General features: G+C 67.1%; 55 protein-coding genes and 1 tRNA gene (2 of these 56 cut by a window edge). 33 read left to right on the top strand and 23 right to left on the bottom strand.

The features are described 5' to 3' along the window. Nucleotides 1–489: the 5' portion of a hypothetical protein gene (locus FB459_RS13520; RefSeq protein WP_141928863.1), read on the bottom strand. It extends 72 nt beyond the left edge of the window; only the first 489 of its 561 coding nucleotides appear in the window; the start codon lies at nt 487–489; its stop codon lies beyond the left edge, outside the window. A gap of 168 nt (nt 490–657) precedes the next feature. Here FB459_RS13520 and rbfA point away from each other — a divergent pair, with 168 nt between their 5' ends. Both rbfA and truB read left to right on the top strand, forming a co-directional pair. Next, nucleotides 658–1,095, top strand: a complete 438-nt coding sequence (gene rbfA / locus FB459_RS13515; protein WP_141928862.1) for a 30S ribosome-binding factor RbfA — start codon at nt 658–660, stop codon at nt 1,093–1,095. 7 nt (nt 1,096–1,102) lie between these two features. Then, the gene (gene truB / locus FB459_RS13510) at nt 1,103–2,008 is read left to right on the top strand and encodes a tRNA pseudouridine(55) synthase TruB (protein WP_246092451.1); all 906 of its coding nucleotides are present in this window, start codon (nt 1,103–1,105) and stop codon (nt 2,006–2,008) included. A 10-nt stretch (nt 2,009–2,018) separates the two neighbouring features. On the opposite strand, the gene FB459_RS13505 is transcribed toward truB, so the two are convergent. Next, nucleotides 2,019–3,050 carry a putative sugar O-methyltransferase gene (locus FB459_RS13505; protein WP_170221925.1) on the bottom strand — a complete coding sequence of 344 codons (1,032 nt, stop codon included), beginning with the start codon at nt 3,048–3,050 and terminating at the stop codon, nt 2,019–2,021. A gap of 100 nt (nt 3,051–3,150) precedes the next feature. Here FB459_RS13505 and FB459_RS13500 point away from each other — a divergent pair, with 100 nt between their 5' ends. The 4 genes from FB459_RS13500 to FB459_RS13485 all read left to right on the top strand — a co-directional run bounded on the left by FB459_RS13500 (nt 3,151) and on the right by FB459_RS13485 (nt 9,320). Then, the gene (locus FB459_RS13500; protein ID WP_240795994.1) at nt 3,151–4,107 is read left to right on the top strand and encodes a bifunctional riboflavin kinase/FAD synthetase; all 957 of its coding nucleotides are present in this window, start codon (nt 3,151–3,153) and stop codon (nt 4,105–4,107) included. 14 nt (nt 4,108–4,121) lie between these two features. Continuing rightward, nucleotides 4,122–5,276: a rod shape-determining protein RodA gene (rodA, locus tag FB459_RS13495; RefSeq protein ID WP_141928859.1), complete on the top strand. Its 1,155-nt coding sequence runs from the start codon at nt 4,122–4,124 to the stop codon at nt 5,274–5,276. Nucleotides 5,277–5,394: 118 nt separating this feature from the next. After that, on the top strand, nt 5,395–7,236 hold the full coding sequence (locus tag FB459_RS13490; protein ID WP_342771353.1) for an AMP-dependent synthetase/ligase: 1,842 nt from the start codon (nt 5,395–5,397) through the stop codon (nt 7,234–7,236). A 104-nt stretch (nt 7,237–7,340) separates the two neighbouring features. Next, entirely contained in the window at nt 7,341–9,320 is a 1,980-nt protein-coding gene (locus FB459_RS13485; protein ID WP_129625613.1) for a TIGR03960 family B12-binding radical SAM protein, read from the top strand. 171 nt (nt 9,321–9,491) lie between these two features. Here the strand turns inward: FB459_RS13485 and FB459_RS13480 are convergent, their stop codons facing one another. Then, on the bottom strand, nt 9,492–10,796 hold the full coding sequence (locus FB459_RS13480) for an MFS transporter (protein WP_240795995.1): 1,305 nt from the start codon (nt 10,794–10,796) through the stop codon (nt 9,492–9,494). 92 nt (nt 10,797–10,888) lie between these two features. Here FB459_RS13480 and FB459_RS13475 point away from each other — a divergent pair, with 92 nt between their 5' ends. Further along, nucleotides 10,889–11,593, top strand: a complete 705-nt coding sequence (locus FB459_RS13475) for a TIGR03936 family radical SAM-associated protein (protein ID WP_129625614.1) — start codon at nt 10,889–10,891, stop codon at nt 11,591–11,593. Nucleotides 11,594–11,654: 61 nt separating this feature from the next. Here FB459_RS13475 and FB459_RS17405 read toward each other — a convergent pair whose 3' ends face one another. Next, on the bottom strand, nt 11,655–11,843 hold the full coding sequence (locus FB459_RS17405; RefSeq protein ID WP_170221923.1) for a hypothetical protein: 189 nt from the start codon (nt 11,841–11,843) through the stop codon (nt 11,655–11,657). A 75-nt stretch (nt 11,844–11,918) separates the two neighbouring features. On the opposite strand from FB459_RS17405, the gene FB459_RS13470 reads away from it, so the two are divergent. The 7 genes from FB459_RS13470 (at nt 11,919) to FB459_RS13440 (ending at nt 19,244) form a co-directional block, all read left to right on the top strand. Beyond that, nucleotides 11,919–14,660, top strand: coding sequence for an Rne/Rng family ribonuclease (locus FB459_RS13470; protein ID WP_342771352.1), 2,742 nt, complete (start codon nt 11,919–11,921; stop codon nt 14,658–14,660). Nucleotides 14,661–14,759: 99 nt separating this feature from the next. Continuing rightward, entirely contained in the window at nt 14,760–15,068 is a 309-nt protein-coding gene (gene rplU / locus FB459_RS13465) for a 50S ribosomal protein L21 (protein ID WP_129625616.1), read from the top strand. Nucleotides 15,069–15,107: 39 nt separating this feature from the next. Continuing rightward, nucleotides 15,108–15,365, top strand: a complete 258-nt coding sequence (rpmA, locus tag FB459_RS13460) for a 50S ribosomal protein L27 (RefSeq protein WP_129625617.1) — start codon at nt 15,108–15,110, stop codon at nt 15,363–15,365. A gap of 102 nt (nt 15,366–15,467) precedes the next feature. After that, nucleotides 15,468–16,982: a GTPase ObgE gene (gene obgE, locus FB459_RS13455; protein WP_141928856.1), complete on the top strand. Its 1,515-nt coding sequence runs from the start codon at nt 15,468–15,470 to the stop codon at nt 16,980–16,982. Continuing rightward, nucleotides 16,979–17,338, top strand: a complete 360-nt coding sequence (locus FB459_RS13450; protein ID WP_170221921.1) for a DUF2568 domain-containing protein — start codon at nt 16,979–16,981, stop codon at nt 17,336–17,338. Before obgE ends, FB459_RS13450 begins: the two co-directional genes overlap by 4 nt. Next, the gene (proB, locus tag FB459_RS13445; protein WP_141928854.1) at nt 17,275–18,468 is read left to right on the top strand and encodes a glutamate 5-kinase; all 1,194 of its coding nucleotides are present in this window, start codon (nt 17,275–17,277) and stop codon (nt 18,466–18,468) included. Before FB459_RS13450 ends, proB begins: the two co-directional genes overlap by 64 nt. Then, the gene (locus FB459_RS13440) at nt 18,465–19,244 is read left to right on the top strand and encodes a DedA family protein (RefSeq protein ID WP_129625621.1); all 780 of its coding nucleotides are present in this window, start codon (nt 18,465–18,467) and stop codon (nt 19,242–19,244) included. Before proB ends, FB459_RS13440 begins: the two co-directional genes overlap by 4 nt. 260 nt (nt 19,245–19,504) lie before the next feature. Here the strand turns inward: FB459_RS13440 and FB459_RS13435 are convergent, their stop codons facing one another. After that, nucleotides 19,505–21,160, bottom strand: a complete 1,656-nt coding sequence (locus tag FB459_RS13435) for an HNH endonuclease signature motif containing protein (protein ID WP_141928853.1) — start codon at nt 21,158–21,160, stop codon at nt 19,505–19,507. Between the two features lie 411 nt (nt 21,161–21,571). Here FB459_RS13435 and FB459_RS13430 point away from each other — a divergent pair, with 411 nt between their 5' ends. From FB459_RS13430 to FB459_RS13395, 7 genes are all read left to right on the top strand, one after another. Then, entirely contained in the window at nt 21,572–22,858 is a 1,287-nt protein-coding gene (locus FB459_RS13430) for a glutamate-5-semialdehyde dehydrogenase (protein WP_141928852.1), read from the top strand. A 60-nt stretch (nt 22,859–22,918) separates the two neighbouring features. Further along, nucleotides 22,919–23,143, top strand: coding sequence for a hypothetical protein (locus FB459_RS13425; protein WP_141928851.1), 225 nt, complete (start codon nt 22,919–22,921; stop codon nt 23,141–23,143). 17 nt (nt 23,144–23,160) lie between these two features. Next, a complete protein-coding gene (gene nadD, locus FB459_RS13420; RefSeq protein WP_141928850.1) occupies nt 23,161–23,751 on the top strand; it encodes a nicotinate-nucleotide adenylyltransferase in 591 nt (196 codons plus the stop codon). After that, nucleotides 23,748–24,149 carry a ribosome silencing factor gene (rsfS, locus tag FB459_RS13415; RefSeq protein WP_141928849.1) on the top strand — a complete coding sequence of 134 codons (402 nt, stop codon included), beginning with the start codon at nt 23,748–23,750 and terminating at the stop codon, nt 24,147–24,149. Before nadD ends, rsfS begins: the two co-directional genes overlap by 4 nt. Next, complete coding sequence (locus FB459_RS13410) at nt 24,146–24,802, top strand: histidine phosphatase family protein (protein WP_141928848.1); 657 nt, start codon at nt 24,146–24,148, stop codon at nt 24,800–24,802. The genes rsfS and FB459_RS13410 overlap by 4 nt, the downstream gene beginning before the upstream one ends. Further along, nucleotides 24,799–25,365, top strand: coding sequence for a DUF4442 domain-containing protein (locus FB459_RS13405; RefSeq protein WP_141928847.1), 567 nt, complete (start codon nt 24,799–24,801; stop codon nt 25,363–25,365). Before FB459_RS13410 ends, FB459_RS13405 begins: the two co-directional genes overlap by 4 nt. Nucleotides 25,366–25,768: 403 nt before the next feature. After that, nucleotides 25,769–25,841, top strand: a tRNA-Ala gene (locus FB459_RS13395). A 629-nt stretch (nt 25,842–26,470) separates the two neighbouring features. Here FB459_RS13395 and FB459_RS13390 read toward each other — a convergent pair. Then, entirely contained in the window at nt 26,471–26,977 is a 507-nt protein-coding gene (locus FB459_RS13390; protein ID WP_129625630.1) for a DinB family protein, read from the bottom strand. 270 nt (nt 26,978–27,247) lie between these two features. On the opposite strand from FB459_RS13390, the gene FB459_RS13385 reads away from it, so the two are divergent. The 3 genes from FB459_RS13385 (at nt 27,248) to FB459_RS13375 (ending at nt 30,595) form a co-directional block, all read left to right on the top strand. After that, nucleotides 27,248–28,303, top strand: coding sequence for a tyrosine-type recombinase/integrase (locus FB459_RS13385; protein WP_141928846.1), 1,056 nt, complete (start codon nt 27,248–27,250; stop codon nt 28,301–28,303). After that, nucleotides 28,293–28,628: a helix-turn-helix domain-containing protein gene (locus FB459_RS13380; RefSeq protein WP_026936353.1), complete on the top strand. Its 336-nt coding sequence runs from the start codon at nt 28,293–28,295 to the stop codon at nt 28,626–28,628. The genes FB459_RS13385 and FB459_RS13380 overlap by 11 nt, the downstream gene beginning before the upstream one ends. 683 nt (nt 28,629–29,311) lie before the next feature. Further along, nucleotides 29,312–30,595: a hypothetical protein gene (locus tag FB459_RS13375; protein WP_229660029.1), complete on the top strand. Its 1,284-nt coding sequence runs from the start codon at nt 29,312–29,314 to the stop codon at nt 30,593–30,595. A gap of 7 nt (nt 30,596–30,602) precedes the next feature. On the opposite strand, the gene FB459_RS13370 is transcribed toward FB459_RS13375, so the two are convergent. The 7 genes from FB459_RS13370 to acmB form a co-directional block, all read right to left on the bottom strand. Then, nucleotides 30,603–30,914 carry a thioredoxin domain-containing protein gene (locus FB459_RS13370; protein ID WP_026936351.1) on the bottom strand — a complete coding sequence of 104 codons (312 nt, stop codon included), beginning with the start codon at nt 30,912–30,914 and terminating at the stop codon, nt 30,603–30,605. Between the two features lie 10 nt (nt 30,915–30,924). Continuing rightward, nucleotides 30,925–31,449, bottom strand: a complete 525-nt coding sequence (locus FB459_RS13365; protein ID WP_026936350.1) for a signal peptidase II — start codon at nt 31,447–31,449, stop codon at nt 30,925–30,927. Beyond that, nucleotides 31,446–32,054 carry a cadmium resistance transporter gene (locus FB459_RS13360; RefSeq protein WP_076693368.1) on the bottom strand — a complete coding sequence of 203 codons (609 nt, stop codon included), beginning with the start codon at nt 32,052–32,054 and terminating at the stop codon, nt 31,446–31,448. The genes FB459_RS13365 and FB459_RS13360 overlap by 4 nt, the downstream gene beginning before the upstream one ends. Beyond that, nucleotides 32,054–33,970, bottom strand: a complete 1,917-nt coding sequence (locus FB459_RS13355; protein WP_028707591.1) for a heavy metal translocating P-type ATPase — start codon at nt 33,968–33,970, stop codon at nt 32,054–32,056. The genes FB459_RS13360 and FB459_RS13355 overlap by 1 nt, the downstream gene beginning before the upstream one ends. Further along, the gene (cmtR, locus tag FB459_RS13350; RefSeq protein ID WP_026936347.1) at nt 33,967–34,326 is read right to left on the bottom strand and encodes a Cd(II)/Pb(II)-sensing metalloregulatory transcriptional regulator CmtR; all 360 of its coding nucleotides are present in this window, start codon (nt 34,324–34,326) and stop codon (nt 33,967–33,969) included. The genes FB459_RS13355 and cmtR overlap by 4 nt, the downstream gene beginning before the upstream one ends. A 42-nt stretch (nt 34,327–34,368) precedes the next feature. Beyond that, on the bottom strand, nt 34,369–34,638 hold the full coding sequence (locus FB459_RS18135; protein ID WP_211345193.1) for a hypothetical protein: 270 nt from the start codon (nt 34,636–34,638) through the stop codon (nt 34,369–34,371). Between the two features lie 697 nt (nt 34,639–35,335). Continuing rightward, a complete protein-coding gene (gene acmB / locus FB459_RS13335; protein WP_129625633.1) occupies nt 35,336–36,538 on the bottom strand; it encodes a methyl acetate hydrolase AcmB in 1,203 nt (400 codons plus the stop codon). Between the two features lie 162 nt (nt 36,539–36,700). On the opposite strand from acmB, the gene FB459_RS13330 reads away from it, so the two are divergent. Both FB459_RS13330 and FB459_RS13325 read left to right on the top strand, forming a co-directional pair. Beyond that, complete coding sequence (locus FB459_RS13330) at nt 36,701–37,669, top strand: alpha/beta hydrolase (protein WP_205744731.1); 969 nt, start codon at nt 36,701–36,703, stop codon at nt 37,667–37,669. Between the two features lie 119 nt (nt 37,670–37,788). Continuing rightward, nucleotides 37,789–38,796, top strand: a complete 1,008-nt coding sequence (locus FB459_RS13325; protein ID WP_211345192.1) for a helix-turn-helix domain-containing protein — start codon at nt 37,789–37,791, stop codon at nt 38,794–38,796. On the opposite strand, the gene FB459_RS13320 is transcribed toward FB459_RS13325, so the two are convergent. After that, nucleotides 38,775–39,443, bottom strand: a complete 669-nt coding sequence (locus FB459_RS13320; RefSeq protein WP_141928844.1) for a trimeric intracellular cation channel family protein — start codon at nt 39,441–39,443, stop codon at nt 38,775–38,777. The two genes, FB459_RS13325 and FB459_RS13320, sit on opposite strands and share 22 nt — an antisense overlap. An 80-nt stretch (nt 39,444–39,523) precedes the next feature. Beyond that, a complete protein-coding gene (locus FB459_RS13315) occupies nt 39,524–41,215 on the bottom strand; it encodes an ABC-F family ATP-binding cassette domain-containing protein (protein WP_141928843.1) in 1,692 nt (563 codons plus the stop codon). Nucleotides 41,216–41,421: 206 nt separating this feature from the next. Between FB459_RS13315 and FB459_RS17400 the strand changes: the two genes are divergently transcribed. Continuing rightward, nucleotides 41,422–41,568 (top strand): hypothetical protein, encoded by a 147-nt coding sequence (locus FB459_RS17400; RefSeq protein WP_168990227.1) that lies wholly within the window; start codon nt 41,422–41,424, stop codon nt 41,566–41,568. 124 nt (nt 41,569–41,692) lie between these two features. Then, entirely contained in the window at nt 41,693–42,058 is a 366-nt protein-coding gene (locus FB459_RS13310; RefSeq protein WP_170221919.1) for a GntR family transcriptional regulator, read from the top strand. Between the two features lie 87 nt (nt 42,059–42,145). Here the strand turns inward: FB459_RS13310 and FB459_RS13305 are convergent, their stop codons facing one another. From FB459_RS13305 to aceB, 7 genes are all read right to left on the bottom strand, one after another. Continuing rightward, a complete protein-coding gene (locus tag FB459_RS13305) occupies nt 42,146–43,390 on the bottom strand; it encodes an acyl-CoA dehydrogenase family protein (RefSeq protein WP_141928841.1) in 1,245 nt (414 codons plus the stop codon). A gap of 10 nt (nt 43,391–43,400) precedes the next feature. Beyond that, nucleotides 43,401–44,729, bottom strand: a complete 1,329-nt coding sequence (locus FB459_RS13300) for an acyl-CoA dehydrogenase family protein (RefSeq protein WP_141928840.1) — start codon at nt 44,727–44,729, stop codon at nt 43,401–43,403. 141 nt (nt 44,730–44,870) lie between these two features. After that, on the bottom strand, nt 44,871–45,407 hold the full coding sequence (locus FB459_RS13295; RefSeq protein WP_141928839.1) for a type II toxin-antitoxin system PemK/MazF family toxin: 537 nt from the start codon (nt 45,405–45,407) through the stop codon (nt 44,871–44,873). 4 nt (nt 45,408–45,411) lie between these two features. Further along, a complete protein-coding gene (locus FB459_RS13290; protein ID WP_141928838.1) occupies nt 45,412–46,722 on the bottom strand; it encodes a (Fe-S)-binding protein in 1,311 nt (436 codons plus the stop codon). A gap of 65 nt (nt 46,723–46,787) precedes the next feature. Then, nucleotides 46,788–47,993 carry an FAD-binding oxidoreductase gene (locus tag FB459_RS13285; RefSeq protein WP_141928837.1) on the bottom strand — a complete coding sequence of 402 codons (1,206 nt, stop codon included), beginning with the start codon at nt 47,991–47,993 and terminating at the stop codon, nt 46,788–46,790. After that, on the bottom strand, nt 47,993–49,465 hold the full coding sequence (locus FB459_RS13280; protein ID WP_141928836.1) for an FAD-linked oxidase C-terminal domain-containing protein: 1,473 nt from the start codon (nt 49,463–49,465) through the stop codon (nt 47,993–47,995). Before FB459_RS13280 ends, FB459_RS13285 begins: the two co-directional genes overlap by 1 nt. A gap of 3 nt (nt 49,466–49,468) precedes the next feature. After that, nucleotides 49,469–51,067, bottom strand: a complete 1,599-nt coding sequence (gene aceB, locus FB459_RS13275; protein ID WP_141928835.1) for a malate synthase A — start codon at nt 51,065–51,067, stop codon at nt 49,469–49,471. Nucleotides 51,068–51,289: 222 nt separating this feature from the next. Between aceB and FB459_RS13270 the strand changes: the two genes are divergently transcribed. The 4 genes from FB459_RS13270 (at nt 51,290) to FB459_RS13255 (ending at nt 55,795) form a co-directional block, all read left to right on the top strand. Further along, entirely contained in the window at nt 51,290–52,519 is a 1,230-nt protein-coding gene (locus FB459_RS13270; protein WP_246092447.1) for an MFS transporter, read from the top strand. Nucleotides 52,520–52,621: 102 nt separating this feature from the next. Further along, the gene (gene lepA, locus FB459_RS13265) at nt 52,622–54,466 is read left to right on the top strand and encodes a translation elongation factor 4 (RefSeq protein ID WP_141929541.1); all 1,845 of its coding nucleotides are present in this window, start codon (nt 52,622–52,624) and stop codon (nt 54,464–54,466) included. 4 nt (nt 54,467–54,470) lie between these two features. Further along, the gene (gene trmB / locus FB459_RS13260; protein WP_246092446.1) at nt 54,471–55,277 is read left to right on the top strand and encodes a tRNA (guanosine(46)-N7)-methyltransferase TrmB; all 807 of its coding nucleotides are present in this window, start codon (nt 54,471–54,473) and stop codon (nt 55,275–55,277) included. A 53-nt stretch (nt 55,278–55,330) separates the two neighbouring features. Continuing rightward, nucleotides 55,331–55,795: a hotdog fold domain-containing protein gene (locus tag FB459_RS13255; protein ID WP_141928834.1), complete on the top strand. Its 465-nt coding sequence runs from the start codon at nt 55,331–55,333 to the stop codon at nt 55,793–55,795. Here the strand turns inward: FB459_RS13255 and FB459_RS13250 are convergent. Further along, nucleotides 55,779–56,681: a LysR family transcriptional regulator gene (locus FB459_RS13250; RefSeq protein ID WP_141928833.1), complete on the bottom strand. Its 903-nt coding sequence runs from the start codon at nt 56,679–56,681 to the stop codon at nt 55,779–55,781. The genes FB459_RS13255 and FB459_RS13250 overlap by 17 nt on opposite strands. A gap of 70 nt (nt 56,682–56,751) precedes the next feature. On the opposite strand from FB459_RS13250, the gene FB459_RS13245 reads away from it, so the two are divergent. Further along, a protein-coding gene (locus tag FB459_RS13245; protein ID WP_141928832.1) for a YeiH family protein crosses the window boundary here: on the top strand, nt 56,752–56,772 show its 5' portion. 1,017 nt of this gene lie beyond the right edge of the window; the window shows 21 of its 1,038 coding nt (coding positions 1–21); the start codon lies at nt 56,752–56,754; its stop codon lies off the right edge, out of view.

Raw genomic sequence — 56,772 nt, 5'->3', positions numbered from 1 at the left:
GCCCGACTGACCCTGCCCGGTCGGGGGAGCCGGACGCTCACCACGCGGGCCGCCCTTACCGGGGCCGCCGGTGCGTTCGGTGATCGTCTTGAGGTCCTTGCTCACCTCGTACATGACCCTGTCGCCGGACTTGGTGGCCAGCACGTCGTACGAGCCGTCCTCGTCCTGCAACACCTTCTCGATCGTCGCGCCTGGGTACTTCGCGGTCACCGCGTTCTTCACGCTGGTCGCGGCCGTGCCGGTCACCTCCGTGTGCTTGTGCATCCCGCGAGCGTCCTTGCCCGCACGCGGACCGCAATCCTGGGTCGCATCCTTCGTCGCGTCGTCACCGGAGCTCTTGTTCGAGTCAGCGGACGAGGAGCTCGACGAGCTCGGTGAACTGGTCGCGCTCGGCGAGGTGGTGTCGGCGAGCGAGGTCGCGGCCGCGCCCACGCCGAGACCTGCTGCCGCCGCGAGTCCGGCAGTCGCGAGGATCTTCATGGTTGCCATGTCATGCCTTCCTGAGTCGGAACCGACACCGTCCGGTGTCGTCCTGAAGCAGATTCGGGCCGGTGGCTGTCAGGAGGCTGTCGGGATGCCTTCGCAATGCTGGGACTTCGTCGCAGCACGCACCCGCCGACGACGATGGTCGACGTCGTTGGCGGTAGGTTTGCACGCATGGCTGACCCCGCACGCGCACGAAAGATCGCCGAACGCATCAAGTCCTTGGTGGCCGAGTACCTCGAGTTCCGGCTGAAGGACGAGCGCCTCGGATTCATCACCGTCACCGACGTCCGGGTCACCGGCGACCTGCAGCACGCATCGGTGTTCTACACCATCTTCGGGGACGAGAAGGCGCGTGCCGACACCGAGGCGGCGCTCGCCGACAACCGCGGCCGGATCCGCTCGCACGTCGGCAAGGGCCTCGGCATCCGGCTCACCCCGTCGCTGGAGTTCATCCCAGACGCGATTCCCGAAGGTGCAGCGAACATCGAGGCAGCTCTCGCCGCCGCGCGGGAACGCGACGCCGAACTGCAGCGCAATGCCGGTGCCCAGTACGCCGGCGACGCCGACCCGTACCGCAAGCCTGCGGCGGACGACGCCGGTGACGAGTGACCGACGAGTGACCGACGACGGACTCCTGCTGGTCGACAAGCCGGCCGGCTGGACCAGTCACGACGTCGTGGCCCGCACCCGTCGCCTCGCCGGCACCCGCCGGGTCGGGCATGCAGGCACGCTCGACCCGATGGCCACCGGACTGCTGGTGCTCGGTATCAATCGGGCGACCAAGTTGCTGACCTTCCTGGTCGGGTGCGACAAGACGTACACCGCGACGATCAGACTGGGTCAGTCGACGGTCACCGATGACGCCGAGGGCGACATCACCGCCACAGTTGCGACGGCGCAGCTCGACGCCGGTGCCGTCTCGGACGCGGTCGCACGGCTGACCGGGTCGATACAGCAGGTACCCAGTTCGGTGAGCGCGATCAAGGTCGACGGGAAGCGGGCGTACGCGAAGGTGCGCGGAGGCGACGAGGTGAAGCTCGCGGCTCGGCCGGTGACGGTGAGCACCTTCGAGATCAGGTCGAGCACCCCACGTCCGGAGATCGGGGCCGGAGCCCTTGACCTTGAAGTGGAGGTCGAGGTCTCGTCGGGCACCTACGTCCGTGCGCTCGCCCGGGATCTGGGCGATCTGCTCGGAGTCGGTGGGCACCTCACCGCGCTGCGCCGCACACGCGTCGGGCGGTACACGATCGACGGCGTACCGACGATGGACGAGCTCAACAAGGCCCATCACGCCGATGAACCGCTGAACATCCTGCCCATGGCGCAGGCGGCGCGCGAGCAGTTCCCGGTGCGCGAACTCGACGAGGCGCAGGCACGCGCGTTGCGATACGGACAGAAGCTCGCTTCGTCAGGACCGCGGGTCGACGTGGTGGCAGCCATCGGCCCGGACGAGGATCTCGTGGCGATCCTCGACCAGACCGGGGAGCGTGCTGTGTCGAAGGTGGTCTTCCCGGCCGGCTGAGGTCGGTGAGTCAGCGACGACGGAAGACGTTGACCTGTCCGGCGCTGCGGACCAGCGGGGTGTCGTACTGACCGACCAGTTCGAGCCCATGGCGGTCGAACATGTCGATGATGTCGGCGGACTTGACCGGGTCCAGGGCGCCCCAGTCGCCTGCCTGTGCTGCCTTCGGCTTGCCCTCTCGCGAGTTGAGCGACACGGCGTACGTGATGCCCTTGTCGCAGACCTGCCCGATGTAGTGGTCGACGACGGGCGGCTCCATCTCCTGGAAGGAGAAGGAGTTGACGAACACGTCGAACTGCGCGTCGAGGTCCTCGATGCGGAAGTTGGGCAACACGCCACATTCGGGCACGGAAATCGGACCGCGTGCGGCTGTCTGCGGGTCGTAGACGATGACCGAATCGGCGCCGAAGAGTTCGGTCAGGTAGTAGGAGGCCACGGTCAGCAGCGGCGGGATGTCGAGGTCGACGTACCGTGCTTGCGGATCGCGCGTGCGCACGATCTCGCCGAGAACGCCGAAACCGCCGCCGATCTCCAGGAAGCTGGTCGGTGGACGATCGACGTGCCGCGAAAGCGCCGCCAGCAGCAGCAGGTAGTTGGCGTACGCCCTGCCGAACTGGGCACTTCCTCCGGGGACACCCCCGAATGCCTGCCAAGGGGATCCGACCTTGCTCTCGCCGTGCCCGCCGATGTCGAACGGCCACCGGTGCTGGTCCCAGGCCATCATGGCCACGTCGAAGTCGCGCCGTGCCTCGAACCATCCGTTCAGTGAGTTGTAGAAGTATCCCTGGTTGGCGCGCGGGTTGACCTGCTTCGCGCTCTGCAGCGCTTTGGCCAACGTCGCCTCGGTCCAGCCGTCGCCGTACATCGGGTAGAACCAGATCGGGGCACTCGGCCACGATTTGAACTTCTCCAGACCGATCGTCTCCATCTCGGACAGCAGGCGATCCACGCCGGGTCCCCAGAAGTTCGTCGGACGATACGTCTCGTCCGTCGTGCGGAGTTCGTCGAGCGATCGGCGCGTCAGCTCGGCCCAGCCAGTCATCCCTACCTCCATCACCTGCGTCGACCGGTGTTCCGGGTCGTTCGAATAGTGGCACGAGGCGGAACGCCGTCGGATGAGCACGCGCACTACAGTTGCCGCCGTGCTTGTGATCACCCGCGTCGAGGACGTGCCGGCCGACCTCGGACCCACCGTCGTGACGATGGGCAACTTCGACGGCGTGCACCGCGGGCACCAAGCACTGCTGGAACGAGTCTGTGGCCTCGCCGGTGAACGAGACGCGACCCCGGTCGCAGTGACCTTCGATCCGCATCCGATCGCCGTCCTGCGTCCGGACGAGGCTCCCGAGGCATTGGCCGGGCTCGAGGCGCGGATGAGCCGCCTGGCCGACGCCGGTGTGGCCGCGACCTTGGTCCTGGAGTTCACCACCGAACTGGCTGCGATGACTCCCGAGGACTTCGTCCGTGCCGTCTTCGTCGAAGCACTGAATGTTCGGGTCGTGGTGTGCGGCAAGGACACTCGCTTCGGTGTGCGCAACTCCGGTGATGTCTCGACGCTGCGCGATCTGGGCGACGAGCACGGCTTCGAGGTCGTCGTGCTGGACGACGTGGGCACCGGGCGGCGCTACTCCTCGACGTGCGTCCGCGAAGCGCTGCGGGAGGGTGATGTCACCGCCGCCGCCGACATCCTCGGTCGCCCGCACACGGTGACCGGCATGGTCGTGCACGGTTTCGAACGTGGCCGTGAACTCGGCTTTCCCACGGCGAACCTCGCCCAGAACAGCACCGGCATGGTGCCCGCCGACGGCGTCTATGCCGGTTATCTGGTACGTCCGTCGCTGGCGCCGATCCACCCCGATCACCGCCTCCCCGCGGCGATCTCGGTCGGCACCAACCCGACCTTCGAGGGCACTCAGCGCACCGTGGAGGCATACGTGCTCGACCGCACCGACCTCGACCTTTACGACGAGGTCGTCACGGTGGAGTTCGTGCAGCGGTTGCGTGGCAACGTGAAATTCGAGGGCATCGAACCACTCATCGAGCAGATGACCCGCGACGTCGACGAGGCCCGCAGGCTCTGCCCGGCCCTGAGCGACTGACGACGGACCTCCCGATGACGACGCAGGGCGGTCTCGGCGCCGTCTGGCCGAAGACCGCCGACACGCGTCAGTTGTCCTGGACACGCAGCGACTGGGGTCTGCTGCTGTCCGCGGCAGCTCTCTGCGCGATCGGCGCGCTCCTGGTGTACTCCGCCACGCGGAACGTGGAAGGCGCCGGATCTCTGGTGCGGCATCTGTTCAACACCGTCGTCGGTGTCACCCTGGCGGTGGTGGTGATGCGAACCGACTTCCGGGCGATCCGCGCATTGGCGCCGTGGGTCTACCTGGGCGCGATCGTAGGTCTGGTGCTCGTACTGAGTCCGTTGGGTTCGACCATCAACGGGTCCCGGTCCTGGATCCAGGTGCCCGGCTTCTCGATCCAGCCCGCCGAACTGGCGAAAGTCGCCCTATGTGTGGGTCTGGCGATGATCCTGGCCGAGCGGGGAGAACGTGGCGCGCCGCCTCCGCGGCGCGATGTGTGGCTCGCCGGGGGAGTGGCCGCCCTGCCGATCCTGCTCGTGCTCGCCCAACCCGACCTCGGCTCGGCCCTGGTCCTGGTGATGCTCAGCGTCTGCGTACTCGCGGTGTCGGGGGCCTCGCGGTGGTGGCTGGCCACGATCTTCACCGCAATGGCGTGCGCGGCGGTGATCGCCGTGACCACGAACGTGCTCGACCCGTACCAACGAGCCCGCCTGACCGCGTTCGCGGATCCGGACGGCGACCCGACCGGCATCGGCTACCAGGTGCAGCAGGTGAAGATCGCGATCGGATCGGGCGGCTGGACCGGCGAAGGACTCTTCCAGGGACGCCAGACGCAGGGCGGTTTCATCCCCTTCCAGCAGACCGACTTCGTCTTCTCCGTGGCAGGCGAGGAACTCGGCTTCGTCGGCGCAGCGATCGTGATCGCGTTGCTGGGAACGATCCTGGTGCGCGGCGTCCTGATCGCCCGCCGCGCGCAGGACTCCTTCGGACGCCTGGTCGCGGTCGGTGTCGTCGGTTGGTTCCTGTTCCAGGTGCTGGAGAACATCGGGATGAACCTCGGGCTCATGCCCGTCACCGGACTTCCGCTGCCGTTCGTCTCCTACGGCGGGTCGAGCATGTTCGCCTGTTGGGTGGCGATCGGGCTGCTGGAGAACGTCCATCTGGTGAGCCTGCGGCGTCTGTATTGAGCAAGAGAGACCGGTTTGTTGCCGGGAACGCCTGACGATCTTGTGACCCATAAGTAACCTGGGTCACAAACTGGCGAGCCCCGCCCCCGACGCAGGAGAGAAAAACACCATGGCAATGATGAGCAACCAGGAAGAAAAGCCCGACTACGCGGTGATCAACAACGCCGCCCGTTCGGTCGGTGCGCTCTTCCTCGATCGCGTCTCGAAGACCCCGGATCGGGTCGCGTTCGAGTTCCCGGACGCCGACGAGAACTGGCACTCCCTGACCTGGGCGGAGGTCGCCGTCCGCTCACGCAACATCGCCGCCGGTCTGATCAGCCTCGGCGTCGAGATGGAGGACCGCGTCGCGATCGCCAGTGCGACCCGCGTGGAGTGGGCGATCACCGACCTCGGCGTGATGCTTGCCGGTGCGGCCACCACCACGATCTACCCGACCTCCACCGTCGACGACACGCTGTTCATCATCGCCGACTCGGGCAGCAAAGTCGTCTTCACCGAGGACGACGCGCACAACACGATGTTGCGTGAGGGCCGTGACGCGATCGATTCCGTCGTCAAGGTCGTCACCTTCGACGGTGAAGCGGACGGCGACTGGATCATCTCGTTGGCCGACCTGGAGAAGCTCGGCGCCGAGTACCTTGCCTCGCACGAGGGTGCGGTCGAGGAGCGGGTCGACAAGACCGAACCGGAGCACCTGTCCACCCTCATCTACACCTCCGGCACCACCGGCCGCCCGAAGGGTGTGCGGCTGCCGCACCGCGCGTGGACCTACGAAGCGGCGGCCGTCGATTCGTCCAATCTGTTGGGGCCGGACGACAAGGCCTTCCTGTGGCTGCCGCTGGCCCACGTCTTCGGCAAGGTGCTGCTGACCCTTCCGCTGCAGATCGGATTCACCACCGCCATCGACGGCCGGGTCGACAAGATCGTCGAGAACCTCCCGGTGGTGAAGCCGGTGTGGATGGGCGCTGCACCGCGCATCTTCGAGAAGGTCTACGGCCGTATCTCGATCATGATGCGCGAGGAGGGCGGCGCGAAGGCGAAGTTGTTCGACTGGCACTCGGCCAACGCGCTCAAGGTGTCCGATGCCAACTCCAAGGGCGAAAAGCTCGGAGCTGCCACGGCCGCCATGCACAAGATCGGTGACGCAATCATCGCCAAGAAGATCCGTCAGCGGTTCGGTGGCAACATCCGCTTCTTCATCTCCGGTTCGGCCGCACTCAACCAGGACGTGGCCAAGTGGTTCGACGGGATGGGCATCCCGATCCTGGAGGGTTACGGACTCACCGAGACCAGTGCCGCTACGTTCGTCAACCGTCCCTACGCCAACATCCCGGGCACCGTCGGCTGGCCGCTGCCCGGCACCGAGGTGAAGATCGCCGAGGACGGCGAGATCCTGGTGAAGGGACCCGGCGTGATGCAGGGTTACCGCGGCATGGACGACGTCACCAAGGAAGTGCTCACCGACGACGGGTGGTTCCACACCGGCGACATCGGCGAGCTCAACCCGACCGGTCACCTGCGGGTCACCGACCGCAAGAAGGACCTCTTCAAGACCTCCAACGGCAAGTACGTCGCACCCAGCCAGATCGAGGCGATCTTCAAGGGCATCTGCCCCTTCGCCTCGCAACTGGTCGTCGAGGGCGACGGTCGCAAATTCGTGTCGGCGCTCATCACGCTCGACGAGGACGCCATCAAGGAATGGGCGGACGCGCACGGTGGCGACTTGAAGGGCGCCGACTACCAGACCATCGTCACCTCCGACCAGGTGCGCGAGATGGTGCAGGGATATGTCGACGAGCTCAACAGCAAGCTCGCCCGCTGGGAGCAGATCAAGCGGTTCATCATCCTGCCGCGCGACCTGTCGATCGAGGAGGGCGAGATCACGCCGAGCCTCAAGCTCAAGCGGAAGGTCGTCGTCAAGAAGTACAAGGACGACCTGGACACGCTCTACCAGGACTGATCCGAGCAGACAACCGTTCACGAAGGCCCGCGCCTGCCGCGCGGGCCTTCGTGCATCACTGCGTATGTTCGACCAATGCCCGCCGCTCACCTACCCTGGAGTTCATGTCTGTGACCCCGCGTACCTCCGCTCCGGGTGAGTCCCTCTTCCACGATCTCGAGCCGCTGCTCGAGCGCGTCAGCAAGCCGATCCAGTACGTCGGCGGTGAGCTGAACAGCCAGACCAAGGACTGGAACTGCGGCGGCACCGGCCCGGACGGCCAGGAACTCACAGTTCGCTGGGCGCTGATGTACCCCGACGCGTACGAGGTCGGGCTGCCCAACCAGGGCGTGATGATCCTGTACGAAGTGCTCAACGAGCAGCCGAACGCTCTCGCCGAGCGCACGTACGCGATGTGGCCCGACATGGAAGCGCAGATGCGGGAGCACGGTCTGCCGCAGTTCACCGTCGACGGGCACCGCGCGGTGCGCGACTTCGACGTTTTCGGCCTGTCGTTCTCGACCGAGCTCGGTTACACCAACATGCTCACCGCGCTCGACCTGGCCGGTATCCCGCTGCACGCGGCCGACCGCGGCGACGACGACCCGATCGTGTTGGCCGGTGGTCACGCCGCGTTCAACCCTGAGCCGATCTCCGACTTCATCGACTGTGCGGTCGTCGGCGACGGCGAGGAAGCCGTCCTGGCGATCACCACCCACATCGCTGCGTGGAAGGCCGAGGGACGTCCGGGCGGACGCCGCGAACTGCTGCTGCGCCTGGCGCGCACCGGGGGCGTCTACGTGCCGGCGTTCTACGACGTCGACTACCTCCCCGACGGCCGGATCAAGCGCGTCGCGCCCTCACCGCAGGCGCCCGGCGTCCCGTGGCGCGTGTCGAAGCACACCGTCATGGAACTCGACGAGTGGCCGTATCCGAAGCAGCCGCTGGTGCCGCTGGCCGAGACGGTGCACGAACGCATGTCGGTGGAGATCTTTCGCGGCTGCACCCGCGGCTGCCGGTTCTGTCAGGCGGGGATGATCACCCGTCCGGTGCGCGAACGCTCGATCACCGGTATCGGCGAGATGGTCCAGAAGGGCCTGGCCGCTACGGGATTCGAGGAAGTCGGACTGCTCTCACTCAGCTCCGCCGACCACACCGAGATCGCCGACCTGACCAAGGGCCTGGCCGACCGGTACGAGGGCACCCAGACCGGACTGTCACTCCCGTCCACCCGGGTGGACGCCTTCAACATCGACCTGGCGAACGAACTGACCCGCAACGGTCGTCGCTCCGGCCTGACCTTCGCCCCGGAGGGCGGCTCGGAACGCATCCGCAAGGTGATCAACAAGATGGTCACCGAGGACGACCTCATCAACACCGTCGCCGCCGCCTACGGTGCCGGCTGGCGCCAGGTGAAGCTGTACTTCATGTGCGGTCTGCCGACCGAGACCGACGAGGACGTGCTGCAGATCGCCGAGCTCGCCAAGCGGGTCATCGAGACCGGCCGACAGGTGAGTGGCCGCAAGGACATCCGCTGCACCGTCTCCATCGGCGGGTTCGTGCCCAAGCCGCACACGCCGTTCCAGTGGTGCGCGCAACTGGGCGCCGAGGAGACCGACGCCCGTCTGCAGAAACTGCGTGACGCGATCCGCTCCGACAAGCGGTACGGCAGCTCGATCGGCATGCGCTACCACGACGGTCAGCCGGGCATCGTCGAAGGACTGCTCTCGCGCGGTGATCGTCGCATCGGACGCGTCATCGAGGCCGTCTGGCGGGACGGCGGACGCTTCGACGGGTGGAGCGAGCACTTCTCCTACGAGCGTTGGATGCGTTGTGCCGAGGAGGCTCTGGAGCCGTACGGCGTGGACGTCGCCTGGTACACCACGCGTGAACGCGGCGAGACCGAGGTGCTCGCGTGGGATCACCTGGATTCCGGCCTGGACAAGGAATGGCTCTGGGACGACTGGCAGGACGCCCTCGACGAGACCGAGGTCGACGACTGCCGCTGGACCCCGTGCTTCGACTGCGGTGTCTGCCCTCAGATGGGCACTGAGATCCAGATCGGTCCGACCGGCAAGAAGCTGCTGCCGCTGAGTGTCGTCTGATCGCCTGCACCGCAAGCGATTTCGGGTGACCCGTGGTTGTATCAGGCACGTGAGTTCCTGTGACCGGTGAAACTGTGCGCGACGTCCGGACCTGGCACCGCGGCCCGCTGGAGGGTCCGGTCGATCTCGCTGTCGGTGCTACGTCGAGGGCTCCGCCGGGACGCTGACCGCTCAGACCTGCAACTCGCCGACGGTCGAGTGCACGTTCTCGGCGTCCTTCTCGGTGAGCTGCTTGCGACCGGCGTGAATGGTCGGGCACACGGCGGCCGCGATGATGCAGAGGGCACCGGCGGCGTAGAACGCCAGGTCGTAGGTGCCGCGGTCGTCCCTGATCCAGCCGGCGGCGCTCGCGGTGACGGCTGCACCGAGTTGGTGGCTCGCGAACACCCAACCGAAGACGATCGGCGCACGTTCGCCGAAGTGTTGTCTGCACAGCGCCATGGTCGGCGGCACGGTCGCGACCCAGTCGAGGCCGTAGAACAGGATGAACGCAAACATGTTCAGCTGCACCGAATCGCTGAACAAGGTCGGCAACGCGAACAGCGACAACCCGCGTCCGGCGTAGTAGATGCCGAGCAGGAGTCTGGGGTCGAAGCGGTCGGTCAACCACCCGGACGCGATCGTGCCGACGATGTCGAAGACGCCGACCAGGGCCAGCAGTCCGGCGGCCGCCTGCTCGCCCATCCCGTGGTCCATCGCGGCCGGAATGAAGTGCGTCCCGACGAGTCCGTTGGTACTCGCTCCGCAGATCGCGAACGTGCCGGCCAGCAGCCAGAAGGCCCGGCTGTGCAAGGCCTGCCGAAGGGTCGTGACCGCGAGTTTCGCTGCGTTCTGCACCGGCACGGACGCCGGTGGGTCGCTTTCCGTGGCGCCGTACGCCCGGACGCCGAGGTCCTCGGGCCGGTTGCGTATGAACAGGACGACGAGAGGCACCGCGCACAGCGCAGCCACGCCGATCGTGGTGGATGCAGCGCGCCAGCCCTGGGTGGTGAGCAGCCATGCCATCACCGGCAGGAACGCCAGCTGGCCGGTGGCGTTCGCGGCGCTGAGAACACCCGACACCAACCCCCGCTGCTGCACGAACCAGCGTCCGGTGATCGTGGCGACCAGGGACATGGAGATCGACCCGGTGCCGAGGCCGATCAGCACGCCCCAGCAGGCGATGAGTTGCCACGGCTCGGTCATCCAGCGGGGCAGGATCGACCCGAGTCCGATGAGGATCAGCGCGACCACCATCACCGGTCGCACGCCGAATCGCTCCATGAGCGCGGCAGAGAACGGCGCGGTCAGACCGAAGAGGATCAGGTTGATCGAGACCGCGGTGCCCATCAGGCCCATCGGCCAGCCGAACTCGCCGTGCAGGGGGTGCATCAACACCCCTGGCGCAGCACGGAAGCCGGCCGAACCCATCATCGTCAGCAGCGTGACGAGGGCGATGATCCACGCCGGGTGGATCGCGAACCTGCGTGCTCTCACTGCGCCATGATGCACCTCGAACCCGACGGTGACGAGAGCGTTCCGCCATCCGTTCGGACGACTGTGGGCCGGGCGGCGTACGCTGATCCGCCATGGCCAAACGAGTACCCGAAGGTCCGCCTCCCGCACCGGTCGTGCAGAAGCTGCGGGTGCAGTACGCCAAGCGTGGACGGCTGCGGTTCACCTCCACCCGCGACTTCCAGCGGGCGCTCGAACGCGCAGTGCGCCGCGCTGAAATCCCGATCGCCTTCTCTGCCGGTTTCCACCCCCACCCGCGCATCAGTTACGCGAACGCGGCCGCGACGGGCACCGCGAGCGAGGCCGAGTACTTCGAACTCGCGTTGCAGCGCGAATGCGATCCCGAGCAGGTGCGGATCGCGCTCGACGAAGCCCTCCCGGAGGGTCTCGACGTCATCAAGGTCGCTCCGGCGCAGGGCGGTTCGCTGGCCGACAGTCTGCAGGCCAGTGACTGGCGGTTGCAGTTCGAAGGCACGGACGAGGCAGCGCTCGCCGCGGCGCTGGACGTGTTGCTCGCGCAGGAGCGCGTCGAGGTCACCCGGATGATGAAGTCCGGTCCGCGCACCTTCGACGTGCGCTCGGCGATCAAGAAGGCAACGGCACAGGGGAGCGTGCTGGAGATCTCGTTGGAGCACACGACGCCGAGTGTGCGGCCGGACGACGTCCTGTCTGCCCTGAAGCAGGTCTCCGGCATCGAGTTCGCGCGCTCGCCGCTGACCACCCGGTTGCGGCAGGGCACACCGCACGACGACGGTCTCATTGCCGACCCGCTCGCCTGAACGACCCGCCGCTTCCGCCCGCAACCCTTCCGGGTGAGCGGTGTGCGATACTCGGTAACGGTCACGCTGCCCACCACGCCGGCGTCGTGCCCCGCCGAGGTTCCGGCCGAACGGTGCGCCCCATCAGCGAGAGCGCGCCGGCCAGAGCACCCGACGGCATCGTCGCAGTGCCGCGCAACGCGCGAGCTGCCCCGATGTAACAGACGACTTCTCGTCGCCGCCCGGACTTCGGGACGGCGGCGGCAGACACCGCGACATGCGGAGTGTGCGGGATGCGAATCTCAGGGCGTGGGCGGCTCCGCGTGCTGATCCACAAAGGAGGGCCATGGGCCCCCAGCAGAACGAACCCGGCAGTCTTTTCTCGGCGCAGTCGGATGGCGATGCCACTGCCAAGTCCACCGATCAGGAGCGTCCGTCCGTACCGGCAGCACCGCCCAGCTTCGGGCTGATCTTCCAGACGCCAGACCTCGAGGTGCGGGTGCCGCGTCGCCGTGCCCAGGACGACGCCGATGACAACGAGGACGCGGGCGGCAACGACGCGCCGGTCGGCGGTTCGAACTCCGATTCGGACGACACCGACGATTCGAACGACGGCGGCGGACGTGGCCGTCGTCGCGGCGGACGCGGTCGGCGCACGCGCGGCCAGAACGACGACAACCACGCCGACGGCCAGAACGAGAGCCACGACCAGGGTCGTGACCGGAGTCAGGACGACCAGGAGTCCGACGCCGACTCCGAGCAGAAGTCCGAGGACAAGCCGAACCAGCGCTCGGGCCGCGGGCGGAACAACCGCAACAAGCGATCCGATCGCGGTGGCGATGGCGGTCAGGGCCCCGACGACAACACCGACGACTCCGACGACACGAATGATCTGGGTGACGGCGCGGACGACACGTCCGACGACGGCGGCCAGGACAACTCGGACGACAACTCCGACGATGCGAACAGCCGTAGGCGCACCCGTCGCCGTCGCCGCAGTGGTACCTCCGCCGACGGGGACGACCCGCCCGGCACGGTGACCAGGGTGCGCGAGCCGCGCAAGGAGCGCGACGAGGTCACCGCGATCAAGGGTTCGACCCGGCTGGAGGCCAAGAGGCAGCGCCGCCGGGAGGGCCGTGAGGCAGGTCGTCGGCGTACCTCGATCACCGAGGCCGAGTTCCTCGCCCGCCGCGAGAGCGTCGAGCGCGTCATGGTCGTGCGTGAGCGTGACGGTCGCACCCAGATCGGCGTCCTGGAGGACGGTGTCCTGGTCGAGCACTACGTCTCGCGTGAGACCCAGCAGTCCTCGATGGCCGGCAACGTCTACCTCGGCCGCGTCCAGAACGTGCTGCCGAGCATGGAAGCCGCGTTCGTCGACATCGGTCGCGGACGCAACGCGGTCCTGTACGCCGGCGAGGTCAACTGGGACGCCGCCGGCCTCGACAACCAGCCCAAGCGGATCGAGCATGCGCTCTCCTCGGGTGAGTCGGTGCTGGTGCAGGTGACCAAGGACCCGATCGGTCACAAAGGCGCCCGTCTGACCTCGCAGGTCTCGCTGCCGGGTCGGTTCCTGGTGTACGTGCCGGGCAACTCGATGACCGGTATCTCCCGCAAGCTGCCCGACAATGAGCGCGCCCGCCTGAAGAAGATCCTCAAGGAGGTCGTCCCGGCCGACGCGGGCGTCATCGTCCGCACCGCCGCGGAGGGCGCCAGCGAGGAGGACCTGCGCGCCGACGTCGAGCGTCTGCAGGCCACCTGGGAGCAGATCCAGAAGGCCAGCAAGAGCCAGAACGCACCGTCGCTGCTGCACGGTGAGCCCGACCTGACGCTGCGCGTGATCCGCGACGTCTTCAATGAGGACTTCAGCAAGTTGATCGTCGCCGGCGACACGTCCTGGGACGAGGTGTCGGACTACATCGGCACCGTCGCTCCCGACCTGGCCGAGCGCCTGGAGAAGTGGACCGGCGAGACCGATCTGTTCACCGTGCACCGCGTGGACGAGCAGCTGACCAAGGCGCTCGACCGCAAGGTCTGGCTCCCCTCGGGTGGCTCGCTGGTGATCGACCGCACCGAGGCGATGACGGTCGTCGACGTCAACACCGGCAAGTTCGTCGGCTCCGGCGGCAACCTGGAGGAGACGGTCACCCGTAACAACCTCGAGGCCGCCGAGGAGATCGTTCGACAGCTGCGCCTGCGCGACATCGGCGGAATCATCGTCGTCGACTTCATCGACATGGTGCTGGAGTCCAACCGCGACCTGGTCGTGCGCCGCCTCCTGGAATGCCTCGGACGTGACCGCACCAAGCACCAGGTCGCCGAGGTGACCTCGCTGGGTCTGGTCCAGATGACCCGCAAGCGCGTGGGCAGCGGACTGCTGGAGATCTTCTCCGAGAACTGTGTGCACTGCGACGGACGCGGTGTGATCGTGCACGACGCGCCCGTCGAGAAGTCCGGCGGCAACAACGCCGGGAACGGCAACAACGGCAACTCCGGCAGTGGAAACAACTCCGGCGGCAACAACGGCAACGGTGGCAACAGCCGGCGCAGCAAGCGCGGACGCAAGGAGGACGAGCCCGAGCAGCAGCCGAAGTCCTCCGGTCCGACGGCGGCCCAGATCGCCGCAGCGGCGCACGCCGCTGCAGCGAAGAAGGCCGAGGCCGCACAGGCCGCCGGTGACGACGCCGACGTCGAGCTCGACCTCGACGTGGACGCGCCGACCTCGCAGGTCGAGATGAGTGAGCGCGGCGTCGACGAGCGCCCGGTCGCTGACGTGACCGCGTCCGTCGTGGAAGCACCCGCGGCCCCGGTCGTCCAGGCGCCCGCAACGACCGAGCCGCCGGCGCGCAAGCGTCGCGGGTCCCGTCGCGCGGGTTCGCCCTCGGTTGCTCCGGCGAGTGCGCCCGAGCCGCAGGAGGTGCCGCAGACCGTGGTGGCCGCCGAGGCCCCCGATGCCGGTTCGCGCGAGATCGTCGCGGACGAGCCGGAGCAGACTCCTGCGGCGCCGGTGAAGCGGCGTCCGCGTCGTGCCCGGGTCGTTGCTCCGGCAGGCCCGCCCGCGAATTTGGAGCAGGACCCGACCGACCGGTAAAGTTGTCCCTCGGTGTGCCCACCGAGCCGACGTCCCTCACGGGGTAGCTGTTGGCCGGTCATACAGAGCGAGTACGCCAAGACGAAAGCGAGTTACGACGTGTACGCGATTGTTCGCGCGGGTGGACGCCAGGAGAAGGTCTCCGTCGGCGACGTCCTGATCATTGACAAGGTGGCCGTCAAGGCCGGCGAGTCCATCGACCTGGCCCCGCTGCTGCTGGTCGACGGCGACAAGGTGACCTCCGACGCCGCCAAGCTGGCGAAGGTCTCGGTCAAGGCCGAGGTCGTCGAGTCCGCCAAGGGCCCGAAGATCACCATCATGAAGTACAAGAACAAGACCGGTTACCGCAAGCGTCAGGGCCACCGTCAGCCGCTGACCCGAGTCAAGGTCACCGCGATCGAGGCCTGAGCCTCGACTGCGACGAACAACGGATAGGTAGGCACAGACATGGCACACAAGAAGGGTGCGTCTTCGACCCGTAACGGTCGCGACTCCAACGCACAGCGGCTTGGCGTGAAGCGCTTCGGCGGTCAGGTCGTCGGCGCCGGCGAGATCATCGTCCGCCAGCGCGGTACCCACTTCCACCCCGGTGAGGGCGTCGGACGTGGCAAGGACGACACGCTGTTCGCGCTCGTCCCGGGCTCGGTCGAGTTCGGCAGCAAGCGTGGCCGCAAGACGGTCAACATCGTCCAGGTCGAGGCCTGATCAGGCTTCGTCTCCAAGACATTCGACAGGGTGGGTCCGAGATGATCGGACCCACCCTGTCGGTTTCATCCACAGGTTTTTTCTTGAACGGAAGGTTCAGCGATGGCGACCAACTTCGTCGACCGGGTGCTGCTGCACGTCAGCGCCGGTAAGGGCGGCCACGGCGTCGCATCGGTGAAACGCGAGAAGTTCAAGCCGCTCGGTGGCCCCGACGGCGGCAACGGCGGACGCGGCGGCGATGTCGTGCTCGAGGTCGACACCCAGGTGACGACGCTGCTGGAGTACCACCACACTCCCAACCGCAAAGCCACCAACGGCAAGCCCGGCGCCGGTGACGAGCGCAACGGTGCCGACGGCGAAGACCTCGTCCTGCGGGTGCCGGAGGGCACGGTCGTCAAGGACACCCGGGGCGAGATCCTCGCCGACCTGGTCGGTGACGGCGTCCGATTCATCGTGGCCCGCGGCGGACGCGGCGGGTTGGGCAACAAGGCGCTCTCCTCGCCGCGGCGCAAGGCCCCTGGTTTCGCGCTGCTGGGTGAGCCCGGTGACGAGTTCGACGTCGTGCTGGAGCTGAAAACGCTCGCCGACGTCGCGCTCATCGGTTTTCCCTCCGCGGGCAAGTCCTCACTGGTCTCGGTGATGTCGGCCGCGAAGCCGAAGATCGCCGACTATCCGTTCACCACGCTCGTCCCGAACCTCGGTGTGGTCACGGCAGGCTCCGAGCGCTACACGATCGCCGACGTCCCCGGACTTATCCCCGGCGCGAGCCAGGGCAAGGGCCTCGGTCTGGAGTTCCTGCGTCACGTGGAGCGCTGCTCGGTGCTGGTGCACGTGGTCGACTGCGCGACCCTCGAACCCGGCCGCGACCCGATGACCGACCTCGACGTCATCGAGCACGAGCTCTCGGAGTACGTGCCCGACGCGACCCTCGGCGGCAAGCCGTTGGCCGAGCGCACCCGCATCGTCGTGCTGAACAAGGCCGACGTGCCGGACGCACTCGAACTCGCCGAGTTCGTCAAGCCCGATCTCGAGGCCCGCGGCCTGGAGGTGCACATCGTCTCCGCCGTCGCGCACCGTGGGCTCAAGGAACTGTCGTTCTCACTCGCCAAGCACGTCGCACGGGCCCGCGCCGAGATCGAACGCGACACGGCACCGACACGAACCGTGTTGCGTCCCAAGGCAGTCGACGACTCCGGCTTCACGATCAAGAAGGAAGGCCCGGCCGACGAACCGGTCTTCCGCGTCGTCGGCGAGCGCCCCACCCGCTGGGTGCGCCAGACCGACTTCGCCAACGACGAGGCTGTCGGCTACCTGGCCGACCGCCTGGCCCGCCTCGGCGTCGAGGAAGCACTGTTCAAGGCCGGCGCCGTGCCCGGCTCGACCGTCGTCATCGGTCCGGCCGACAACGCGGTGGTCTTCGACTGGGAGCCCACGCTGCAGGCCGGAGCCGAGTTGCTCGGTGCCCGTGGCACGGACCTGCGCCTGGACGAAGGTGCGTCGCGTCCCACCCGGTCGGAGAAGCGGGAGGACTTCCACGCGCGCAAGGACGCCCAGCGCGAAGCGCGTGAGGAGCTGTGGACCGAGCGTGACGCCGGCGTCTGGACCGACGACGAGTGAACCGCAACGCAGTGTGGGTCGCTGCCGTCGCAGCGTTCCTCAGTGAGATCGCGCTGTTCGTCGGTGCCGGATATGCCGCCGCCAGGATCGCGCCGGGTGCCTGGGCCATTCCTGCTGTCATCCTCGTGGTCGTGCTCCTCGGCCTGACCTGGAATCGCTGGATGTCACCGAACGCGGACCACCGGCTGCGTCCGGGCCATCGAATGCTGTTGGGCTGCGCACTGTTTCTCGGTGTCGCTGCCGTGCTCTCGGCGGCCGGGGTGTGGTGGGGACCGGTGCTCGGCCTCGCCGGATGCGCCGCGACCGTGGTCGCCCAACCCGTGACCGAACAACTGCACGTATCCTCGCGGTCGTGACCTCCGACCTGCGCGCCGCCGTCCGGACGGCGAACCGGCTGGTCGTGAAGATCGGCTCGAGTTCGCTGACCCGGCCCGGGGGAGGCCTGGATCCGGACGCCGTCACCGCGCTGTCCGATGTCCTTGCCGCGCGCCGGATCGAGGGCACCGATGTCGTCCTGGTGTCCTCGGGCGCGATCGCGGCCGGTCTCGCGCCATTGAAGTTGGCCCGTCGTCCGCGTGACCTGGCCACCCAGCAGGCTGCTGCCAGTGTCGGTCAGGGTGCACTGATGGCCGCCTACACCGCGGCCTTCGCCCGCCACGACCTCGTGGTCGGCCAGGTGCTGCTGACCAGTGACGACGTGACCCGCCGGGGTCACTACACGAACGCCAAACGCACCCTCGATCGCTTGTTCGCGATGGGCGCGGTACCGGTTGTCAACGAGAACGACACGATCGCCACCCACGAGATCCGGTTCGGTGACAACGACCGGCTCGCGGCATTGGTCGCGCACTTGATCAGCGCGAACGCGCTCGTGCTGCTGTCCGACGTCGACGCGCTGTACGACGGACCTCCCTCGCGCCCCGGCACCTCGCGTATCGAGACGGTGCTGGACGAGTCCGAACTCGACGGCATCGACGTCGGGGGTTCCGGTTCGTCGGTCGGCACCGGTGGGATGGTGACCAAGGTCGAGGCAGCCCGGATCGCCACCGGCGCCGGGGTGACCACCGTCCTGACGAGTGCCTCCCAGGCCGCGGCAGCGATCGCGGGGCAGGACGTCGGCACCGTGTTCGCACCTCAGCCGCGCGTCCGCCGGGCTCGGCATCTCTGGCTGGCCCACGCCACCACCTCCCGCGGGCGCCTGATGCTCGACGACGGCGCCGTCGCTGCTGTTGTGCAGCGCGGAAAGTCGTTGCTACCTGCCGGGATTCGCTCGGTGAGCGGCAAGTTCGCCGCCGGCGACCCGGTCGATCTGTGCGCCCTCGACGGCACCGTCGTCGCGCGCGGCCTGGTCAACTACGACGCCCACGAACTGCCGGAGTTGCTCGGCCGCGGCACCAAGGAACTGGCTGCCGCGTTGGGGCCGGAGTACGAACGAGAAGTGATCCACCGCGACGACCTGGTCGTGCTGCGAAAGGGAACCCGATGAGCCAGCCGTCCGAACCCGGATCGGGCTCGCACGAAGAACCCACCGCGGCCGAGCAGGCAGCGGCGGACGCGGAGAAGAATCCGCCCACCAAGGAGTGGTGGGACGACCCCAACCTGCCCTGGCAGGGCAAGCCGAGCAAGCAGGACAAACAGTGCTGGGCCGCGATCGCGCTGCTCGGCCTCTACGGCATCATCCTGCTGCCGCTGCGTCCGATCCTGCTCGGACTCGACTCCTACGTGCTCGCGTTCGTCACCGGATCGAACATCGCCATGGCCGACATCGGCGCCAAGCTCGCGACTGGCGACGAGCCCTGGTGGTGGGTGGCGCTGCTCGCAGCAGCCCTGACCTCGGTGAAGTTCGACTGGATCTTCTGGTGGGCCGGCAAACTCTGGGGTCACGACATCATCCGGGTCATGTCCGGACGCTCGAAGTGGGCAGCTCGCACCGGTGCCGCCGCCGAGCGGCTGGCACGCAAGTACGGCGCACCCGCGATCTTCCTGTCCTGGTTCATCCCGTTCCTGCCCGGCGCGATCGTCGCGGCGTTCGTCGGTGACGTCGGAATGAAGCTGCGTAAGTACATGCTGATCGACTTCATCGGCGCGCTCTGTTACCGCGCTGTGTGGATGTATCTCGGGTTCAACATCGGTGAACCCGCGAAGGACCTGGTGAAGGTGATCGCGAAGTACGCCAATTGGTTCGCTGTCGCGATGCTGATCTTCATCTTCGTCAGCACCTTCCTGCGCACCCGTCGCCAGCAGCGCGAGGCTGCGTCCTGACCGTGCGCGCCCTGGTCACCGGTGCGCTCGGCAGGCATGTCGTCCGCGCGCTCGCCGTGCGTGGTGACGACGTCGTAGCCACCGTGCATCGCGCACCGGTCGGTCTGAATCGCCCCTGACCGCCGGTTGAGCCATGCGCCCTACCGAGGTTTGTACTGAGTTGTCGCTTCACCGCTGGTTGAGCCATGCGCCCGACGAAGGAGGGCGCATGCGCCGAAACCCGGTGACCGTGAACGGCTACCCGACCGCACGGGCTGAGTTCATGAGGCGTCGTGCACGGAGTCGGGGTAGGTGATGTAGGTGCGGCCGGTGCGTGAGGTCCAGGTACAGACTCCGTCGTCGCTCATGTGGTAGTCCCAGTGCTTCTTGGTCTTGGCGTCGTGGTGGTGGCGGCAGAGTGCGGCGAGGTTGTGCCCGTGAGTCGGTCCTTGGGGCCATTCGACGACATGATCGATGTCGCACCTGATGGCGGTCCTGGTGCACATGGGGAACCGGCAGGTTTTGTCGCGTTGTTGCACGAACTCCCTCATCCGCGGCGTGGGCTCGTACGCGGTTGTCGAGGTTTCGCAGGTGACTCCGGTGTCGGCGTCGACCAGTGCCCGGGTCAGGCGGCATCCGAACTGCTCGATCAACGCGTCGAGCACCTCGGGCCGGATGAACCCGATCCCGGCGATCCGTGCCCACCCGGTGGTGTAGCAGTGGTCCGATTTCCTTGCTGTTGAGCCGGACTCAGGACCGGAAGCACCGGAAGCACCGGAAGCGCTGGGGGTGTTGGTGGGCTGGTCGGTGGTGTTCGGGCCGCGTGGGGACGTGGCGGACTGTCCGGGTGGTGGTGATCCGTCGTCCGGGGACGCCTCGGGCTCGTGTTCCGCGTCGTCGGTGGCACGTTTGGCCGCTGTTGCAGCCTGTTGCTCTTCACGAACGACGGGGATCTGGATGACGACCTGGTAGGTCACGTCAGCACCTTGTGTGACGAGGTCGTGCAACGTGCCGAGGCGCAGTTGCCCGAGCGTCGGCTTCGCATCTGTGGCCGGGTCATCGGCCGTTGGTGGGTTCTTCGCGCGTTGATCAGCGAGTTGGTCGACGGCTCCGTAGATGCGGGCGATCTGGTCGGCGGGACCGACGGCGCACAACTCGGCCATGCCCGGGATGTCGGAGGGGCGCACCCAGACACCGGTGGCTTCTTTGGCGTCCTTCTGGCGGGTCTTCTTCGCGGCTTCTTCCTCCCACTGGGTCACCAGTGCCCGTGCCGCGGTCTTCACCTTCAGGTAACCCCAGCTGTCGAAGCCTTTGGTGTCGAGTAGGTGCTGCTCGACCCGGCGGGATGTCTCGGGTGAGGCGTTCACCAGCTCGGACGCGACCAGCGACACTTTCCAGAACGGGATCGAACCCTCGACCGCAGCCGCCAACAACCCGGGGGTCTTGGTGCACGCATCGATCGAGTTCGACATCTTGGCGGAGGCGGTGCGGGGCGCCATCTGACACGCGGCGGACAGGTCGGTGTCGGCGAACGGCGCCTGATGACCGAGCGGGTGTTCGACCTTGGCGGTGACCCCGGTGTCGGAGTCGAAGAGTTCTTCGTCGATCGCGGCGTACCGAGCCATGGCCATGGCTTGGACGGCTTGGGAGATCGATGCCAACTGCGTGGAACCGGTCACTGCTTTCTCGAGCATGCGATGGTCATCGACGTCGACGGGTCGGGCGGTGGCGATGGACCCGGTGTTGTGGACGGCGTCTGCGTGCAGTCCGTGGAACGCGACCTGCGACATCTGAACCGCGAACTCCAGGACCTCCGCGGGTGAACCCAAAGCGTTCAGAAGCTGGTTCAACAAGCGCTGTTTCGGGTCCGAAAGTGATTGCAGCAGAACGAATTCGACCGGTGAGACCGGTTCGTAGAACTCGTAACTGGTGCCCATGAGAAGACTCTAGGCGGGACCACCGACAACCTCCGTCGGTGAGCCGACGGCATGGTCGCGCAGGTTTGATTTGTGTCTCGACACACTACTCGGACGGCAGGATCTCCGGTCGCAACAGGCGCCGTGCGTTGAGGACGACGAGCTACTGGCTGTGGCCATGGCGTTCGCGGCGACTCCTGCACGTCCCGCATCCAGGGCTGTCGCCGACAAGGTCGCCCGTGAAGTGCGAAATCGACACCATAGGGACAGTTACGACTTCCGCGAGGCGGCCGCGAGTGCGGTGCTCAAACTCCTTGCTGGTGGTGCCGACGAAGAAATTCCGTACTGGGCCTACGACCACACCGGGTCGGTACTGGGCCCGCATCTGGACAACGCCGACGGTTGTGGCAGCCTCGGATCTACGCTTGATCCATGAGCGCCGCCGTGTCCCAAACCGCCGTCAGCTCCACCGAGCGCGTCCAGGCTGCCGGCCTGCGTGCACGAACGGCGAGCAAGCGGCTGGCCCTGCTCAGCCGCGCCGAGAAGGACACAGTTCTGGTCGCACTGGCCGACGCGCTGCGGGCGGCGGTGCACCGGATCGTCAACGCCAATGCAGAGGACATCGAACGCGGCCGCATCGGCGGAATGACCGAGAGCCTTCAGGACCGTCTCCGGCTCACTCCCGAACGGGTCGCGTCCATCGCTCAGGCACTCCAGGACGTTGCCTCGTTGCCCGACCCGATCGGTGAGGTCGTGCGCGGCTCCACCTTGGCGAATGGCTTGCAGATCAAGCAGATTCGCGTGCCGATGGGTGTCGTCGGAATGGTCTACGAGGCCCGTCCGAATGTCACCGTCGACGCTGCCGGACTCGGTCTGAAGAGCGGCAACGCGATGATCCTGCGCGGTGGGTCGGCCGCTGCGTCCAGCAACGCGGTCATTGTCGAGGTGCTCCGTGTGGCTCTCGAAGCGCACGGGCTGCCTGCCGACTCGGTGCAACTGCTCGACGGTGGCCACGAGGACGTCGACGCACTCATCACCGCCCGCGGTCTGGTCGATCTGGTGATCCCGCGCGGGGGAGCGGCACTGATCCAGCGCGTCGTGCTCGGCGCGACCGTGCCCGTGATCGAGACCGGCATCGGCAACGTCCACGTCTACATCGACTCCGCTGCCGACCCCGAGACGGCGCGCGCGATCACGTTCAACGCCAAGACCCATCGTCCGAGCGTCTGCAATGCGGCCGAAACGCTGCTGGTGCACCGCGACATCGCTGCGACCTTCCTGCCGGACGCCCTGAAGCAACTCGCGGACGCCGGCGTCAAGCTTTACCTCGACGACGATTCGCGCGCCATTGCAGGCGATGTGCCGAACGAACCGGTCACCGACGAACTGTTCGGCACCGAGTTCCACGGCCTGGAGATGAGCGTCGGTGTCGTCGACTCACTCGAGGCCGCGATCGATCACATCGACCGATTCGGCACCCAACACACCGAGGTGATCGTCACCGAGAACCGCGCGGCCTCACGCGAGTTCGTCGCCCGCGTCGATGCGGCTGTCGTGATGGTGAACGCGTCCTCGAGGTTCACCGACGGGGGAGAGTTCGGGTTCGGCGCCGAGATCGGGATCTCCACCCAGAAGCTGCACGCACGTGGCCCGATGGCGCTGCCGGAACTCACCAGCACCAAGTGGGTTGTCGAGGGCGACGGACAGATCCGGGTCTGAGCCGCAGCCTCCGGAGAGGCACGCCTGCCGCCCTCGACACCAGACGGTAAGGTGGCCGTCATGACGTCGCGTGTCCTGACCATCGTCGCCGAAGGCGATGTGCCCCCGCTGCACCACAACGAACTGCCGATGCCGCACCTGATGTACGGGCTGATCGCGCTGGCGGTGTTCGCTCTGATGTTCGGCATCCTGTGGTCGTTCCGCAACACCTCGCCCAAGCTCGGCGAGCAGGTGCCGCACGACAACCCGAAGGTCACCAACCGCGACGAACGGTCGGATCACTGACCATCCGCCTGGGGGTCATGGGCGGCACCTTCGACCCCATCCACCACGGCCACCTGGTCGCGGCCAGCGAGGTGCAGGCGACGCTCGATCTCGACGAGGTCGTGTTCGTCCCCACCGGGCAGCCGTGGCAGAAGGAAGGCCGCGACGTCGCTCCGGCCGAGCACCGTTACTTGATGACGGTCATCGCCACGGCGTCCAACCCGCGCTTCACGGTGAGCCGCGTCGACATCGATCGGCCCGGACCGACCTACACCCTCGACACCCTGCGCGATCTGAAGACCCAGCGTCCGGACGCCGAACTCTTCTTCATCACCGGTGCCGACGCCCTGTCGCAGATCCTTTCCTGGAAGGGCGTCCAGGATCTCTGGGACCTCGCGCACTTCATCGGAGTCACCCGGCCCGGACACGAACTGTCCGACAAGGGGCTGCCCAAGGACAAGGTGACGCTCAAGGAGATCCCGGCGATGGCCATCAGCTCCACGGACTGCCGCGACCGGGTCCGCGACGACAAACCGGTCTGGTACCTCGTCCCTGACGGCGTCGTCCAGTACATCAACAAATATCAGCTCTACCTGCCCGGCGGCGGAGAGTTGCAGGAGGAACAGTGACCGCCACCCCCGAGGCGATCGATCTCGCCAAGGCTGCAGCAGCCGCTGCCGACGAACTCAAGGCGACCACGATCGTCGCGCTCGACGTCAGCGAGCATCTCGCGCTGACCGACGTCTTCCTCATCGCCTCCGCCGACAACGAACGACAGGTGGACGCCATCGTCGGCGCGATCGAGGACGCCCTGCTCGAGCGCAAGGTGAAGCCGGTGCGCCGCGAAGGCCGCGGCGGCGGACGCTGGGTGCTGATCGACTTCGGCGACATCGTCGTCCACGTGCAGCACGACGACGAGCGTGAGTTCTACCAACTCGAGCGACTGTGGCGTGACTGCCCCACGATCGACCTCGAACTACCGAGCGGCGCCGACGAAACGGACGCGGCCACGACCGACGCCGAATGATCGCGGCGATCCCGGGACCGTCCGAGCGGCTTATGCTCAGCAAGAACCCGAAGCGTTTGATCGTGCTGCGTCACGGCCAGACCACCCACAACGCAGGCGGCATCTGGCAAGGCCAGCTCGACACCGAACTCTCCGAGGTCGGCCTTCAGCAGGCCGCAGCGGCAGCGACGGTGCTCGCCGAACGCACACCGGATGTCGTTCGCTCCAGTGACCTGCGCCGCGCGTACGCCACCGCGCAGGCGGTGGTCGGGCTGACCGGCCAGGACATCGAATCCGATCCGCGGTTGCGCGAAATCAATGTCGGTGAGTGGCAAGGAAAGTCGGGCGAGGAAGTCCGCGAACGCCACGGCGCCGAGCTGGACGCGATCGCCCGCGGCGAGGACGTCCGGCGCGGTGAGACCGGTGAGACCGTCGCCGAGGTCGCCGCCCGCGCGCTCGCCGCGACGAAGGACCTCATCGACGAACTCCCGGTGGGCGGCCTCGGGCTGATCGTCACCCACGGTGTCGCCGGTCGCGCGCTCGCTGCGTCCCTGGTCGGCATCGACCTGCACGCCGCCTGGCTCGCGCTCGGCGGGTTGCACAACTGCCACTGGGTGGAACTGTCCGAAGGCGCCCACGGCTGGCGCATCGAGAAGTGGAACGCACACGCATGAGCAAGACCTCCCGCCACGGCGAACGCCGCCGCTTCAGCCCGAACATGCTGCGTCGCGGCATGAACCTCTACCCGCCGTTTCTCGGAATGGGGTTACGGGTCAAGGAGTTCAGCGACGACTGGACCGTTTGCCGGGTGGAGCTCAAGCTCACCCGCTTCAACCGCAACCAGCAAGGCACCGCCTACGGTGGCTCCATCGGCGCGATGTCCGACGCCTTCCACGCCCTGCTGCTCATGCACCAGCTCGGCACCGACTACTACGTGTGGGACAAGGCCGCCGAGATCGAGTACGTCAGCCCCGGTGTCGGCACCGTCTACGGACGCTTCGAGGTCTCGGCCGAGATGGCCGAGGCGATCCGCGCGGAGGCGGCGTCGGGGCAGAAGGTGCTGCCGTGGTTCGAAACCGAGCTCACCCTGCGCGACGGCACCGTCGTGGCACGCGTCCGGCGCCAGCTCTACGTGCGCAAGAAGCGTGCGACGCGCGAGGTCACGCCTGATCGTCCCCGGCGCCCCGATCTACGATCGGGTCTTCGATCGGGTGCGGACGGCTCATCCGCGGGATGACCAGCGGGGTGTGCGATTCGGGGTCTTCGATCACCCGGCACGCGAGCCCGAAAACCTGCTTCACGAGGTCGGCGGTCAGCACCTGTGACGGCGCTCGCGGGCCGACGATGACACTGCCGCGCATCGCCGCAGCGAGTCAACGATGACGTGTGGTTCCTTGGGCCCGGCCCCACCGGCGCCGGGCTGGTGCTTCAGGACTTGCAGAAGTTCTTCGCTACCAACTGACCATCGCGCGGCTGCGCCCGGCATCCCACGCGTCCGTGGAGGTCGGGCGCAGTCGCCGCGCAAACAGGTCGTTGCGCGGCGCGTACGGGTCAAGACCGTACGGCCCTACCCGATTTGGTGTCGTGGGGGAGGGTCAGTAAGCTAGTCCAGTCGCCCGAACGAGGCAGACAACCCACCTGGGGCATTGGCGCAGTTGGTAGCGCGCTTCCATGGCATGGAAGAGGTCAGGGGTTCGAATCCCCTATGCTCCACCCCACGCACAAGGCTCGAACCCTTGCCATCTTGGATGGTTTCGGTTCGGGCCTTGTTGCTGTCCTGGGCCCACGTGAGGGCGTTGGCGTTGATCTGGGGATCGAGGAGCATTTCGAAGGGTCTGCTGTTTTCGACTCGGAGTTGGTCGTCTTCGTCGATGTAGATCTTGATGAAGAAGGCTTGGTTGCAGAGGCGCCGGTTGGCGTTGTCGCAGCGTTCGTGGACATCGGCGCCGGTGGCGGAACGCCAGCTCGTTGCCGCTCTCGAAGGCCTCCAGTAGTCGGAGGTGGGTGTCGAATCCCAATGGGCCAGTGTCGTCCTCCAGGAACTCGACCTACTGCGTCCATTAGGCCGCCTGAAGTACGTCCCCATCGTCGACGTCGTGCTTGCGCGCGCTCGGATGGATCCTTCACACGGCGAACTGGGTTGGAAAGAACGATCGACTTTCGTCATGAGGGAAACGTCACGTCCAACTGCTCCGCGACCGAACTGACGGCCGCGGGGCAAGCGTGCCGCCGGCGCGTGCTCGCAGGAAACTGTGGGTGGGCCCCACTGTTCTTCTGCTCATGAAAGCGACTGGAGCGGGGCCGGCCCGGGTTCGAAGACCTACCAAAGGCTTCCATCTGGTCTAGCCTCTGGGAGCATCCTCCTGCTGGCTCCTCTCGAGAGCGTCCAGGTCGCGGATTGCGTACCGCAAGTGTTCCCACTCCTCTTCGAGGATCGTCCGGACGCACGACAGGACGGTCTCCTGGTGCTCAGGGGCATGCGGGTTGGGTCGAGTCGACGTCAGTTCGTCGTCGGAGACGGACCCCAGGAACTCCCGGACCATGCCCACTCGGTCGGCTCGGGCCTGCAGCACCTCGGCCCAGCCGGGGGACGCCACGCTGAAAACGCTGGTGTCGCGACCGTCCTCGACGAAGCTTGTGTCCGGCAGACCAGCGGGGTGATAGGGCTGCTCCACGCCCTGCACTGCCTTGCGGAGCCACGTGTCCGTCGCCATGACAAGGTGGCGCACCGTCTGCGCGAATGACCATTCGTCCCCGATCTGGGCATCCACCGAACCTGGTTGCATGGCGTCCACGCGTCGGATCGCCGACTGCCATGCGTGTTCGACGGCGGCCCAGGCGTCGCGCAGACCGTCCGCACTGGAAGCTCGACGAAGGGCACGGCCGGGGAACCGGCAACCATCGCATGTTGCAGTGAATGCAACTGTTCACACTTGCAAACGACGCCTATTCGTCTGGTTCGGTACCCAACTGCTCCGACGATAACAGCGTGATCTCGCGGATGCCGGGATCTGAGTTGACACGGTGATGCACTGTCCCATACTTTGTTGCATCTAATGCAAGATTTTGGGGCCTCTCCAGCGGCGCTTCGGCTGCTCACGTCAGCGTCGAACGTCGCATTGGCGAACCCGGAGGAACAGGTCTTCAACGCGATGATCGAGGGCTGGCGGAACCAGCAGTTGTCACGCGGGCTCCGCGAGCAAACGATTCGAAATCGGACGGCGACGGTGTCGCGGTTCCGTGATTTCGTGGACAAGCCCCCGTGGAGGTGGACGGTCGCCGATGTGGATGAGTTCACCGCGGAATCGGGCGGACGCACTCGCACGCTGTCGACGATGCGCGCCAATCACGGGTCCATCCGGGGATTCTGCGACTACCTCACGAACCCGTTGTACGACTGGATGGAGATCTGCGACCGGGAGTTCGGTGAGGTCCCGTCCCAGGTGTGTCGGCCGTGGAACACGGTCGCGCACCGGTTTGAGTTCGAGGGGGACGGGAAACGCCGCCCGTTCACGTACGACGAGATCGAGCGCCTGTTCGACACCGCCGACGCTCGCGTCGAGCTGCTCGTGGCGTCGGGCCGGAAGGGCGCTCTCGGGGCGTTGCGTGACGCACAACTGCTGAAGACGGTCTACGCGTTCGGGTTGCGCCGCACGGAGGCGGTGATGCTCGACACCGTCGACCTGCACCACAACGCAAAGATGCGCCAGTGGGGGCGTTACGGCGCGATACACGTGCGGTGGGCGAAGGCTGCAGGAGGTGGTGCGCCGCGGCGGCGGACGGTGCTGCTGGTGCCCGAGTTCGACTGGTGGGTGCCGGGCATGCAGCAATGGCTCGAGCAGGCCCGGGAACGCTTCGCGCCCGGAGTTGACCTTGACGCGCTCTGGGTGACCGAGCGTCGCACGCGTCTGTCCGCCGGGTATCTCGACCGGAGGTTCGCGGAGCTGCGGGACGAGGCTGGCCTGTCGAAGGATCTGACGCTGCACAGCCTCCGGCATTCCTACGTCACGCATTTGCTGGAGTTCGGCTATGCCGATCGATTCGTCCAGGAGCAGGTCGGGCACATGCACGCCTCGACGACCTCGATCTACGCCTCCGTCAGTTCGGACTACAAGAACCGGGTGCTCGCGGAAGCACTGAAGGCCCTCATCGAAGGAGAAGCTGATGACCGTTGAGCTCGACACCGGATGGAATCTCCGCAGAGTGATGGCTTCGCGCGGGATCTTCCAGACCTCCAAGCTGAAGCCACTGCTCGAGGAACGCGGGATCGACCTGTCCAGGGAGCAGGTGTATCGGCTGGTGACGCAACCGCCTCAGCGGGTGCGTCTCGACGTGTTGGCGGCGTTGTGCGATGCGCTGGAGTGCTCACTCGACGATCTCGTGACAATCGCTCGCCGAGAGGCATCGACCCCGGTGGCCGTGGGCGAGGAAGCGACGCGCGGGTCGATCGGTGATCTCCGTCCTGTCCGCGCAACCATCCGCCGTCCGCGTACGAAGTAGCCACGGTGGCCAAGCCTCCGCAGCAGCCGAGAGTCACGGAAGTTATCGACCTCGTGCGTCCCCTCGTTCCCGAGATCTTGCCCGAGCGTCTCGCTGAGATCGTGCATTCGGTTGCGCCAGTGCCCCTCACGCAGCGGCTTCTTGAGCTCGCGCTGATCAAGCAGCCTGGGGTCCTCGAGGGGCGGCATGCGAATGTGCCGGTGACCGTCCAGGATCTGGCCCGCGCGCTGGTAGAAGAAGGAGCAGACCGGGTAGTGCTGCCGACGTGCGAGTCCTGCGGCCGCTCGGTGAGAATGCCCCACAAGACGCCGAGCGGTGGTCGGCACTGCTCTCGTTGCGAGCGGAACGCCAGGTCCGTCTCCTGCGCTTCCTGTGGCCGGGTCCGACCCGTGCAGCGCACGATCGACGGACAGCGCTTCTGCCGCGAATGCTGGCGAGCCGACCCTCGATCGTTCGGTGACTGCTCGCGGTGCAGGCAGCACGCGACCATCATCGTCCGCCGCCCGGAACTCGTCTGCCTGGCCTGTTATACCGCACCGATCAAGACCTGCGGTCTCTGCGGAGAACCTGGCCGGGTCGCCTCCCACCTTGACGGGCGACGGGTATGCGCACGCTGCTATTACGCGATGCGTAGACCGCAGCCCTGTCCCGAGTGCGGGCGCAGGGTGTTCTTGACCGGTTTCATGAACGGTCAGAAGGTCTGCGCCGACTGCGCGGGCGCTCCGGTGACGATGGCCTGCCCTGGGTGTGGCTCGATCGAGGAGATCCGCAAGCATCATCTCTGCGTCGAGTGCCGCCGGCCCGTCGCGATCCAGCAGTTGCTCGCCGACGACGCGGGAGAGATCCGCGCGGACCTCCACCCCCTTGCGGACTATCTGCTCACGCACCACAGCAAAGCCGCATCGCTCGAACGCTGGATGCACAAGAGCAAGTGCGCGATGGTGCTCCGCGAGATCGCGGACGGAACCCTGCCACTCACCGCCGAGGCGATCATCACCCGAGCTCGGTCGGGACAGTCGGTAGCGTTCCTCCTCTCGCTTCTGGTCCGCTCAGGAGTGCTTCCGGAGATCGATGTCGAAGGCACGCGCTTCGACCACTGGCTCGATGGATGGTTGGCGGGCATCGAGCATGCCGAGGACCGGCTGGTCCTGCGCCGGTACTGCACCTGGGAGCTCCTCCGGTCCACCCGGGCTTTCCGAGCGGTACCCCGCAGTACATCGAGTCCAGCCGCTGGCTTCCAAAGGCAACGGGCCGCGCTGAAGTACTGCGCCGCGCTTCTTCGAGAGATTCGGTCACAGCAAGAGACGCTGGCAACCTATCCGCAGCGCCGGCTCGACGCATATCTGACTGATTCACCGAGCCAGCGTGACGCGCTGGCACCATTCACTCGCTGGCTACGACGGCACCGGATGAGCACCCTCCGAGTCGAGTTCCGAGCCCATCGCCTCGAAGGGCGAAGCTACGCCTCCGACCACCGATGGCAGATGGCTCGCAAGTTCCTGTCGGATGCCGGCATGGACCCGAAGACCCGGGCAGCCGGGCTCCTCGTACTGCTCTACGGCATCCAGCTGACCCGCATCGTCACGATCACCCGGACACAGATCGATACGAGCTCGCGGCCCGTCACGCTGACCGTCGGGGCCGAGCCGATCGGGCTCCCCGAGATCCTTGGCGACGCCATCAGCGATCTCGCCGACGCCGCGAAGCACCATCCTGAAGGATGGCTGTTCCCCGGCCGGAACCCAGGCAATCACCTCACCCCGGGCCCGCTGAGCCGTCGTCTTCGCGCCGAAGGCCTGCTCGCGGGAAGCGCACGCACCACAGCGCTCATCGAGCTCACCCGGCAAATGCATCCCCGGATCGTCTCGGATCTCCTCGGCATCACGACCTCGTCCGCCGCCGCATGGTCGCGTCTCGCCGGCGGTGACTGGTCCGACTATCCGGCACTCCGTTCCGACCACGCCTGAACGAGCATCACACGTCAGCGCCCGGGCCGGAAATCGCTTCGCGCAACTGCTCGACGGTCGGCGACCCGGCGATCCCAGCTGGCGTGCGGAACATCCGGCAGGCGAGCCCGACGTGGGTACGCTCGTCGGCGAACGGGTCGATGCCGTCGACGAGCACGGTTGGGGAGCCGTGGAACCCGAGGCGCACGGCGTCCTCGGGGGTCTCGACCAGCTGACGTATGACCCTGACATCGGATCGGTCGTTGACTACTTCAGCGAGCCGCTGGTCGAGCACCTCCCAGTTGGGGCAGCCGTTGAAATACTGCAGGATGATCTCCATGATGGTCCTCTCAGTTCTCGTTGCCGCGGATCATCAGAAGCGCTCCGGCGATCGCGGCGGTGACGATCACGACGTCGGCGACGTTCCCGATGAACCAGTTCCCGTAGGCGAGGAAGTCCACGACGTGCCCCTGGGCGAACCCTGGAGCACGGAAAAGCCTGTCGCCGGCGTGGGAGGCGGCGGCCCCGCCAAGCGCGCCGATCACGATCGCCCACCCGGGGTGTCGGACACGGAACGCGAACACGATCGCGGTGACGGTGGCCGCGACGGCCACCAGCGCGAACACCCAGGTGGAACCCTCACCGAAGGAGAACGCCGCGCCGGGGTTGTAAGCGAGTTGCAGGCCCAGCAGGTCGCCGATCAGCGGGAGGCGCTCACTTACTGTGAGCGTGGCCTCCGCCCATGCCTTCGTCCCCTGATCGATCAGGAGGACGAGCCCGCCGAGCGCGAGTGCCCCCGCCGTGAGCCGCCAACGCCCCCTCTGCTGCCGCTCTCCCGACGTCAGCTCAGCATCGGCAGCCGCGTCCGGGGTCATGCGAGGACCTCGACGAGGCGGACGATGACGCCGGAATCGATCAGGATGAACAGGCCCAGGCCGATGAACACGACGGGTACGAGCCAGTGCTCGACGCGTTCAAGCGTTTCGGTGACGGCCTTGTGGGTTCCGATCAGGCGTCCAGCAGCGCACCAGACGGCGACGAGGACGAGGAACACCGCGATCATGACGACGACGTCGCCGGGCGAACTGGTGCGGAGGATCGGCGTGTAGAGGGAGATGTTGTCGGCCCCGTTGGCGATCGTGATCCCGGCGACGCCCCACAGCCCGACCGCGGTGATCTTCTCGTCGTCGTCATCGTCGTCACCGTTGCGTCGCAGGCCCCGCACGAGGGTCCAGATGCCGATGCCGAGCGGGATCAGGCCGAGGAAGCCCACCCATTCGTCGGGGACGATGGTCAGGCCGAGCGCGGCGATCACGCTGATCACGACGAGGGTGATGAACCCGAGGTACTGGCCTGCGACGATCTGCCACGGTCGCGGCTTCCCTCGGCTGGAGGCCAGGAACAGCACGGTCAGCACGACGATGTCATCGATGTTGGTCGCAGCAAACAAGCCGATCGCTGAGCCGATGGTCGCAAGCATCAGCTCTCCAGCCGTGGGGTACGCGTGCGGGCGGCGCGGAGTCCGTTGAGGATCACGACGACCTCGGCGATCTCGTGGACCAGCACCACAGCGGCGAGTCCGAGGACGCCGAACAGCGCGAGCGGCAGCAGCGCGGTGATGATCAGCAGCGACAGGACGATGTTCTGGTTGATGATGCGGCGTCCGCGGCGGGCGTGGTCGAACGCGCGCGGGATGAGGCGGAGGTCGTGGCCGGTGAACGCGACGTCGGCGGACTCGATCGCCGCGTCCGAGCCGGTCGCGCCCATCGCGATGCCGATGTCCGCGGCGGCCAGAGCGGGGGCGTCGTTGATGCCGTCGCCGATCATTGCAACCGACCCCGCCTTGGACAGCTCCCCGATCGCGGTCGCTTTGTCTTCGGGACGCAGTTCCGCGCGCACGTCGCTGATACCGGCCTGCGCTGCCAGCGCCCGTGCCGTGCGGGCGTTGTCGCCGGTGAGCATCGTCACCCCGACGCCCTGCGCCGCGAGAGTCCGCACCACTTCGGGGACCTCGGGACGCAGCTCGTCGCGGACGCCGATCGCGGCGACAGGGGCCCCGTCGCGGTGCACGATCACAACGGTCATGCCCTGCTCCTCCAGGCCCGCGACCTGGTCGCCGAGCACCCCGGCGTCGAGCCAGCGGGGGCTGCCGACGGTGATCCGAGTCCCGTCGATCTTGCCCTCGATGCCGTGCCCGGCCTGCTCGGTCACGCCCTCCGCAGCCTGGGCTCCGGGGGCTGCGGCGGTGATCGCCGCGGCCAGCGGGTGCGTGCTGTGCTGCTCCAGCGCGGCCGCCCAGGCCAGCGCCTGGGCGTCGGTCACGCCGTCCGCGGCGAGGACCGCGGTGACGGCGGGCTCGTTGCGGGTGAGGGTGCCGGTCTTGTCGACGGCGACGTGGCGGACCGTGCCGAAGCGCTCGAACACCGCGCCGGACTTGATGATCACGCCGAACTTGCTCGCCGCGCCGATCGCCGCGACCACCGTCAGCGGCACCGAGATCGCCAGCGCGCACGGGGAGGCGGCGACGAGGACGACGAGGGCTCGGGTGATCCACAGCTCCGGGTCCCCGAACAGCGAGCCGACCAGGGCGACCAGGGCCGCGAGGACCAGCACGCCCGGGACCAGCGGGCGCGCGATCCGGTCCGCGAGGCGCGCTCGCTCGCCCTTCTCCGCCTGCGCCTGCTCCACCAGCTCCACGATGGTCGTGAGCGAGTTGTCGGTGCCCGCCGCCGTCGTCTCGACCTCCAGCGCACCGGCGCTGTTGATCGCGCCGGCCGACACGGCGTCGCCGGGCTCGACCTCGACCGGGATCGACTCGCCCGTGATCGCCGAGGTGTCCAGGCTGGAGCGCCCCGCACGGACGACTCCGTCGGTCGCGATCCGCTCGCCGGGACGAACCACCATGACCTGCCCGACCGCGAGGTCCTTCGCCGCAATCTCCACCGAAGCGCCGTCGCGGCGCACGGTCGCGGTGTCGGGGACCAGCTTCAGCAGCGCTCGCAGCCCGCCGCGGGCGCGGTCCATCGCCTTGTCCTCCAGCGCCTCTGCGATCGAGTAGAGGAACGCCAGCGCCGCAGCCTCTTCGACGTAGCCGAGGACGACTGCGCCGACCGCGCTGATCGTCATCAGCAGCCCGATGCCCAGCTTGCCCTTGAACAGCTTCCGGATCGCGCCCGGCGTGAACGTCGACGCGCCCAGCAGCAAGCCGACCCAGAACAGCACCAGTGCCGGGATCTCCATGCCGGACCACTCAAGGATCAGACCAGCGAGGAACGCGACACCGGAGAAGACCGGCACCATGATCCCGCGGTCCCTCCACCAGGGCCGCTCCTTCTCCTCGCTCTCATCGACTGCCGTGGTCGTCGGCTCGTGCTCGCAGCCGCATGCCGCGCTCACGCGTCTGCTCCCGCTCCGCAGCAACCCGGAACGGTGCACGACGAGTCCACGCACGGAGCGTGCTCGTCGACAGCCAGAGTCACATCCACCAGCGCGATGAGAGCGGCCGCGAGGTGCGGATCAGCGATCTCATACCTAGTCTGGCGACCCTCCGGCTCAGCGACCACGATGCCGCAGTCGCGCAGGCAGGTGAGGTGGTTCGACACGTTCGAGCGAGTCAGCTCCAGCTCACGCGAGAGCACCGCCGGGTAGCTCGGTCCCTCGAGCAGGGTCATCAGGATCCGGGAACGCGTCGGATCCGCCATGGCCCGGCCGAGCCGGTTCATGACGTCGAGTCGAGAAGCAATAGTCAGCATGCACTGAACTATACAGCACAGGCTGATCAATCGCCGGATGCATCAGCCTCCGCCACAAGGCGAAACAGCAGTCGACATCTGATGAATACGCGACTCAGCAACAATCGGTGCTACCAGTAGGTCGAGCTCATCGTCGACCAGGGGCGCGACATCCACCCCGTTGACGATGAGCCGCCCCGGCTCCTCGAGCAGCCATGGAGCGTCGATGTCGAGGCCGTCCACGTCAACACCCCGCATGACCGCGTCCCTGAGGCTCACGTCCCGGAAGATCGAGTTCGACAGATCACGAGAGCTGAATTCTTGGCTTCCCATGGCGTGAAGGTACAGCTTGGGGTCTCGGGCACGCCCTCACCAGCTTCACCCGTGTCGGCGACGACCTCGTCCGCCAGTTCCCGGAGGCCGGCCAGGGCTGCTTCGGGCGTCTCGGCGAACCACGAGAGCCTGGCCCGGGGAGTCCACAACACAGGGGTTCGAGGGCCGCTTCGATGCCCGGTAAACCCGTCGCGACCGGCGTGAACATACGGTTCGCGCGGCGGAGCGAAAGTTATCAAACTCTCTACGTAGGTCCACTTTTTCTTCTGGCGGCTCCTTCGGCGTTCATCGGCCGGCTCCTTCGTCGCCTGGCCGATGAGCCGTCCCGCCGCCGTGAGCCTGTCGCTGTGGCTACTTGGGTGCCACCACTGACACATGTCGTTGGGTGGCTCCTTCGGCGTTCATCGGCCGGCTCCTTCGTCGCCTGGCCGATGAGCCGTCCCGCCGCGCTTTCCCGAGCGTCAGCAGTAGTGCGTTGCGGACGGCGCGTAACGTCTGACACTCGGCTTCGTAGGCGGCCCCCGGCGCCGCAGATCCTTCAGTCGATGCGCTCCGGGTGTCGGCTGTTGCTTCGGATACTGCCAGCACCGCCCTCGGCGCACCGGCGGGGCGCTCGCAGACAACCTGCGACGAACGCGTACGCCAAGACGACCGATCGACCAACGGTGGTCGACCGGTCGTCCGGGCGCCAGAACGATCAGCTTTTGGTAAACGCTTGGTACGCAGCGGTTTCGAAGTCGACGTACCCGGTGAACGAGGGGCCGTCGGCAAACGGGAAGATCTGCGTCGCCCAGTAGCCTCCGAACCCGTTGTCGCGGTCGATCCAGTAGAAGAGGTTGGCCAAGCCGGCCCAGCCGATGGCGCCGGCGGGTCGTCCGGTCGGGAACGGGTCCTCGGTGTACTGGAAGCTGTACGACCACGTCTTCTTCAGACCGGGGAAGAACTCGGCGTCGTTCGAGAGCCACTTGATGACGCCCGGCAGCAGCTTGACCTGGAGATTGTCGGGAAGTTGGTTGGTGAAGCCGAGGTCGACAGACGCCGGCGACAGCACCTGCTCGCCGGAGGCGCTGCGTCCCTCGTTGAGCCACATGCGGATGAACTTCAGGTAATCGGGCACGGTCGAGAACAGACCGTGCCCGCCGAAGTCGACCTCGGGCGTGGTGGGGGTCGCGAACTCGCTCGGGGTGAGCGTGCCGTCGTCCTCGCGCTGGTGGTGCCGAGCCTGTCGCGAGAGCATCTCCTCGGTCGGCGCGAAGGCTGAGGACGTCATGCCCAGAGGCGCGAAAATGCGCTCCTGGAACACCTCGCCGAGGCGCTTGCCGGTGATGCCTTCGACCACCTGGCCGGCCCAGTCGATGCTGCTGCCGTACTCCCACTGGGTGCCAGGGTCGAACAGCAGCGGAGAGTTCAACGCGGCGCGCGTCGCGGTGGCCACGCTCGGCTGGCCGTGCTCCTCGGCGAGGCGGTTGTAGGTCTCGTTGAAGAAGTCGTACCCGAAGCCCGCGGTGTGCGTCAGCAGGTGGTGGGTGGTGACGTCGCTGGCCGGCGCACGCAGGATCGGCTGACCGTCCGCGTCGAAGCCGTCGATGACCTTGACGTCGGCGAGGGCGGGCGCGTACTCCTTCGCCGGCGCCTGCAGGTCGAGGTCGCCCGACTCCACCAGCTGGAGGCAGGCGGTTGCGGTGATCGCCTTCGTCGTCGACCAGATGCTGAAGGACGTGTCGGTCGTCATTTCGGCGTCGGACGACAGGTCGCGCACGCCGGACGCGCCGAGGTAGATGTCCTTGTCCCGGTCGGTAATACCGGCGACGACGCCCGGCACTCGTCCTTCCCCGGAATTCGGGCCCTGCGAAGCGCGCTGGACGACGGCGTCGACCGCGGTAGTTAAGTTGTCGCTCACTGATCTTCCTCTCGTTCGGTGAAGCTCAACCCTCGCCCAAGTGTGACGCAGATCACAACCGACGCGGCGTCGCAAATCGACGAACCCATCCCGCCAAATGGCGGGGTGCGGTGCGAGACACCGCAATAGACTTCGAAGAATCGTCGGCACAAAGGAGGCCTCATGACGGTGAACGCGGTGCCGCGGCCCGGATTCGACGCCGAGCTACGCGCCGGATTGGCGGTCGTGGGTGGCATGTTCCCGCCGACCATCACCCCTGAACTCATCGACTTCATGCGAGTCTCGTACGCGTCCCCGCCGATGACCGACCTGTTCCGGCAGCATCGTATTGATGTGACGGACGTCGTCCTGCCCGGCTACCAGGGCGCCGACCTCACGGCCGCCGTTCTCCGACCGCGCGACGCACAGGGCCCGCGTCCGACGGTGCTTTACGCGCATTCGGGCGGGTTGATGTTCGGCGACAAGTTCAGCGGTCTCGACCTTGTGCTCGATTGGGTCAGCGAACTGGGCGCGACCGTCATCACGGTCGACTACCGGCTGGCGCCGGAGTTTCCCGACCCGTACCCGTGGGAGGACATGTACGCAGCCTTGGAATGGGTCGCCGCCGAGTCGGGGAATCTGGGCGTACGTCGCGATCGCATTCTCGTCGCCGGCGCCAGTGCCGGTGGCGGGCTCGCGGCCGGCATCGCTCTAGCCGCACGTGACCGCGGCGGCCCGCGGCCCTGCGGCCAACTGCTCGACTACCCGATGCTCGACGACCGATTGATCACCGCGTCGACCGCACAGTTCGACGGCATCGGCGTATGGGACCGGGTGAGCAATCAAACCGCGTGGCAGGCGATGCTCGGCGATCGCCGCGGTGGCGACGACGTGTCGCCTTACGCCGCACCGGCCCGGGCGGGCGACCTCAGCGCACTGCCGCCGGCGTTCATCGACGTCGGCGCTGCCGAGATCTTCCGCGACGAGGCCATCGACTATGCCGGACGCATCTGGGCGGCAGGGGGCGATGCCGAACTGCACGTGTGGTCGGGCGCCTTTCACGCGTGCGACATCTTCGCGCCGCACACCAGCGTGGGGCGATCGATGATCCGCACCCGCAACGCCTGGGTGGAGAAGACCCTTGCCGACTGATCGGCCGACCCGACCTCGCCAGGAGCCCTGAGATGCAAGAACTCCTCGGACGCATCGCGCGCCTCGACCCCAATTCGAGCCTCGGCCTGCGAGTCATCGCCTGCTTCGACGAGCTCATCGTGGGCAACGTCAACACCCGAGCACTGCTGGCCGCGGCGGCCTCGCTGGCCGGATGCACGGCCGGGTTTCGTGAAAGCGGGTCGCAGGCCGCCATGCGGGTGTCGCCGCGGGGCGAGATCGACCGATCGCAGGCGCCCACGCCGCGCGATGATCTCCTCGCCCGGGCGGGAGACGACATGCTCGTCTGGCTCGAGCGGGACGAAGCGCCGTTTGCCAACGATGCGATCATCCTCGAACGGCTCGCGCTCGCCGTGCGCATCAGACACGGACGCGGTCAGCGCGAAATCGACAACCGTCGCCACCTCGGCGTGCTGACCGAGCGCAACAGCAGTGTCGAGGAACGGCTCGACGCCGCCGGGGCGCTCGGAGTGGTGGCCGCGCGCCGCTACCGCATCGTCGCCGCGCCGCTGTTCGCTGTCTGGGAGGGTCGGCCGTCCGGGCCCAAGGACGTGATCGGCACCCGCTTCGGCCCGATCCATGTCGTCGTCGTCCCGGAGATCTTCGAGCCGTTCCGCGCCGCGCCGGGCGGCATCGGGATCGCCGCTTCCGTGCACGGGCTCGACCGGTCGTTCCGCAGCGCGCTCGTCGCGCTGCGGCTGTGTGATCGGGCGCGTGAGCCGATGGTCGTGGCCGACGACTACGGCGGCCTGATCGACCTGTTGGCTGACGCCGACGACGACGTCCAGCATGGTGACGCCGACAGTCTCACCCTTGTCGCGCAACAGCATCCGTGGGCATTGGAGACCGTCGAGGCGCTGGTGACGACGCAGACGGTTCGGGAAGCGGCCCGTGAACTGAACATTCACCACAGCACACTGCAAGCCCGCTGCGACACGCTCAGGACCGGCCTCGGCTTCGATCCGTTGCAGGGTTTCGGCCGCACCCGTCTTGGCACAGCCTTCCTCATGCACCGACTCAGTCGGTCGACTGTGCTCGACCTGCCCGCCCCGGCCGCCATGACGGGGGTGAGCAGACCCGCTGTGGTTCAGGAGGATTGGCGCGGGTAGCGGCGTTTGATCGCCTGCACTCCGACTCGGGCCGACTCGCCGGGGAGTGTCCAGCCTCTCGCCTTGGCGATGAGCACCATCGGCGCACCCACGGCGGTAGCGGCGAGCACGCCCACCTCGGCGGTCACCAGACCGTTGAGCATGATCGCGACACCGCTGGCGATGATCGCACAGGTGGCATACAAGGTGTTGCCGCCGAGGAAGGCCGGACGCCGGGCGAGCACGACGTCACGAACCATCCCGCCGCCGACCGCGGTGATCGTGCCGAGCAGCAACGAGGGCAACCACCCCAGGCCCGCGCTGAGTGACTTCTGCGTACCGACCGCCGCCCAGGTGCCGAGGGCCAGACCGTCGAGCGCCGGGTAGACCCGGTTCCACAGGCGTCCCTCGAACTGCAGGGTGTAACCGACGGCGGCTGCGGCGATCGCGACGACGAGGTACCAGGAGTCGGTGAGGGCGACCGGCGTCCCCTGCTGCAGGAGGGTGTCGCGGATCATTCCGCCGCCGAGGCCGGAAAGGATTGCCAGCACAGCGAATCCGACCGGGTCGAGGCGCTCGCGGCGGGCGATCTCCGCACCCAGCAGACCGTTCACGGCGACGCCGATGAGGTCGACCGTGCGGACGATGTCACCGAGGTCGGTGGTCACCCTGTCGCCTCCTCAATCGGGCCGGCACCGGCGGCCGACCGGACAAGTGTGCCGTACCCAGCCCACGGGTCCGGGACCGGTCAGCGATCGCGGACGACCCGCGTCTCGTCCCACACCGGTGCGGGCGTCTCGTAGACCCGGCCGTCGCCGCCGAACACGAGGTACCGGTCGAATCCCTTTGCAAACCAACGGTCGTGGGTCACCGCGATGACCGTGCCTTCGAAGCCGTCCAGGCCCTCCTCGAGCGACTCGGCCGAGTGCAGGTCGAGGTTGTCGGTCGGTTCGTCGAGCAGCAGCAGCGTCGCACCGCTGAGTTCGAGCAGCAGAATCTGCAAGCGCGCCTGCTGCCCACCGGAGAGCGACCCGAAGGTCTGCTCGGCGCTGCGAGCCAACTCGTACCGGTCGAGTGCCCGCGACGCCTGCTCCCGCGGCATGCCTTCGCGGTGCTCGTCACCACGATGCAGGATGTCGAGCAGCGTCCGATCGGTCAGTGAGGCGTGCTGATGCGTCTGTGCGAACCAGCCCGGGCGCACCCTCGAGCCCAGGCGGGCAATTCCGCTGTGCTGCACCGTGTCCGGGACGAAGTCGCCTACCGGGCGGTGCTCGATGTCCGGGTCGGAACCACCGGCGGCCAACAACCGAAGGAAGTGGGACTTGCCCGACCCGTTCGAGCCCAGGACGGCGACTCGCTCGCCGTACCAGATCTCGCAGTCGAAGGGCTTCATCAATCCGGTGAGCTCCAGTCCTTCGCAGATCACCGAGCGCTTGGCCGTGCGACCACCGCGCAGCCGCATGGTCACCTTCTGCTCGAAGGGGATCGCCTGCGGCGGGCCCGCTGCCTCGAACTTGGCCAACCGGGTCTGGGCAGCGTGGTAGCGCGAGGCCATGCCGTCGTTGAAGGTCGATTTCACCTTCAGGTTCAGCACGAGCGTCTTCAGCTTGGTGTGCTCCTCGTCCCAGCGGCGCCGCAACTCCTCGAGGCGGTCGTTCCGGTCGATACGCGCCTGCTGATAGGTGTCGAACGATCCGGGATGCACCCAGCACACGGCGCCGGCCGCCTGTGGTTCCAGGGTCGCGATCCGGGTCGCGACGGTGCTCAGCAGTTCCCGGTCGTGGCTGATGAACAGGACGGTCTTGGGGGACGCGTTGAGTTGAGCTTCGAGCCAGCGCTTGGTCGGCACGTCCAGGTAGTTGTCCGGCTCGTCGAGCAACAGGACATCCTCCGGCCCGCGAAGCAGCGCCTCCAACACGAGTCGTTTTTGCTCGCCACCGCTGAGGGTGTTGACGTCGCGCCACTGTGCCTGGTCGAACGGAATCGACAGTGCCGCAACGGTGCACACATCCGCGAGCGTCTCCCAGTCGTACCCGCCGACCTCTGCCCAGTCGGCCAACGCCTGCGCGTACGCCATCTGGTCGGACTCGTCGTCGCGTTCCATGATCGCCAGCTCGGTGCGGTCGACAGCGGCGGCCGCTTCACGGATCGGCAGGGGAGCGACGGTGAGCAGCAGATCCCGGACGGTCACCTGTTTGCCCTCGCGCCCGACCTTACCGATGAACTGCGGCATCACGCCGATCCTCCCGCTGCGGGTGATCGCCCCGTCGTGCGCGTCGAGTTCGCCGGAGATGATGCGAAGCAGCGTGGTCTTGCCGGTGCCGTTCGGACCGACGAGTGCGACCTTCGCGCCGTCGCCCACGCGCAGACTCACCCCGCCGAGCAGCGGCCTGCCGTCGGGCAGGAAGTAGTCGACGGAGTTGGCTTCGATGTGTCCCACGAGGCTCAAGCTTGCTGCATCACAGGGCATCCGTCACTTCGATTGTGCGCCGGAACGACGCCGTTGTGAGTTCCCTCACCATCCGGGTGCAGGATTTGAACGGACGTCCTGACAGGCGTAACGTTTCGGTATCGAATAGTTCTACTTAGAACTTTGAGACCTGAACCACATCAAGCATTCATGCAACGGCAAAGGAGCCACCAGCCATGACCTCGCTCGCGAAGTCGATCAAGAGCCACCGTGAGAACGCCCGCGCCCGCCGCGCGTTCAACAAGGCGGTCGAGAACGCCGGCACCCCGGCCTCGCGCGACGACCTGATCATGGCCTGGCAGCGTTCCGCCGAGCGCGTCTGACGCAGAACGTACTGATACCTCCGCCCATTCGGGGCGGGGGTATTCTTTTCTGTTCGCAACCTAATTGTGTTGATGAATGTTCATTCCGCAGCGAAATGCTGCAGTCGCGGGGGAGAATGCAAAGGTGTTCACGATTGATCGGGAAAGCGCGCAGCCGACGTACGAGCAGATTTGTGATCAGGTCGCCGAGGGCGTCCGGGCAGGCGACTTCGTCGTAGGCAGCAAGCTGCCCACCGTCCGCGGTCTTGCCGCCGACCTGCGGATCGCGCCGGGCACGGTCGCGAAGGCCTACACCGAACTCGAACGATCCGGTCTGATCGTCACGCGCGGACGGGCCGGCACTTTCATCTGCGCCGGTCAGGACACCGCTGCCGAGGAACTCGAGCGAGCGGCTCGCGAGCTCGTCGTGCGGGTGCGCCGGTGGAACCCCGCCCGCGCCGACGTCCTCGCCGTCGTCGAGCAAGCGCTCAAGCAGGACGGAATCAACTGACCGGTACTTCGGAACCCGAAGTACCGGACCGGCCGGAAATGGCCCGCCAGCGAAAGCCGGTGACGGGCCATTCGCGTTGTGCGGGTCCTACTTCAGTTGCGCCGAACTCAAGCCGAGCAGGCGGCGCGCCACCACCAGCAACTGAATCTGCTGGGTGCCCTCGAAGATGTCGAGGATCTTGGAGTCGCGGGCCCACTTCTCCAGCAACTCGGTCTCTGCATAACCCGTAGCGCCACAGAGCTCGACGCAGCCGAGAGCGACGTCGACGCAGGTGCGACCGGCCTTCGCCTTCGCCATGGACGCCTCCATCGAGTTCGGCTTGCCGTTGTCGGCCATCCACGCTGCGCGCAACGCGAGCAGGTAGGCAGCCTGGTACTCGGCCTCGAACTGGATCAGCTTGGCCGCAGCGAGTGACTGACCGGCGAGTGGACGATCCGGGTCCGGCGTCACACCTGCCTTCGCCAGCAGTTCGGTGGCGGTGTCGAGGCAGGCACGGGTGAGACCGACCGCCATCGCCGCGACCAGCGGACGCGTGTTGTCGAAGGTCTGCATGGCACCGCCGAAGCCGCCTTCGATCTTGATCTCCGGGTCGCCGAGGAGATCGTCGGCCGACACTCGACAGTCCTGCAGGCTGAACGCAGCGGTGTCCGACGCGCGAATGCCGAGCTTGTGCTCCACGCGCACCAGCTTCATGCCCGGGTTCGACCGCTCGACGACGAACGACTTGATCGCCTGCTTGCCGAGTGCGCGGTCGAGGGTCGCCCAGACGACGACGAGTTCGGCGCGCTCGCCGGCGGTGACGAAGATCTTCTCCCCGTTCAGCACGTACTCGTCACCGTCCTTGACGGCCGTCGTCCGGATCGCGCCGGAGTCGGACCCGGTGTCGGGCTCGGTGATCGCCATTGCGGCCCAACGGTTTGCGTACCGAGCCTTCTGTTCGTCGTTCGCGACGGCAGCGATCGCGGCATTGCCGAGTCCTTGGCGCGGTATCGACAGGGTGAGGCCGACGTCGCCGCGGCAGGTCTCCATGATCGACAGGACGGACGAGAGGTTGGTGCCGTTGCGGTTCGCCTTACCGGCGTTTCGTCCAGAGCCCACACCCTTCGGCTGTTCGTCGGTCTTGGCCTTGGCCGAGCCGGACGCGCCCGCCCCCTGTCCGGCGCCGGAGTCGCTCATGCCGTCGATGAGGGCCGACAGCAGGTCGAGTTCGCGCGGGTACTCGTGCTCGGCGATGTCGTACTTTCGGCTGATCGGGCGGAACACCTCGTCGGCGAGCGCGCCGGCCTGCTTCAGCAGCGGGGTGAACTTGCGGGGGACCTCGAGGTCAATCATCGGTTGCTCCTCAGACCAGCAGCATGCCCTCGAGCACGCCGGTCGCGCGCAGGTCACGGAACCAGCGCTCGTTGTCGAATTCTTTGACGAAGCCGTGTCCGCCGAGCAGTTGGACGCCGTCACTGCCGATCTGGGCGGCGTGTCGGGCGGCCAGCGCGCGTGCCTGGGCGATCAGCGCGGATGCGTCCTTGTCCTCGTCGAGCAACGCGGCGGCGCGCCAGACCACGAGGCGTAGAGCGTCCACCTCGATCGCGATGTTCGCGACCGTGAACGCGACGGCCTGGCGGTAGGCGATCGGTTCACCGAACGCCTTGCGCTCGACGGTGTAGGTCTTCAGGTGGTCCAGAACGGCCTGCCCGGTGCCGACGGCTGCCGCCGCCCAGGCAAGGCGGGCGCGACGGACGGCGTCCAGGTGGTCCTGGGTGGTGCCGAGCAGGTGGCCGGCAGGCACGCGGACTGCGCGCAGCTCGAGCGTGGTCGTGCGTGCGGCGCGCAGACCCATGGCCGGGTCGGGGGAGACCGACAGCCCGTCGGTGCCGGGCTCGACAATGACCAGGCGAGGCTCGTCGTCGACCAATGCCGACACGATGAACAGGTCGGCGTTCTCGGCCCCTGGCACGAGTGACTTCACGCCGTCGAGCACGAGGTGGTCACCATCGCGCTGCGCCGTCGTGGACGGCGCGAGCGGATCGAACAGCGGTTGCGGCTCCTGGATCGCCAGTGCCCCCGTGGCTGGTTCCTGTTCCTGGGTGAATGGCGGCAGGAACGTAGCCTGCTGATCCGAATCGCCATAGTTCGCAAGTGCATTGGCGACTGCTCCGCTGGCCATGATGGCGACGGCAAGCCCCATGTCACCGCGCGCCAGCTCCTCGATGACCAGCACGCCGGTGATCGCGGAACGCTCCTCGGCCACTCCGCCGAGCTCCGCCGGAACACTCAGCAGGGTCATGCCCATGGCGGCGGCCCGTTCGAGCACCTGCGCCGGAGCTCGACGCTCGGTGTCGGCCCCGGCAGCCGCCGGGCGTAGCACCTCGGTTGCGAGTTCGCGCGCTGCCTCCTGGATCATCTGCTGATCCTCGGTCGGGCTCAGGTCGAACTCCCGGCGCGGCTTGGTTGATGCGGCCCGCGTGGGCGAACCCGACCCGGACTTCTTCGCGAAGGCTTTGCCGGCGACCGTCTGTGCCTTGAACCCCGACTTCGCACTGCGGTACAGGACCTTTTCGACTCGTCCCCGCAGTACCGGGTTCTTCAGTGCTTCGAGTCCACCCGCCATGGTGATCAGGCGCATCCCGAACGCCTGACCCCGATCGGCGATGGACGTCTTGCCGTGCAGCGACATCTCAGCCTTCCCGTGCAGCTTCTCGTGCAGGTCTTCGGACGCTCGTTCAAAGCATCCGCGCCGAGCCTAACTGAAACTGATACTCGAAGTACCGGAAACCACCCGTACCGGGAAACACGCCGATTTCCCAGGATGGTCTTGTCAGCGTCCGGTGAAGGCTCGGGCGACCGCGTCGAAGAGGTGCTGGTCGAGTACGGCTCCTTCGCGCCGGACGGCGCTGGGGTCGACCCGCAGCACCCGGTTCAGGCGTACCTCGCTGGGCCGACCGCGGCGGTCCCACGGACCGGATCCGATGTCGACCCACTCGCGGCCGGCCCGACGCTCCTGGTCGGCGTCGCGATCGTGATCCTTGCTGGTGAGAGGCAGCGCGAGCAGCCACTCACCCGCCCGCCCGACCAGCAGCACCGGACGGTCCTTGCCGCGGGAGTGGTCCTCCTCGTACGGCACCCAGGTCCACACGATCTCGCCAGGGTCGGGTCTGCCGTCCGGCTTCGGGGCGTACTCGAAGTCGGGGGTCCCGCCGAAGTCGCCCGGGTAAGGGTGTTGTTCGGGAGCAGGTTCGGCAACCGGCGTCCGGCTCGCGCCGTCCGAGCGTGATCGACCGGACGGCGCGGCCGCACGGGTGGCGTCGAGGATCTGCCGGGTCACCCGTAGGGCGCTGTTGACCCAGAACCGCATGCGACTACTTCAGCAGTTCGTCCGCCGACAGTCCGCGTTGCGAGTGGTCGAGCACGGTGACGATGTGGGCCGTGCCGATGCGTCCGCCCGCTCTCTCGACACCCTGGGCGATCTGCATGATGCACCCCGGGTTGGCCGTCACCAGCAACTGCGCACCCGTCGCGATCACGTTGGCGGCCTTCGTGTCGCCGAGTTGCTTGGCCGGCTCGGGGTTCAGCACGTTGTAGATGCCTGCCGACCCGCAACAGATCGACGCGTCCTTGATCTCCTTCACGGTCAGCTCCGGCACCGCGCGCAGCAGCTCACGCGGCTGGTTGCGGATGCCCTGCGCATGACCGAGGTGGCACGCGTCGTGGTAAGCCACGGTGAGGGGCAGCGGGTGATAGGTGGCGACCGGGCCGAGTTTGGCCAGCAGTTCGCTCACGTCGCGCACCTTCTCGCGGAAGCTCCGCACGCGCTCGTCGGCTTGGTGGGTTGAGTCGTCGGCGAGCAGGAATTCGTACTCCTTCATCGCGCTGCCACAGCCCGCGGAGTTGACCACGATGTAGTCGACCTCGTAGCGCTCGAAGGTGTCGATGAGCGCTCGAGCGAAGTGTTGCGCCTCGGGCTCACGGCCGGAGTGGCTCGACAGCGCACCGCAACAACCCTGGCCCTGTGGCACCACCACGTCGCAGCCCTCGGCGGCCAGCACCCGCGCGGTAGCGGCGTTGACCCCGGAGAAGAACGCGTCCTGCACGCAGCCGGTGAGCATCGCGACGGTCGCCCGCTTGGTGCCCTTCGCCGGGATGCGTTCGGGCAGCCTTTCCGGCTTGGTCAGCTCGGGGGTGAGGCTCTGCAGCATCGCAAGCGACGGCGAAATGCGTTCCAGCAGGCCGGACTTGTTGATCGCGCGGTCGAGGCCGACCTTCTGCGTCAGGCGCAGTGGTCCACGCAACGCCTTGAGCCGCTTGGGGTAGGGGAACAGGCTGAAGACCGCAGCACGAAGTGCCCGTTCCGACCTGGACCTGGTCGTGTTGCGCTCGACCTGGGCCCGGGTCTGCTCAAGCAGGCGGTCGTACTGCACCCCACTCGGGCACGCCGTCACGCAGGCCATGCAGCCGAGGCAGGCGTCGATGTGGCCGACAACCGTGTCGTCGAGCGGTGCGCCCTCGGTGACGTTCTTCATCAGGTGGATCCGTCCCCGCGGGGAGTCCATTTCCTCGCCCCACAGCACATACGTCGGGCAGGTCGTCAAGCAGAAGCCACAGTGCACACAGTCGGACAGCAGGCTCGGGTCGGGTGGGTTGTGCTCGTCGAATCCAGTGATCCGCGACATCGGTTCGACACTGACGTCAACGCCTGGCGTGATAGCCGGTTCAGAGGCGGTGCGGGGGTCGGGCATCAGATTCCTCCCACGAATCGGCCTGGGGCCAAATGGTTTTCCGGATCGAACTGCTGTTTCACACGGCGCATGATGTCGATGGCCGGGATCGGACCCCACACATCGACCTGCCCGCGCATCTCCTTCGGGGCATCGAGCACGATCACGCTGCCGCCGAGGGCGACCTCACGAAAACGTGCTGCGGCGGCCTCGACATCATTCGGTTCGGCTGCGCCGGACGGAGATGCGTACAGCACTCCCGCACCGGCTGATCCCTGGATCGTCCAGCCGAGTTCGGCCGCTGCCGCAACGACATTCGGCACAGCGGACAGTTGCGCGGTGATCTTCAGTCCGATGCCTTCGCCCACGGGCCACGGGTAGGTGCCGGTCCACCCGGGTGCTGGCGCTGTCTCGCCGGCGACGGTCGCGCGGATCCGCCCGGAGCGGGCGGAAACGCCCCCCTCAGTGCCTTCGATCAGCACGGCGAGAACTACCGAATCCGCAGTCTCGCAACGGATCTCGACCGCGCTCGGTGCGTCTTGACTATGCAAAAGGTCGTTGAGTACGTGCGGCAATTCCGCGATCGGGTGTTGACCGACGACCCACTCGGACGCCTGCGGCACCGGGTGCAGCCGGAAGGTCGCCTCGGTGACGATCGCGAGCGTGCCGTACGAGCCGACCATCAACTTGCCGAGGTCGTAGCCAGCGACATTCTTGACCACTTTGCCGCCTGCGTGGGCGACGGTGCCGTCGGCCAGCACGACCGTCACCCCGATGAGCAGGTCGCGCACGGAGCCCGCGAGCACACGCAGCGGCCCGCTCGTATTGGTTGCGATGAGCCCACCGACAGTGGTGCCCGGCACCATTTCGTCGAGCGCGAGCCGCTGGCCCGCCCGAGCGACGGTGCTCTGGACGACGTTCAGCGGGCAACCGGCCTCCGCGCTGACGATGAGATCGCCGGGCTGGTGTTCGAGCACCCGGTTCATCGCCGACAGGTCGAGGACCAGGTCGTAGTGGCCGGCGGGAGAACCCCACGTCAGTTTCGTGCCGGCACCCCGCACCGCGACGACCGCGCCGTGCTCACGAGCGGCTCGGACTGTTTCGGCTACCTCTTCGGTCGACGTCGGCCGAGCGACACAACTCGGCGCGCGTCCGTCGAACAGCGTCGCCGATGTGCCCTGCTCGACATCGATTCCACGGTGCTGCAATGTTTCTCGCAAGCTCATCAGAAGATTTCCGCCTTGCCCTCGTAGGGGTTCGGATCGTTCGCCGACCGCTTGCGCGGCACTTCGCCGCACAGCCGCGGCGTCGGGTAGATCTTGCCGGGGTTCGACAGTCCGTGCGGATCGAAGGCACAGCGCACCCGCTGCATGGTGTCGAGATCGACTTCGGTGAACATCTTCGGCATGTGCTTCGCCTTGTCGAAGCCGACACCGTGCTCGCCGGTGATCGATCCGCCGTGTTCCAGGCACAGGTCGAGGATCGCTCCGGACACCTCCTCAGCGCGTTCGCTCTCGCCGGGCACGCTGCCGTCGAAGAGCACCAGAGGGTGGAGGTTCCCGTCGCCCGCATGGAACACGTTCGCGACGCGCACTCCCTTGTCGGCAGCGAGTTCACCCATCTGGCCCAGCACCTGCGACAGCTTCGTGCGCGGGATGACGCCGTCCTGGACGATGTAATCGGGCGAGATACGACCGACCGCGGCGAATGCCGACTTGCGGCCCCGCCAGATCGCCATCCGCTCCTCGGCATCGGCGGCCAACCTGATCTCGAACGCACCGGCCTCCCGGCACATCCGTTGCGCGGCAGCCGATTCGGCCTCCACCTCGGCCGTCGGACCGTCAAGTTCGACCACCAGCACCGCGCCCGCGCCGTCCGGGTAGTTGCACGCCACCGCCGCCTCCGCGGCCTCGATCGCGAGCGCGTCCATCATCTCGATCGCGGCCGGCACGATACCCGCGGCGATGATCGCCGAGGTGGCCGCGCCCGCCGCGTCCGTCGACTCGAAACCAGCCAGGAAGGTCTGAACAGACTCGGCCGAGCGCAACAGTTTCACCGTCACTTCGGTGGCGACACCGAGGGTGCCTTCCGAGCCGACGAACGCACCGAGCAGGTCGTAGCCGGGCGCGTCGGGTGCTCGCTGACCGAGCGTCACCTGCGAACCGTCGGGCATGACCACCTCAGCCGACAGCACGTGGTTGCTGGTGAAGCCGTACTTCAGGCAATGCGCGCCGCCGGAGTTCTCGGCGACATTGCCGCCGATCGTACAGATCTGCTGGCTCGAGGGGTCCGGCGCGAAGTAATAACCCTCCGGCGAACTCGCCTGAGTGACAGAAAGATTGATGACGCCTGGGTCGACCACCGCACGCTGATCGGCGCGGGAGATCTCCTTGATCTCCCGGAACCCACTCATCACGATCAGGACGCCATCGGCGAGGGGGAGCGCGCCACCGGACAACCCAGTGCCCGAACCGCGCGCGACGAAGGGCACCCCGGCTTCCGCGCATGCTCGGACGGCGAGGCGCACCTGCTCAGCGTCCGAGGCGAGCACGACCACGGCCGGGGTCACCCGGTGAACCAGCAGCCCGTCACAGTCGTAGGTCGCCAGACGCGCCGGGTCGGTGATGACCGCCTCACGCGGCAGGGCCGACCGCAACCGTTCGATCACGGCTGCGATCGACCCGCTCGAAGTGGCCATAGGCTACGGCATCCGCTCGTAAGCCGGCAGGGTGAGGAAGTTGGCGTAGTCGTCGGCGACGGCCACTTCCAGGAAGGTTGCCCTCGCGTCGTTCCAGTCGCTCGCCTCTCCCGGCAGTTCGGCGATGATCTCGTCGGTCAGCTGCAGCACAAGGTCTTTGGTGATGAGCTTGCCCGTGTCGGCCGTGGTGACCTCGTTCTTGATCTGCTGCCAGATCTGCGAACGGGAGATCTCCGCGGTGGCGGCGTCCTCCATCAGGTTGTGGATGGCGACCGCTCCGCGGCCGGTCAGCCACGAATTGAGGTACTGCAGCGCAACGTCGATATTGGCCCGCAGACCCGCCTCGGTCACCTCGCCGGGCGTCGACTTCACGTCGAGCAGCTGCTGCGCGGTGACCGAAACGTCTTCACGCAGGTTGTCTAGCTGGTTGGTCTTGCCCTCGCCGAACTTTGCGGAGAAGACCTCGTCGCACGCCTGCACCATTCCCGGGTGAGCCACCCACGAACCGTCGAATCCGTCGTTGGCCTCGCGGCCCTTGTCGGCGGCCAGCTTCTCGAAGGCGTTCTTGTTGACCGCCTCGTCCTTGCTCGGGATGAACGCGGCCATACCGCCGATTGCGGAGGCGCCACGCTTGTGGCAGGTGCGCACCAGCAGCTCGGTGTAAGCGCGCATGAACGGCACGGTCATCGTGACGGTGTTTCGGTCGGGCAGAATGAAGTCGGCGCCGCGGGTGCGGTAGGTCTTGATGGCCGAGAACAGGTAGTCCCAGCGTCCGGCGTTGAGGCCGGAGGAGTGGTCGCGCAGTTCGTAGAGAATCTCCTCCATCTCGAACGCGGCTGGGAAGGTCTCGATGAGGCAGGTGGCGCGGATGGTGCCCTGGGGGATGCCAAGGAAGTCTTGGCCGATGACGAACGCGTCGTTCCAGAGGCGAGCCTCCAGGTGGCTTTCCATCTTCGGGCAGTAGAAGTACGGGCCCTTGCCGCGGTCGATCTGCTTCTGACCGCAGGCGGTCAAGTAGAGCGCGAAGTCGACGAGGGAACCGGAGGTCTCTTCGCCGTCGACCAGGATGTGCTTCTCCGGCAGGTGCCAGCCGCGCGGGCGCACGATGATCGTCGGCTGCTTGTCGGCCTCGACGAGCTTGTACTCCTTACCCTGCGGGCTGGTGAAATCGATGGTGCCGTCGAGTGCGTCCATCAGGTTCATCGGGCCCTCGACGACGTTGCCCCACATCGGGGTGTTGGCGTCCTCCTGGTCGGCCAGCCAGGCCTTGGCACCGGAGTTGAGCGCGTTGATCGTCATCTTGCGGTCGGTGGGCCCGGTCATCTCGACGCGGCGGTCCTCCAGCCCCGGAGCGAGCGGCGCGACTTTCCAGCTGTCGTCCTGCCTGATGTCCTTGGTCTCCGGCAGGAAGTCGAGGTCCTCGCCGGCGGCAACCCTCTTGGCCTTGTCCTCGCGTGCATCGAGCAGTTCGAGGCGTCGGGCGTTCAGTTCACGGTGCAGCTTGGCGACCAGTTCGAGCGCCTTGGGCGAAAGGATCTCGTCGTAACGGTCCTTCACCGGACCGGTGACTTCGACGCCATCCGGCAGGTTCAAGGTGGACATGCGACTCCTCTGTCTGTCTGACGTGCAACACGGTATTCCGCATCGCGGAATGAGGCTCCTTCTGTATGGAATACCCTAGCAATAACATCGACGCTGCGGGTGGGTGAGTGCTCGCCGAGCGTCGCCGCCGGACGCCACCAGTCGCCACCGCAACGGGTGATGTTGCTCACGAACCAGCGCGAGGATTCGCCGACAACTTCCGATTGCCGGAAGACTCGATCGGTGATCCGAGCCAGCGCCCCGCAGACCATCGACGTCGACGGCGATCAGGCGGTGGCTCGCGCGCATCATGTCGGCCTCGCGCTCTTCGCATTGGCGCTCGGCGGTTTCGCGATCGGCACCGCCGAATTCGTCACGATGGGTCTGCTGCCGCAGATCGCGGACGGTGTCGACATCTCGATCCCGAAGGCCGGCCACGTCGTGTCCGCGTACGCGCTGGGCGTCGTCGTCGGAGCCCCGTTGATCGCAACGCTGGCTGCCCGCGCACCCCGCAAGGCTCAGTTGATCTGGCTGATGATCGCGTTCGCCCTGGCCAACATCGGTTCGGCGCTCGCCGCTTCGTACGGCACCCTGCTGATCACCCGCTTCCTGTCCGGGCTGCCGCACGGCGCCTACTTCGGCATCGGGTCCGTCGTGGCCGCGTCCATGGTCGCTCCGCACCGACGCACCTGGGCCGTCTCGATGATGCTCGCCGGGCTCACGGTCGCGAATGTCATCGGCGTCCCGCTGTCCACCGTCCTCGGTCAACGGTTCGGCTGGGAATACCCGTACGTGTTCGTCGGAGTGATCTCGCTGGCCTGTGTCGCCGCGGTGCTCGCCTGGGTGCCGCGTCAGGCGGCTGACGAGAACGCCTCTGCCGCAAAGGAACTCAAGGCGCTCACCCGTCCTCAGGTGTGGTTGGCGCTCGGTATCGGCACCGTCGGTTTCGGCGGGATGTTCGCCACGTTCTCCTACATCGCCCCGACGATGACCAACCTGGCCGGCTTCGCCGAGAGCACCGTCCCGTTGATCCTCGTCGTCTACGGCGTCGGCATGACGATCGGCGCGATCGTCGCCGGACGCGTCTCGCAGTTCGGTCTGATGCGCGGCATCCTGGGGTCCCTGGTGCTCATAGCGACCCTGTTGGCCGTGTTCGGTTTCATGGCGCACCACCCGGTCACCGCCGTGATCGCGGTCTTCCTGCTCGGCTTCCTGCCCACGATCCTCGTGCCTATGCTGCAGACCCGGCTGATGGACGTCGCGCAGGAGGGTCAGTCGCTCGCTGCGGCCCTCAACCACTCCACCCTGAACATGGCGAACGCGCTCGGCGCATGGCTGGGCAGCATTGTCCTGGACCGCGGTCTGGGCTACGAATGGCCGAGCCGGATCGGCGCGCTGCTCGCCCTCGGTGGCATCCTCATCACGATCGTGTCCGCCACCCTCGGACGTCGGGACGCGGCCGCTCACGCCTAGAACGTCGTCTCGGAGGGTTGTCGGGACACCTCGGCAGGCGTGGGAGACTGGGACGAATACCTGTCCGGCCGAGAACAACGCAAGGAACCATCTGTGGCACCCATGGCACGCACCGCGCTGCAACCAGCCGCGACGCCGCCTTCGCAGATCCGAAACTTCTGCATCATCGCGCACATCGACCACGGCAAGTCCACCCTCGCCGATCGCATGCTGGGGATCACCGGCGTCGTCGACGACCGCGCGATGCGGGCGCAGTACCTCGACCGCATGGACATCGAGCGTGAGCGCGGAATCACGATCAAGAGCCAGGCCGTGCGCATGCCGTGGGAGATGGATGGGGAGACCTTCTGCCTCAACATGATCGACACGCCCGGGCACGTCGACTTCACCTATGAGGTGTCCCGGTCGCTCGCCGCGTGTGAGGGAGCGGTGCTGCTCGTCGACGCGGCGCAGGGCATCGAGGCGCAGACGCTCGCCAACCTGTACCTGGCGATGGAGAACGACCTCACGATCATCCCGGTGCTGAACAAGATCGACCTGCCGGCGGCGCAGCCGGAGAAGTACGCCGAGGAACTCGCCGGCTTGATCGGCTGCGAGCCGCAGGACTGCCTCAGGGTGTCGGGCAAGACCGGCGTCGGCGTCGAACCGCTGCTCGACCAGATCGTCCAGCAGTTCCCGGCTCCGGTGGGCGATGCGAATGCTCCCGCCCGCGCGATGATCTTCGACTCCGTCTACGACACCTACCGCGGCGTCGTCACCTACGTTCGCGTGGTCGACGGCAATCTGAACCCGCGCGAGAAGATCCAGATGATGTCGACGAAGGCGACCCACGAACTGCTGGAGATCGGCGTCATCTCGCCGGAACCGGTGCCTGCGAAGGGGCTCGGCGTCGGCGAGGTCGGCTACCTCATCACCGGAGTGAAAGACGTCCGCCAGTCGCGGGTCGGTGACACGATCACCTCCGCGCGAGACGGCGCCACCGATGCCCTGGGTGGTTACCGCGACCCGAAGCCGATGGTCTTCTCCGGTCTGTACCCGATCGACGGTTCCGACTACCCGGTGCTGCGTGATGCCCTCGACAAGCTCAAGCTCAACGACGCCGCGCTGGTCTACGAACCCGAGACCTCGGCCGCGTTGGGCTTCGGCTTCCGCATCGGATTCCTCGGCATGCTGCATCTGGAGATCGTGCGCGAACGCCTCGAGCGCGAGTTCGACCTCGACCTCATCTCGACACTGCCGTCCGTGGTGTACGACGTGAAGTTGGACGACGGCCGCACGGTCGTGGTGACCAACCCGTCCGAGTTCCCCGAGGGCAAGGTCGACTCGATCACCGAGCCCGTCGTCCGCGCGACGATCCTGGCGCCGAGCGAGTTCATCGGCGCGATCATGGAGCTGTGCCAGAGTCGACGCGGCACGCTGCGCGGCATGGACTACCTGTCCGAGGACCGCGTCGAGATGCGGTACACGTTGCCGCTCGCCGAGATCGTCTTCGACTTCTTCGACTCGCTGAAGTCGCGCACCCGTGGGTACGCCTCGCTCGACTACGAACCCGATGGCGAGCAGCAGGCCGACCTGGTCAAGGTCGACATCCTGCTCCAGGGCGACAAGGTCGACGCGTTCAGCACCGTCGTGCACCGCGACAAGGCGTACGCGTACGGCGTGATGATGGCCGGCAAGCTCAAGGAGCTCATTCCGAGGCAGCAGTTCGAGGTGCCGATCCAGGCCGCGATCGGCGCCCGCGTCATCGCCCGCGAGAACATCCGCGCGATCCGCAAGGACGTCCTGGCCAAGTGCTACGGCGGTGACATCAGCCGTAAGCGCAAGCTGCTGGAGAAGCAGAAGGAAGGCAAGAAGCGGATGAAGATGGTCGGCTCCGTCGAGGTGCCGCAGGAAGCCTTCATCGCTGCGCTCTCCCAGGACGCCTCGGCTGAGAAGGCGAAGAAATAGCGCCGTGGCACAACGCGATTCGGGCTTCGACCCGGTTGTTCCGACGAGCCCCGACGGTCGTCCGTTGGCCCGCACCCGATCGTTCACGCGCCGCGGCGGACGCATGCCCGATCGGCACGAGCGGGCGATGGAGCAGCACGGGCCGATCTACCTGCTCGATCTGCCGCTCAACGGCACCGACACCACGCTCGACCCCGACTACCGCTTCGATAAGGAAGGGGTCTTCGGGCGGTCGGCGCCGTTGATCGCCGAGATCGGGTCGGGCGCCGGCGACGCCGTCGTGCACGCTGCGGCATTGCACCCGGACGTTGACTTCCTCGCCTTCGAGGTATGGCGCCCGGGCGTCGCGCACACCATCACCAAAGCGGTCTCGGCGGGCGTCACCAACCTGCGCATCGCGATCGCCGATGCGGCCTGGTCGATGCCGCTCATGTTCGAACCAGGGACGTTGCACGAGATCTGGACCTTCTTCCCCGACCCGTGGCCGAAGACCAAGCACCACAAGCGCCGTCTGGTGCAGCCGGCGTTCGCGACGCAGGTCGCTACGTTGCTCGAGTCGGGCGGTGTGTGGCGGCTCGCGACCGACTGGGCCGACTACGCGTGGCAGATCCGCGACGTCGTCGAAGGGTGTGAGGAGTTCACGAACCCGTACGCCGGGCGACTCGCCGACCCGGGCGACCCCGACGTCGACCCGGAGGGCGATCGCGGCGGATTCGCTCCGCGGTTCGAGGACCGTCCGATGACCCGCTTTGAGAAGAAGGGTCTGCGGGTCGAGCGCATCGTGCGCGATGTTGCGGTGACCCGGCGCTGACCGCGTGCCCGGGAGGGTGGCGCATCGAAGTTACCTGCGAGTAACATCTGCGTATGGCCTCGACCTTCCAGATGTATCGACAGCTCGAAAGCAAGCCGCTCGGCAAGAGCGCGTTCTCGCTCGCCTTCATGCTGAAGGCGCCGTACTTCGCAACGGTGCGCCCGAAAGTGGAGGTCATGGAGCCGCACCACGGCGTCGTCACGATCCGCAAGCGGCGCGGCGTGCAGAACCACATCGGTACCGTGCACGCGATCGCCGTCGCGAACGGTCTCGAAGCGGCGATGGGTCTGCTCTGCGAAGCGACCACCCCGAAGGGAATGCGCTGGATTCCCAGGGGAATTCAGCTCGACTACATCGCCAAGGTGCCCACCGACGTCCGGTGCGAGGCGCGCACAGACATCGCGGATTGGGACAAGCAGCCGCCGTTCCAGGTCGACGTGCGGTGCACCGCTTATGTCGATGACGGCAGTGAGGTCGTCTCGGGCGTCATCCCGGTGTGGGTCACTGCGAAGAGCTGATTTCGCCTTCGTCGCGGGCGATCGACACCAGGTCTGCGGCGAGCCCCGAGAGACGTCGTGATCCGGTCCAGACTGCGCGCAGCGGACGCCGCAGCTGCAGCCCGAGCGGCACGGTCACCAAGGTGCCGGCCGACAGGGCGTCGGCGACCGCGAGCCGACTGAGCACCGCGGGTGCTGCGCCCGAAGCGACGCTGACCCGTACCGCGGCGTTGCTCGGGAGCTCCAGGTGCGGTCGCACCTGCTGATCGAGCGCCTCGTCGAGGGCCATGCGGGTGCCGGAGCCGGGTTCGCGGGTGATGAGTGCGGTGCGAGCCAGTTCGTCGGCGCGGACCGCGCGCGACCGGCCAGCCCAGACGTGATGCGGGGCGACCACGAGCACCATCTCGTCGTGCGCGACAACAGTGCTGTGCAGGTCGCCCGGCACCGTGGGCTCTTCGACGAATCCCAGGGCGGTGCGACCGGATCGCACATCATCGACGACATCGTGGGAGTTGTGCACGTGCACGGCCACGGCGCTGTTCGGTTGCTGGCTGCGCAGCGTCGAAAGCCATCGGGGTAGTAGGTGTTCGGCAATAGTCTGACTGGCCGCGACCGGCAGCGGACGCGTGGAGTCGCCACGCAGGGTCGCGGCCGAATCGGTGACCGCGTCCATAGCGGCCAGCGCCTGGCGGGCCTGGTCGACGAGCACGGCGCCGGCATCGGTCAGGGTCGATCCTCGGGTAGAGCGCACCACCAGGTCCAGGCCGAGTTGGCGTTCGAGCCGGGCGAGCGAGCGGGTGGCATTGGGTTGAGCCATGCCGACAGTTCGTGCGGCGGCGCCGACGCTGCCGGTTGCGGCCACCGCGACGAGCAGTTCAAGTGCGAGTGGGTCGGGGCGCGCGGTCATATGCGAAGGATATGCGGTACTGCTCAATCGTCGTCTACCGAGAAGTGTCCGCAGGGCGGATGGTTGAAGCATGTTGCACGCTGCGCCCACT

The sequence above is a fragment of the Yimella lutea genome (genome assembly GCF_006715095.1).
GTDB lineage: Bacteria > Actinomycetota > Actinomycetes > Actinomycetales > Dermatophilaceae > Yimella > Yimella lutea.
Note: the sequence above shows the minus strand (reverse complement) of the source record. Positions and strands in the feature narration are given on the sequence as shown.

Coding starts and splice junctions, on each gene's coding strand:
- rbfA (WP_141928862.1), top strand. CDS start 658: ATGGCTGACCCCGCACGCGCACGAAAGATCGCCGAACGCATCAAGTCC.
- FB459_RS13505 (WP_170221925.1), bottom strand. CDS start 3,050: ATGACTGGCTGGGCCGAGCTGACGCGCCGATCGCTCGACGAACTCCGC.
- rodA (WP_141928859.1), top strand. CDS start 4,122: ATGACGACGCAGGGCGGTCTCGGCGCCGTCTGGCCGAAGACCGCCGAC.
- FB459_RS13490 (WP_342771353.1), top strand. CDS start 5,395: ATGAGCAACCAGGAAGAAAAGCCCGACTACGCGGTGATCAACAACGCC.
- FB459_RS13485 (WP_129625613.1), top strand. CDS start 7,341: ATGTCTGTGACCCCGCGTACCTCCGCTCCGGGTGAGTCCCTCTTCCAC.
- FB459_RS13475 (WP_129625614.1), top strand. CDS start 10,889: ATGGCCAAACGAGTACCCGAAGGTCCGCCTCCCGCACCGGTCGTGCAG.
- FB459_RS13470 (WP_342771352.1), top strand. CDS start 11,919: ATGGGCCCCCAGCAGAACGAACCCGGCAGTCTTTTCTCGGCGCAGTCG.
- rpmA (WP_129625617.1), top strand. CDS start 15,108: ATGGCACACAAGAAGGGTGCGTCTTCGACCCGTAACGGTCGCGACTCC.
- obgE (WP_141928856.1), top strand. CDS start 15,468: ATGGCGACCAACTTCGTCGACCGGGTGCTGCTGCACGTCAGCGCCGGT.
- proB (WP_141928854.1), top strand. CDS start 17,275: ATGCGCCGCGACCGTGGTCGCCCAACCCGTGACCGAACAACTGCACGT.
- FB459_RS13440 (WP_129625621.1), top strand. CDS start 18,465: ATGAGCCAGCCGTCCGAACCCGGATCGGGCTCGCACGAAGAACCCACC.
- FB459_RS13435 (WP_141928853.1), bottom strand. CDS start 21,160: ATGGGCACCAGTTACGAGTTCTACGAACCGGTCTCACCGGTCGAATTC.
- FB459_RS13430 (WP_141928852.1), top strand. CDS start 21,572: ATGAGCGCCGCCGTGTCCCAAACCGCCGTCAGCTCCACCGAGCGCGTC.
- FB459_RS13425 (WP_141928851.1), top strand. CDS start 22,919: ATGACGTCGCGTGTCCTGACCATCGTCGCCGAAGGCGATGTGCCCCCG.
- nadD (WP_141928850.1), top strand. CDS start 23,161: ATGGGCGGCACCTTCGACCCCATCCACCACGGCCACCTGGTCGCGGCC.
- FB459_RS13410 (WP_141928848.1), top strand. CDS start 24,146: ATGATCGCGGCGATCCCGGGACCGTCCGAGCGGCTTATGCTCAGCAAG.
- FB459_RS13405 (WP_141928847.1), top strand. CDS start 24,799: ATGAGCAAGACCTCCCGCCACGGCGAACGCCGCCGCTTCAGCCCGAAC.
- FB459_RS13380 (WP_026936353.1), top strand. CDS start 28,293: ATGACCGTTGAGCTCGACACCGGATGGAATCTCCGCAGAGTGATGGCT.
- FB459_RS13375 (WP_229660029.1), top strand. CDS start 29,312: ATGAACGGTCAGAAGGTCTGCGCCGACTGCGCGGGCGCTCCGGTGACG.
- FB459_RS13370 (WP_026936351.1), bottom strand. CDS start 30,914: ATGGAGATCATCCTGCAGTATTTCAACGGCTGCCCCAACTGGGAGGTG.
- FB459_RS13365 (WP_026936350.1), bottom strand. CDS start 31,449: ATGACCCCGGACGCGGCTGCCGATGCTGAGCTGACGTCGGGAGAGCGG.
- FB459_RS13360 (WP_076693368.1), bottom strand. CDS start 32,054: ATGCTTGCGACCATCGGCTCAGCGATCGGCTTGTTTGCTGCGACCAAC.
- cmtR (WP_026936347.1), bottom strand. CDS start 34,326: ATGCTGACTATTGCTTCTCGACTCGACGTCATGAACCGGCTCGGCCGG.
- FB459_RS18135 (WP_211345193.1), bottom strand. CDS start 34,638: ATGGGAAGCCAAGAATTCAGCTCTCGTGATCTGTCGAACTCGATCTTC.
- FB459_RS13330 (WP_205744731.1), top strand. CDS start 36,701: ATGACGGTGAACGCGGTGCCGCGGCCCGGATTCGACGCCGAGCTACGC.
- FB459_RS17400 (WP_168990227.1), top strand. CDS start 41,422: ATGACCTCGCTCGCGAAGTCGATCAAGAGCCACCGTGAGAACGCCCGC.
- FB459_RS13305 (WP_141928841.1), bottom strand. CDS start 43,390: ATGATTGACCTCGAGGTCCCCCGCAAGTTCACCCCGCTGCTGAAGCAG.
- FB459_RS13300 (WP_141928840.1), bottom strand. CDS start 44,729: ATGTCGCTGCACGGCAAGACGTCCATCGCCGATCGGGGTCAGGCGTTC.
- FB459_RS13295 (WP_141928839.1), bottom strand. CDS start 45,407: ATGCGGTTCTGGGTCAACAGCGCCCTACGGGTGACCCGGCAGATCCTC.
- FB459_RS13290 (WP_141928838.1), bottom strand. CDS start 46,722: ATGTCGCGGATCACTGGATTCGACGAGCACAACCCACCCGACCCGAGC.
- FB459_RS13285 (WP_141928837.1), bottom strand. CDS start 47,993: ATGAGCTTGCGAGAAACATTGCAGCACCGTGGAATCGATGTCGAGCAG.
- FB459_RS13280 (WP_141928836.1), bottom strand. CDS start 49,465: ATGGCCACTTCGAGCGGGTCGATCGCAGCCGTGATCGAACGGTTGCGG.
- aceB (WP_141928835.1), bottom strand. CDS start 51,067: ATGTCCACCTTGAACCTGCCGGATGGCGTCGAAGTCACCGGTCCGGTG.
- lepA (WP_141929541.1), top strand. CDS start 52,622: ATGGCACGCACCGCGCTGCAACCAGCCGCGACGCCGCCTTCGCAGATC.
- FB459_RS13255 (WP_141928834.1), top strand. CDS start 55,331: ATGGCCTCGACCTTCCAGATGTATCGACAGCTCGAAAGCAAGCCGCTC.
- FB459_RS13250 (WP_141928833.1), bottom strand. CDS start 56,681: ATGACCGCGCGCCCCGACCCACTCGCACTTGAACTGCTCGTCGCGGTG.